At 70.1% G+C, this 43,660-nt stretch carries 42 protein-coding genes and 1 riboswitch (1 of these 43 only partly in view); of the genes, 18 read left to right on the top strand and 24 right to left on the bottom strand.

What is annotated here, in order from left to right; all coding sequences use genetic code 11:
• Positions 1-753: 753 nt before the first annotated feature.
• The 4 genes from ACIBQ6_RS35725 to ACIBQ6_RS35710 all read right to left on the bottom strand — a co-directional run bounded on the left by ACIBQ6_RS35725 (position 754) and on the right by ACIBQ6_RS35710 (position 3,324).
• Positions 754-1,209: a hypothetical protein gene (locus ACIBQ6_RS35725; RefSeq protein ID WP_397217334.1), complete on the bottom strand. Its 456-nt coding sequence runs from the start codon at positions 1,207-1,209 to the stop codon at positions 754-756.
• Positions 1,210-1,652: 443 nt separating this feature from the next.
• A complete protein-coding gene (locus ACIBQ6_RS35720) occupies positions 1,653-1,964 on the bottom strand; it encodes a MerR family transcriptional regulator (protein ID WP_397217332.1) in 312 nt (103 codons plus the stop codon).
• A 56-nt stretch (positions 1,965-2,020) separates the two neighbouring features.
• The gene (locus ACIBQ6_RS35715) at positions 2,021-2,455 is read right to left on the bottom strand and encodes an Hsp20/alpha crystallin family protein (protein WP_397217330.1); all 435 of its coding nucleotides are present in this window, start codon (positions 2,453-2,455) and stop codon (positions 2,021-2,023) included.
• A 98-nt stretch (positions 2,456-2,553) separates the two neighbouring features.
• Positions 2,554-3,324, bottom strand: a complete 771-nt coding sequence (locus ACIBQ6_RS35710) for a PhzF family phenazine biosynthesis protein (RefSeq protein WP_397217328.1) — start codon at positions 3,322-3,324, stop codon at positions 2,554-2,556.
• A 169-nt stretch (positions 3,325-3,493) separates the two neighbouring features.
• On the opposite strand from ACIBQ6_RS35710, the gene ACIBQ6_RS35705 reads away from it, so the two are divergent.
• Entirely contained in the window at positions 3,494-3,877 is a 384-nt protein-coding gene (locus ACIBQ6_RS35705) for a cell division protein SepF (RefSeq protein ID WP_352320833.1), read from the top strand.
• Positions 3,878-3,883: 6 nt separating this feature from the next.
• On the opposite strand, the gene ACIBQ6_RS35700 is transcribed toward ACIBQ6_RS35705, so the two are convergent.
• From ACIBQ6_RS35700 to ACIBQ6_RS35680, 5 genes are all read right to left on the bottom strand, one after another.
• Positions 3,884-5,176 (bottom strand): hypothetical protein, encoded by a 1,293-nt coding sequence (locus ACIBQ6_RS35700; protein WP_387681387.1) that lies wholly within the window; start codon positions 5,174-5,176, stop codon positions 3,884-3,886.
• Between the two features lie 162 nt (positions 5,177-5,338).
• Positions 5,339-7,066 carry an arginine--tRNA ligase gene (argS, locus tag ACIBQ6_RS35695; protein WP_358298708.1) on the bottom strand — a complete coding sequence of 576 codons (1,728 nt, stop codon included), beginning with the start codon at positions 7,064-7,066 and terminating at the stop codon, positions 5,339-5,341.
• The gene (locus ACIBQ6_RS35690; protein ID WP_358298709.1) at positions 7,063-9,354 is read right to left on the bottom strand and encodes an HAD-IC family P-type ATPase; all 2,292 of its coding nucleotides are present in this window, start codon (positions 9,352-9,354) and stop codon (positions 7,063-7,065) included. The genes argS and ACIBQ6_RS35690 overlap by 4 nt, the downstream gene beginning before the upstream one ends.
• 41 nt (positions 9,355-9,395) lie before the next feature.
• Positions 9,396-10,415: a phosphate acyltransferase PlsX gene (gene plsX, locus ACIBQ6_RS35685; protein ID WP_358298711.1), complete on the bottom strand. Its 1,020-nt coding sequence runs from the start codon at positions 10,413-10,415 to the stop codon at positions 9,396-9,398.
• A 155-nt stretch (positions 10,416-10,570) separates the two neighbouring features.
• On the bottom strand, positions 10,571-11,131 hold the full coding sequence (locus tag ACIBQ6_RS35680) for a DUF1707 domain-containing protein (RefSeq protein ID WP_352361759.1): 561 nt from the start codon (positions 11,129-11,131) through the stop codon (positions 10,571-10,573).
• Between the two features lie 175 nt (positions 11,132-11,306).
• On the opposite strand from ACIBQ6_RS35680, the gene ACIBQ6_RS35675 reads away from it, so the two are divergent.
• Both ACIBQ6_RS35675 and ACIBQ6_RS35670 read left to right on the top strand, forming a co-directional pair.
• Positions 11,307-12,623, top strand: a complete 1,317-nt coding sequence (locus tag ACIBQ6_RS35675) for a lysine 2,3-aminomutase (RefSeq protein WP_358298713.1) — start codon at positions 11,307-11,309, stop codon at positions 12,621-12,623.
• A 465-nt stretch (positions 12,624-13,088) separates the two neighbouring features.
• Positions 13,089-14,012: a hypothetical protein gene (locus ACIBQ6_RS35670; RefSeq protein WP_387681374.1), complete on the top strand. Its 924-nt coding sequence runs from the start codon at positions 13,089-13,091 to the stop codon at positions 14,010-14,012.
• Positions 14,013-14,522: 510 nt separating this feature from the next.
• Here the strand turns inward: ACIBQ6_RS35670 and ACIBQ6_RS35665 are convergent.
• From ACIBQ6_RS35665 to ACIBQ6_RS35655, 3 genes are all read right to left on the bottom strand, one after another.
• Positions 14,523-14,678 (bottom strand): hypothetical protein, encoded by a 156-nt coding sequence (locus ACIBQ6_RS35665; RefSeq protein WP_185845322.1) that lies wholly within the window; start codon positions 14,676-14,678, stop codon positions 14,523-14,525.
• A 134-nt stretch (positions 14,679-14,812) separates the two neighbouring features.
• A complete protein-coding gene (locus tag ACIBQ6_RS35660; protein ID WP_352320848.1) occupies positions 14,813-15,679 on the bottom strand; it encodes an ABC transporter ATP-binding protein in 867 nt (288 codons plus the stop codon).
• On the bottom strand, positions 15,672-16,607 hold the full coding sequence (locus ACIBQ6_RS35655) for an ABC transporter permease (RefSeq protein ID WP_352320850.1): 936 nt from the start codon (positions 16,605-16,607) through the stop codon (positions 15,672-15,674). Before ACIBQ6_RS35655 ends, ACIBQ6_RS35660 begins: the two co-directional genes overlap by 8 nt.
• Positions 16,608-17,077: 470 nt before the next feature.
• On the opposite strand from ACIBQ6_RS35655, the gene ACIBQ6_RS35650 reads away from it, so the two are divergent.
• From ACIBQ6_RS35650 to ACIBQ6_RS35630, 5 genes are all read left to right on the top strand, one after another.
• The gene (locus ACIBQ6_RS35650; protein ID WP_358298717.1) at positions 17,078-18,712 is read left to right on the top strand and encodes an ABC transporter substrate-binding protein; all 1,635 of its coding nucleotides are present in this window, start codon (positions 17,078-17,080) and stop codon (positions 18,710-18,712) included.
• 130 nt (positions 18,713-18,842) lie between these two features.
• Positions 18,843-19,787, top strand: a complete 945-nt coding sequence (locus ACIBQ6_RS35645) for an ABC transporter permease (protein ID WP_358298719.1) — start codon at positions 18,843-18,845, stop codon at positions 19,785-19,787.
• A complete protein-coding gene (locus ACIBQ6_RS35640; RefSeq protein ID WP_358298721.1) occupies positions 19,780-20,760 on the top strand; it encodes an ABC transporter permease in 981 nt (326 codons plus the stop codon). The genes ACIBQ6_RS35645 and ACIBQ6_RS35640 overlap by 8 nt, the downstream gene beginning before the upstream one ends.
• A gap of 13 nt (positions 20,761-20,773) precedes the next feature.
• Positions 20,774-21,811, top strand: a complete 1,038-nt coding sequence (locus ACIBQ6_RS35635; protein WP_352361745.1) for an ABC transporter ATP-binding protein — start codon at positions 20,774-20,776, stop codon at positions 21,809-21,811.
• Positions 21,795-22,811, top strand: coding sequence for a dipeptide ABC transporter ATP-binding protein (locus ACIBQ6_RS35630; RefSeq protein WP_352361743.1), 1,017 nt, complete (start codon positions 21,795-21,797; stop codon positions 22,809-22,811). Before ACIBQ6_RS35635 ends, ACIBQ6_RS35630 begins: the two co-directional genes overlap by 17 nt.
• Before the next feature lie 48 nt (positions 22,812-22,859).
• Here the strand turns inward: ACIBQ6_RS35630 and ACIBQ6_RS35625 are convergent, their stop codons facing one another.
• From ACIBQ6_RS35625 to ACIBQ6_RS35605, 5 genes are all read right to left on the bottom strand, one after another.
• Positions 22,860-24,017 (bottom strand): lipid-transfer protein, encoded by a 1,158-nt coding sequence (locus tag ACIBQ6_RS35625; RefSeq protein WP_397217346.1) that lies wholly within the window; start codon positions 24,015-24,017, stop codon positions 22,860-22,862.
• A 26-nt stretch (positions 24,018-24,043) separates the two neighbouring features.
• Complete coding sequence (locus ACIBQ6_RS35620; protein ID WP_397217324.1) at positions 24,044-24,451, bottom strand: Zn-ribbon domain-containing OB-fold protein; 408 nt, start codon at positions 24,449-24,451, stop codon at positions 24,044-24,046.
• 26 nt (positions 24,452-24,477) lie between these two features.
• On the bottom strand, positions 24,478-25,662 hold the full coding sequence (locus ACIBQ6_RS35615; RefSeq protein WP_397217322.1) for a S8 family serine peptidase: 1,185 nt from the start codon (positions 25,660-25,662) through the stop codon (positions 24,478-24,480).
• Positions 25,659-26,222: a hypothetical protein gene (locus tag ACIBQ6_RS35610; protein WP_358298730.1), complete on the bottom strand. Its 564-nt coding sequence runs from the start codon at positions 26,220-26,222 to the stop codon at positions 25,659-25,661. Before ACIBQ6_RS35610 ends, ACIBQ6_RS35615 begins: the two co-directional genes overlap by 4 nt.
• A 129-nt stretch (positions 26,223-26,351) precedes the next feature.
• Positions 26,352-27,158, bottom strand: coding sequence for an SAM-dependent chlorinase/fluorinase (locus tag ACIBQ6_RS35605; protein WP_358298731.1), 807 nt, complete (start codon positions 27,156-27,158; stop codon positions 26,352-26,354).
• Positions 27,159-27,278: 120 nt separating this feature from the next.
• Between ACIBQ6_RS35605 and ACIBQ6_RS35600 the strand changes: the two genes are divergently transcribed.
• From ACIBQ6_RS35600 to ACIBQ6_RS35590, 3 genes are all read left to right on the top strand, one after another.
• Positions 27,279-27,578: a DUF3263 domain-containing protein gene (locus tag ACIBQ6_RS35600; protein ID WP_352320870.1), complete on the top strand. Its 300-nt coding sequence runs from the start codon at positions 27,279-27,281 to the stop codon at positions 27,576-27,578.
• 39 nt (positions 27,579-27,617) lie between these two features.
• Complete coding sequence (otsB, locus tag ACIBQ6_RS35595) at positions 27,618-28,388, top strand: trehalose-phosphatase (protein ID WP_358298733.1); 771 nt, start codon at positions 27,618-27,620, stop codon at positions 28,386-28,388.
• Positions 28,389-28,496: 108 nt separating this feature from the next.
• The gene (locus ACIBQ6_RS35590; RefSeq protein WP_397217319.1) at positions 28,497-29,081 is read left to right on the top strand and encodes a hypothetical protein; all 585 of its coding nucleotides are present in this window, start codon (positions 28,497-28,499) and stop codon (positions 29,079-29,081) included.
• Here ACIBQ6_RS35590 and ACIBQ6_RS35585 read toward each other — a convergent pair.
• Positions 29,059-30,243 carry an MFS transporter gene (locus ACIBQ6_RS35585; RefSeq protein ID WP_397217317.1) on the bottom strand — a complete coding sequence of 395 codons (1,185 nt, stop codon included), beginning with the start codon at positions 30,241-30,243 and terminating at the stop codon, positions 29,059-29,061. The genes ACIBQ6_RS35590 and ACIBQ6_RS35585 overlap by 23 nt on opposite strands.
• Before the next feature lie 41 nt (positions 30,244-30,284).
• Positions 30,285-31,709: a trehalose-6-phosphate synthase gene (locus ACIBQ6_RS35580; protein WP_397217315.1), complete on the bottom strand. Its 1,425-nt coding sequence runs from the start codon at positions 31,707-31,709 to the stop codon at positions 30,285-30,287.
• A gap of 31 nt (positions 31,710-31,740) precedes the next feature.
• Here ACIBQ6_RS35580 and ACIBQ6_RS35575 point away from each other — a divergent pair, with 31 nt between their 5' ends.
• From ACIBQ6_RS35575 to ACIBQ6_RS35550, 6 genes are all read left to right on the top strand, one after another.
• Positions 31,741-32,295 (top strand): RNA polymerase sigma factor, encoded by a 555-nt coding sequence (locus ACIBQ6_RS35575; RefSeq protein ID WP_189654051.1) that lies wholly within the window; start codon positions 31,741-31,743, stop codon positions 32,293-32,295.
• Positions 32,296-32,374: 79 nt separating this feature from the next.
• Positions 32,375-32,515: riboswitch (SAM riboswitch) on the top strand.
• Between the two features lie 13 nt (positions 32,516-32,528).
• Positions 32,529-33,761, top strand: a complete 1,233-nt coding sequence (gene thrC, locus ACIBQ6_RS35570) for a threonine synthase (RefSeq protein WP_358298739.1) — start codon at positions 32,529-32,531, stop codon at positions 33,759-33,761.
• A gap of 25 nt (positions 33,762-33,786) precedes the next feature.
• A complete protein-coding gene (locus tag ACIBQ6_RS35565) occupies positions 33,787-34,062 on the top strand; it encodes a MoaD/ThiS family protein (RefSeq protein WP_352361720.1) in 276 nt (91 codons plus the stop codon).
• A 243-nt stretch (positions 34,063-34,305) separates the two neighbouring features.
• Positions 34,306-34,506 carry a cold-shock protein gene (locus tag ACIBQ6_RS35560; RefSeq protein ID WP_106250594.1) on the top strand — a complete coding sequence of 67 codons (201 nt, stop codon included), beginning with the start codon at positions 34,306-34,308 and terminating at the stop codon, positions 34,504-34,506.
• 344 nt (positions 34,507-34,850) lie between these two features.
• A complete protein-coding gene (gene groL / locus ACIBQ6_RS35555; RefSeq protein ID WP_357696638.1) occupies positions 34,851-36,479 on the top strand; it encodes a chaperonin GroEL in 1,629 nt (542 codons plus the stop codon).
• A 152-nt stretch (positions 36,480-36,631) separates the two neighbouring features.
• Positions 36,632-37,168, top strand: a complete 537-nt coding sequence (locus ACIBQ6_RS35550) for a hypothetical protein (RefSeq protein WP_397217313.1) — start codon at positions 36,632-36,634, stop codon at positions 37,166-37,168.
• 101 nt (positions 37,169-37,269) lie between these two features.
• On the opposite strand, the gene ACIBQ6_RS35545 is transcribed toward ACIBQ6_RS35550, so the two are convergent.
• Together ACIBQ6_RS35545 and ACIBQ6_RS35540 are read right to left on the bottom strand one after the other, a co-directional pair.
• On the bottom strand, positions 37,270-37,800 hold the full coding sequence (locus ACIBQ6_RS35545) for a YbhB/YbcL family Raf kinase inhibitor-like protein (protein WP_397217311.1): 531 nt from the start codon (positions 37,798-37,800) through the stop codon (positions 37,270-37,272).
• 62 nt (positions 37,801-37,862) lie between these two features.
• Positions 37,863-39,863: a HelD family protein gene (locus tag ACIBQ6_RS35540; protein ID WP_397161681.1), complete on the bottom strand. Its 2,001-nt coding sequence runs from the start codon at positions 39,861-39,863 to the stop codon at positions 37,863-37,865.
• A gap of 120 nt (positions 39,864-39,983) precedes the next feature.
• On the opposite strand from ACIBQ6_RS35540, the gene ACIBQ6_RS35535 reads away from it, so the two are divergent.
• Positions 39,984-40,319, top strand: coding sequence for a hypothetical protein (locus ACIBQ6_RS35535; protein ID WP_397217309.1), 336 nt, complete (start codon positions 39,984-39,986; stop codon positions 40,317-40,319).
• A 219-nt stretch (positions 40,320-40,538) separates the two neighbouring features.
• Here the strand turns inward: ACIBQ6_RS35535 and ACIBQ6_RS35530 are convergent, their stop codons facing one another.
• The 3 genes from ACIBQ6_RS35530 to ACIBQ6_RS35520 form a co-directional block, all read right to left on the bottom strand.
• Positions 40,539-42,191, bottom strand: coding sequence for a DNA repair helicase XPB (locus tag ACIBQ6_RS35530; protein ID WP_358298746.1), 1,653 nt, complete (start codon positions 42,189-42,191; stop codon positions 40,539-40,541).
• 67 nt (positions 42,192-42,258) lie between these two features.
• Positions 42,259-42,612, bottom strand: a complete 354-nt coding sequence (locus ACIBQ6_RS35525) for a hypothetical protein (protein ID WP_358298748.1) — start codon at positions 42,610-42,612, stop codon at positions 42,259-42,261.
• Positions 42,613-42,680: 68 nt separating this feature from the next.
• Positions 42,681-43,660: the 3' portion of an AMP-binding protein gene (locus ACIBQ6_RS35520; RefSeq protein WP_397217307.1), read on the bottom strand. Its footprint extends 496 nt past the window's final position; 980 of the gene's 1,476 nt are visible here — the last part of the coding sequence; its start codon lies beyond the right edge, outside the window; it ends in the stop codon at positions 42,681-42,683.

Here is a 43,660-nt window from a genome sequence, read left to right as displayed (position 1 = left end):
TGGTACTGCACTCGGGAGGGTGTGGGAGAGTAGGTCACCGCCGGACAATCTTTGGGAAGGGCTCCGACTTCGGTCGGGGCCCTTTCTGCATTTCCAGGGTGTTTCTTCCATTCCGGGTGTGGCGGGTGCTGGGGGTGGACGGCCTCGGTTCAGGGGGGCCGGCTCGTGGCGGGCCCAGTGGACCCTTGGACCCCCGGGCCGGTGGGGCGCCTGGAGGTGCGCTGTCGCAAGGGGCAGGTGGCGCCTTAGGTGGATTCCAGTCGGTTCCGCCTCTGGTCAGTCCGAGCCGGCCCGTTTTGGAGACTTAGGGTCTGCACGCTTGTCCGTACTCAGGTCTGCACACCAATGAGTACGCTGACACTTCGGCGTCACTCTGCGGGGGAGGAGACACTGTCAGGGTGTTGCGCGCCCCTACGAGCGGCTCCTGGCAGCTGCAACAGCCAATAGCGAGCCGTGGGGGCCGCGCCATAGAGGCAGACCTGCCTTCGGCGGTGACCGGGACTTCGCGATGACCAGAACGAGGTGCTGTCGCCGAAGTCCTGCTCATGCCTGGGGCTTTGTCTCTGTCGGCCACGCCCATCAGTGCTGTTGCCGGCCTGTCGGATGTCCCCGCTCAACTGTCCGGACTGGTGGCGTAGCTGTGCACTCCAGGAGCCGGGCTGGTGTTGGCATGGGACCTGGGCTGGGTGTCAGCGCGAGCTTGATGAGGCTCGGCAGACTGGCCGTTCTGAGGCCATGGCAGTTGGCTGGATGTCAGGGGTGGGCGAAGAGGGTCAGTGTGCAGCTGGAGGCGATGGCCAGGGTGCGGCCCGTGGGGGAGAAGCCGGCTGTGCGGAGCTCGCAGCCCTCTTCGCGGTGGATGTGCCACCAGGTTGATCCGGGTTCGTCGCGGTAGGGGTCACCGCCACTGGACAGCAGGACGCTTGCGATGGGCCAGTCGGGGGTGACCACATCGACGGACCATCCATTCGTGGTGGTCGTGTGCAGTCCGCCGCCCAGGAGGCCGGAGATCTTGATGGGGGTGCCTGTCAGAGGTCCTATGCCTTGGCAGGTGAGGGTGTAGTCGTCCGGCCAGGCTGGTTCTGGGTCGGGATCGCGCGCTGTGCGCCGGCCGGTGACGCAGTTGAGGACGCCGCGTCCCTGGTGAGAGGTCACGAGGATGAGGTCCTCGCCCGATTCGGGGTGTACGGCGAAGCCGACGCCGGTCAAGCCTCCGACTGCTACTGGCGGCAGGGGGCGCCAGGGTGGGGGCGGGGGTTGGAGCGGAGCGGTTCGGAACCGGGTGCGAAGGTGTTCGTGGTGGGGGTTCATGGCGGGCGAGTCCTGTCGGGGTCCGGCGGCGGTGCGGTAAGGGCGCATCCTATGCCCGACAAGACGGGGTGGCGTTTGTGCCTGGGGCGACCCGGTGGCGGGGGTCTGGGGGCGATGCTTGACCCAGTAGCCGGTAGCCGGTAGCCGGTGGGCGGTGGGCGGGGGTCGTGACTACCTGCGGTGATGCGGCAGGCGGTGGGGATGGTGGAGGGCGGGCAGCTCGGCGTTGGCGGTCTGGGCAGGCCCTGGAGGGCTGGTGCTCGTCGTCGCGATCGCCCAGGGGTCCGCTGGCCTTGTGGAGGAGAGGAGAGGAAGCGCACCTCGCTCAGGGGCGCCGCATGCTAGGTGGGGTCCCCGAGGCGGGCGCGGGCTTCTTTGAGTTGCCGGCGGACGTCGGCGAGTTCGCGTTCGAGTTCCAGGATGCGGCGGATGGCGATCAGGGTCATGCCCTGGTCGGCGAGGTCGGTCACGTGCTGGACGATCAGGATGTCGCTGCGGGAGTAGCGGCGTTGGCCGCCGGACGAGCGGCTCGGGCTGATGACGTCGTGTTCGTCCAGGCGGCGGAGGTAGGCCTGGCGGACCTGGAGCATCTCGGCGACCTGGCCCAGGGAGTAGAGCGGGGCGTGTTCGTCGTCGAAGGGCAGCGCGGGCATCGTGGCCTCCTCGGGGTTCGGGGGCGGGGCCGGGATGCCCCGCCCCCGGTGCCGGGTCAGGCCCGGATGGCCTTCGTGTCGTTGCGCCGGATCTCCACCTTGCGCGGTTTGGCGCGTTCGAGGACCGGGATGCGCACGGTGAGCACGCCGTTGGCGTAGCCGGCGTCGATGCGGTCGCTGTCGAGGTGCTCCGACAGGTAGACGCGCCTGGTGAACGTGCCCATCGGGCGCTCGCGGACGAACAGCCGTTCGTTCTCGGAGATCTCTTCCTCGCGACGGGCGCTGACGGTGAGGACGCCCCGGTCGACGGTCACCTCGATGGAGTCCGGGTCGATGCCGGGCAGGTCGAAGCGCAGGACGACGTCGTCGTCGCGGCGCAGGCCGTCCATCGGCATCGTGGCGGCGCCGCCGTTGTCGAAGGTCTGGCGGGCCAGCCGGTTGAACTGGCGCTCGAACTCCTGGAAGAACGGGTCGATCGTAGTCAGCAGCATGGTTCCGAACCTCCTGCTTCTGTCGTGGTAGCTAACCTCCAACTCGATTTGTAGGTTAGACAGCCGAGTGGGGGGAAGCAAGGAGGGTAAGGAAGTTTTTACCTGGGCGTGAGGAGTGTGCCGGTGAGGATGGTCACGGCATGGCCGGCGAGGTGGACGCGGTCGCCGTCGAGGCGGGTGTGGACCAGGCCGCCTCTGGCGGAGAGCTGCGCACCGGTCAGAGCCGTGCGGCCGAGCCGCGCGGACCAGTACGGCGACAGGGCGCAGTGTGCCGAACCCGTCACCGGATCCTCGGCGACGCCCACTTGGGGAGCGAAGAATCGTGAGACGAAATCCGTGCCGGTGCCGCGGGCGGTGACGATGACGCCGCGCGCCTCCACTGCCGACAGGGCCGGGATGTCGGGGCGCAGGGTGCGTACCGTCTCCTCTGAATCGACCTCGACCAGCAGGTCCAGGTCGCTTTTCCCGACCCGCAGCGGGGTGGCTCCGAGCGCTTTCTCCAGGCCGTCGGGAACCGTGACGGGCGTCACCTCCTTGGCCGGGAAATCCATCGTGATGAGGTCTCCGGCGGCGCGATTCACCGTTAGCGTTCCGCCGGCCGTGCGGAATTCGACGGGGCCGGTCGCGGCGCCGGTCGAATACAGAACGTGAGCGGTCGCCAGCGTGGCATGACCGCAGAGAGTGACCTCGACCACAGGGGTGAACCACCGCAGGGAATCGCCGAGCAGGAAGGCGGTCTCGGAGAGGTTCATCTCGGCGGCTACGCTCTGCATCCACCCATCAGTAACCGGAGAGTCCAGCAGGCAGACACCTGCGGGATTACCCTTGAAAGCTGTGTCGGTGAAGGCGTCTACAGTGAACAGGCGCATGTGGCCGATGCTATACGGGGGGACGGATATCCAGATGCAAGCGGGTTGCAAGCCGTACAAAATGGAATTAGGGCTGGGCGTGTCGCGTGGCGAATGCGGAATCGTCGGTTACCGTCCAATGTGTAGGGACGTGCCGATTACGGTGAGTTCCTGAGGAAAGGACAAGCCGATGGGGGCAGTGCGCAAGGTGGTGAACTACCTTGGCCTGAGCGGGGTCGATCACTACGACGACGGCTATGACGACGACGAGCACTACGAGGACGAGTACGTTCCGGCGACGGAGCGGGCCGCCCGGCGGTGGCGCGCGAACGTCGACGCGTCGCGAATCGTCATGGTCCAGCCGCTCAAGTACAACGACGCACCGTTGATCGGTCAGCACTTCCGTGACGGGCAGACGGTGATCATGGACGTCACGGGCATGGCGATGCCCGAGGCGACGAGGATGGTCGACTTCGCCGCCGGGCTCGCGTTCGGTTGCGAGGGTCGGATCGAGCGCATCGCCGATCGCGTGTTCCTGCTCGCGCCGGCGCACGTGGAGATCGAGACGACCTGATCGGGTCTAAGCAGCGCGCGGGCCGCGACGAATCAGCCGGGTGAGCTCGGCTGCATCGTCAGCGGCCTGTTTCGCGCGTGCGTCCGCTTCTCTGGCGTAGGCGTGCAGGGCCCAGACGGCGCCCTCGGCCAGCTCCTTCAGCTCGTTGACCTGGCCGGCCACGTAACGGGCGTCGGCGACGATGGTCTTGTGGCGCTGCCAGAGCTGCCAGCCGCCCAGCCCGAGCATGGCCACCCCGGCGGCGGCCAGCAGGAGCGAGGCGCTGAACGCCGCTCCGGCCAGGCACGCGACACCCGCCACGATCAGCACGAACGCGGCCCACGGCCGGCCGCGCGGCACGACGCCCTCGGTGAGGATGGCGTGCTCCGCCGTGGCGATCGAGGTCTCGTCGGGGCCTTCGGGGCGCAGGTGGATGCGGTGGCCGAGCAGCGGGACGGTCAGCGTGGCCGGCGGCGTCAGCCGGCTGTCGGCTTCGAGCTCCTCGGCCAGGCCGCGCAGGATGGGCGCGGCGACGTGCAGGGCGATGGCCGCCAGGTGCGGGTCGGCGCCGGGACGCAGGTCGTCGAGCAGGTGGGAGATGAGCGAGGCCATCGGGCCGGCCGGGCCGCCCTGCCCGATCTGGGCGCGCAGGACCGCCAGCGGCTCGTCCTCCGCCCAGGACGCGGCCGGGCTGGCCGAGCTGTTGCTGAGCGGGGCGGCGGAGTCGTGGTCGGCCTGCCGGGCCGAAGTGATCTCGGCGCAGCGGCCGCGCAGCCTGGCCAGGCGGGCGGCCGCGACCGCCGGACGGGCCAGATCGGGGATTTCGGCCATCTCCGGGAAGTCGGCCAGCGACGGCGGGACGACGACCGCGGGCTCGCCGGGCACCAGCGCCTGCACCCACTCCTCGACGTCGGCGTGCTCCTGCACGGCCAGCGCGTCGAGCTTGCGCAGCACGAAGATCTTGCCGGCCGGGCCGTAGGCGCCGCGGGCGGCGGCCAGCCAGAGCGAGCGCTGGCCGTGGGTGACGGGACGGTCGAGCGACAGCTCGCCGAAGGCCGTGCCGAGCCAGGAGGCGTGGATCCGGCTGCCCTGCCCGGACACCGCCAGGGCCAGGCACAGGAAGAGCGCGGTCTGCTGCTGGTCGCGGCCGGCGGCCCTGCTCAGCGGTTCGAGCGGGTCGTCGCCGGCGAGGATGGCGACCAGCGCTTCGACGGCAGGGGGCAGCCAGTGGCCGGGTATGTCGCGAAAGCCCGGAGCGGCGGGAGGAGCGGTGCCATTGGCGGCGAGGTGCGCCAGCAGCGCCTCGGCGTAGCGTTGCAACTCCGTCGCTGCTTGGGGGCTCGCAGTCAGGTCCGTGCTCAAGGCAGAGAACTCCCCCATTTCGGCCTCAGTTCATGACCGCGTAAAGCCTAGCCGTTAGGGCGCGCCAACCCGGTGGAGGCGCGCCCATGACGGAACGGGAGACTTTGAGCCAACTGCCTGTTACATACGGTCGGGGACGGGGACGCCCAGAAGGTCGAGGCCGGTTTCGAGCACGCGCAGCGTCAGCGCGCACAGGGCCAGCCGCGAGGCGCGGGTCTCGGGCTCGACGTCGGACCGCAGCACCGGGCACTGCTCGTAGAAGGTGCTGAACAGGCTCGACGTCTCGAAGAGGAAGTTGCACAGCCGGTGGGGCTCGGAGCGGGCGGTGACCTCTTCGATGAGCGTGCCGAAGCCGAGCAGGTGCAGGGCCAGGGCGCGCTCGGCGGGCTCGGCCAGCAGGATCGGGGACGTGGCGGCCGCCGGCTCCATGTCCGCCTTGCGGAAGATGGACCGGATGCGGGCGGTGGCGTACTGCATGTAGGGGCCGGTGTTGCCGGTGAAGCCCAGCATGCGGTCGTAGTCGAAGACGTATTCGCTGTCGTGGCTGACCGACAGGTCGGCGTACTTGACCGCGCCCATGCCGACGGCGAGGGCGATCTCGTTGCGGGTGGCCTCGTCGTAGCCGCGTTCGGCGATGGCCGCCGAGGCCCGCTCGACGCCCTCCTGGAGCAGGTCCATCAGCTTGATGGACTCGCCCGACCTGGTCTTGAAGCGGCGGCCGTCCTTGCCGAGCATCATGCCGATCTGGACGTGTTCGGCCGAGACGGTGTCAGGCAGCCAGCCGGCCATCTGCGCGGAGGCGAACACCATGCGGAAGTGCAGCGCCTGGTCGGCGCCCACCACGTAGAGGATGCGGTCGGCCTTCAGGTCGTGGACGCGGTAGCGGATCGCCGCCATGTCGGTGGAGGCGTAGCCGTAGCCGCCGTCGCTCTTCCTGATGATGAGCGGCAGGGGCTTGTCGTCGGAGCCGGTGAAGCCGGGCGGGAACAGGCAGAGCGCGCCCTCGCTGTGGACGGCGACGCCCGACGACTCGAGGTCGGCGCAGGTCTTCTCCAGCATGGGGTTGTACATGCTCTCGCCGGCGAGGTCGGCGTCGGTCAGCGTGACGCCGAGCAGGGAGTAGACCTTGTTGAAGTAGCGGACGGTGGCGTCCATGAAGACGTGCCACAGGCGCATGGTGGCCGGGTCGCCCGACTGGAGGGTGGTGACCCGGACCCGGGCGCGCTGCTTGAACCCCTCGTCGGCGTCGAACTTGGCCCGCGCCGCCTGGTAGAACTCGGTGCCCATGCCCGCTTCGAGCTGGGCGACCGCGGCCGGCTCGCCGATGTCGAGCAGGTGCTCGATGAGCATGCCGAACGGGGTGCCCCAGTCGCCGAGGTGGTTCTGCCTGATCACCTTGTTGCCGAGGTGTTCGTGCAGGCGGGCCAGGGAGTCGCCGACGATGGTGGTGCGCAGGTGGCCGACGTGCATCTCCTTGGCCGCGTTGGGCGCGGAGTAGTCGATCACGATGGTCTGCGCGGGCGTGCTGGTGCCGACGCCGAGGCGCTGGTCGTCGCGCATGCCCGCGGCCTGGGACTCGATCCAGGAGTCGGCGAGCGTGATGTTGAGGAAGCCGGGGCCGCTGACCTCGACCGTGCCGGGGAAGTCGGACAGCTCGGCCTTGATCGCCTCGGCGACCTCCCGCGGGGACCGTCGCAGGCGCTTGGCCAGGCTCATCGCGACGTTCGCCTGGAAGTCGGCGAACTGGGAGGGCCGGATCAGCGGGTCTGCGTCGGCGTGCTCGGCGCCGAACGCGTTGGCCAGCGCCTGCTGGACGCGCTCGGTGAGCACTATCTGCGGGTCGGTCATGTTCTAAGGGTACCGGCGACCTTGACCGCGATGCTGATCGCAACAGCGGCCACCAGGGAGATGCCGACGGCCGTCAGGTCATTGCTGAGGTCGCCGGGGGCGAGGGCGAAGAAGCGCCGGACGGGCGGCAGCGACAGTGCTAGCGCGAAGAGCCCCGCCATGGACGCCAGCAGCGTGATCCGCCACCAGTTGAGCGGCCTGGTGATCAGCACGAGCACCCACCACGTGGTGAGGAAGAGAGTGATCACCGCGGACGTCTGGTCCTCGGTCAGGGTGGAGGTGCCGCTGTGCGCCGCCCAGAACGACAGCAGCACCGCGACCGCGCACAACACCCCCGCCGGCACGGCGAAGCGCAGCACCCGCCGGACGAACCCCGGCCGCGCCCGTTCGACAGTGGGCGCGAGCGCCAGGAAGAACGCCGGGATGCCGATGGTCAGCGCGTTGGTGAGGGTGGAGTGGCGGGGCGCGAACGGGAACATCACCCCGGCCACGCCGACGGCCAGCGACAACACGATCGCGTAGAAGGTCTTGGTGAGGAAGAGGTTGGAGACGCGTTCGATGTTGGCCAGCACCCGGCGGCCCTCGCCGACGACGTGCGGCAGCGTGGCGAACTTGTCGTCCAGCAGCACCACCTGGGCCACCGCCTTGGTGGCCGGGCTGCCCGCGCCCATGGCGATGCCGAGGTCGGCGTCCTTGAGCGCGAGGACGTCGTTGACGCCGTCGCCGGTCATGGCCACGGTGTGCCCGCGGGCCTGCAGCGCGCCGACGAACTGCCGCTTCTGCTGCGGGCTGACCCGGCCGAACACGGTGTGGGAGTCGAGCAGCTCGCCGAGCTTGACGGGGTCGTCGTGGGGGAGCGTCCTGGCGTCGATGGAACGGTCGCCGCCGGGGATCTTCAGGCTCATGGCGATGGCGGAAACCGCCTCCGGGTTGTCGCCGGAGATCACCTTGACCGTGACGCCCTGCTGGGCGAAGTAGCCGAGGGTCTTGAGCGCGTCGGGCCTGATCCGCTGCCTGAGGGTGACCAGCGCGACGGCCTCGACGGGCCCGCCGTCCTGGGCGGCCCGCAGGTCGGGCGTGCGGCACAGGACGAGCACGCGGGTGCCGGTGGCGGCCAGCTCGGCGGCCCTGTCGTAGCCGTCGCCGTCGTGCAGCAGCACGTCGGGGGCGCCCAGCAGCCAGGCGCCGTGCCCGCCGAAGTCGGCGCCGCTCCACTTGCGGGCCGAGGAGAAGGGCACGGACGAGGTCGCCGACCAGCCGTCGGCGGGGGCGGGGTAGCGGGCCCTGATGGCCTGGGCGGTGGCGTTCGGACGGGCGTCGAGGTGGGCCAGCGCGGCCAGCGCGGGCTCGACCGGCTGGCCGTCGCGCAGCGGGAGCACCTGGTCGAGGTCCATGCCGCCGGCGGTGAGGGTGCCGGTCTTGTCCAGGCAGAGCACGTCGACCCTGGCCAGGCCCTCGATCGCGGGCAGCTCCTGGACCAGGCACTTGCGCCGGCCGAGGCGGATGACGCCGACGGCGAACGCGATCGAGGTCATCAGCACCAGGCCCTCGGGGATCATGGTGACGATGCCGGCGACCGCGCCGGTGATGGCGGTGGAGAAGTCGGCGGAGTTGTGCAGCTGGCTGTAGATCAGCAGGGCGCCGATCGGCACGACCAGCCAGGTGATGTACTTGATGAAGTTCGCCACGCCCTCGCGCAGCTCGGAGTGGGCGAGGTGGAACTTGCTGGCCTCCTCCGCCAGCCGCACGGCGTAGGCGTCGGTGCCGACGCGGGTGGCGACGTACGCGCCGGCGCCGGCGACCGCGAAGCTGCCCGACAACACCTGGTCGCCGGGCTTCTTGTGCACCGGGTCGGCCTCGCCGGTCAGCAGCGACTCGTCGACCTCCAGGCCGTCGGAGCCGACGACCTCGCCGTCGACCAGCAGGCGGTCGCCGGAGCCGAGCAGCACCAGGTCGCCGAGGACGACCCGGTGCGGCTCGACCTGTTGCTCACGGCCGTCGCGGCGGACGCGGACCGGAGCCTCGTTGATCACGGCGAGCTTGTCGAGGGTGCGCTTGGCGCGCAGCTCCTGGACGATGCCGATCAGCGCGTTGGCCACGATCACCAGGCCGAACAGGCCGTCCTGCCACTCGCCGAAGATCAGGATCAGCGCCCAGAGCACGCCGATGACCAGGTTGAACAGGGTGAACACGTTCGCCCTGATGATCGCGCTGAGCGATCTGCTCGACCGCCGCGGCACCTCGTTGGTCTTCGCCCCCGCGACCTGTGCTGAGGTGAGGCCGTCCACATTTCCCCCGTTCCTGTGGATCGGTCTCACACACTACGGCGTCACCAGAGTCTGTGTGAGCGATGCGTGGCGGCGATCCGGTCGCCGATCCTGGCGACGACGCCGCCCGCGGAGAGGTCGGCGGCGACCTGGCAGGCGGCGCTGATCGCGGGCGCCCTGGAGGAGCCGTGGGCGATCACCACCGTCCCGTTCAGCCCGAGCAGGACGGCGCCGCCGTGGGCCTCGGCGTCGAGGCGCCGGCGCAGCTCGCGCAGGCGGCCGCGTTGCATGAGCGCGCCGAACTTGGCGATCCTGCTCTCGCCGATGGTCTCGGCCAGCTCGCCGAAGGCGTACCGGACCGCGCCTTCCATGGTCTTGAGGGCGACGTTGCCGGTGAAGCCGTCCGTGGTGACGACGTCGACCTTGCCGGTGAGCAGGTCGTGGCCCTCGACGTTGCCGGTGAAGCGGATGCCGGGGGAGGACTGCAGCAGTTCGTGGGCGCGTTTGACGAGCTTGTTGCCCTTCTCCGCCTCGCTGCCGATGGTGAGCAGGCCGATCCGGGGCTCGGGGATGTCGTAGGCCAGCTCGGCGTAGGCCGCGCCGAGGTGGGCGAACTGCACCAGCATCTCCGGTTTGACCTCGGCGTTGGCGCCGGCGTCCACCAGGAGGGTGGGGGTGGGGAGCGTCGGGAGCGCCACGGCGATGGCCGGTCGCAGGACGCCCTGCTGGGCCTTGAGCCGGAGTCTGCCGGTGGCGACGATGCCCGCGGTCGAGCCGGCCGACACCACGGCCGAGGCGTCCCCGCGGCGGACGAGGTGGCAGGCGATGGCGATGCTGGAGCGCGGGCGGCGCAGGCTGGCCAGGGCGCCTTCGTCCATGGCCAGGGCCTCTTCCGCCCGGACGATGGGGACCTCTTTGGTGGCGTCGTGGTCGGCCAGGGCCTCGTACAGGATGCGGGGTGAGCCGACGAGCACGATGGGCAGCTTGCGCTCCCGTACGGCGTGGACCGCGCCGGCCACGATCTCGTGGGGAGCGTGGTCGCCGCCCATGGCGTCAAGCGCGACGGGCCTGCTGTCGGACAATGGTCACCTCGTGGGACAGACGAGCCCGCCGTCGCCCGGCCGGGCCGGTACGCGGGCTCGTGTATGTCCGCATCGTAGGCAGGCCGGATGTCAGGTCGACCGGCGGGTGGACCTCCCTGCTTCCCCGGCGCGGCGGTTCCAGTCGCGGGGGCCCGTCAGTGGAGGTTCCAGTCGTCGAGGCCGCGGGTCACGACGACCTTGGAGAACTTCGACGAGCCGGTGACCCGGATCAGCGGGCCGTCACCCGCCGAGCCGCCGCTGACGTTGCGCTTGCCGAAGATCGAGCTGCCCTCGTCGATCACGTGGGCGTTCTCCGGCACCCGGACGATCATCTTGCTGAACTTCGCGTCGGTCTCGATGGTGATCTCCCGGCCGGGGAGCACGGCGTCGGACAGGTCGATGACGAGGGCGCCGAAGCGGGCCGACAGCTTGGTGCGCCGGGAGGCGACCCAGCGCCCCTTGCGCACGATCTTGCTGAACTTCGAGCTGATCACCTGGTGCTCGATGGCCTCGGGCAGGGCGGACGGGGCGGACACCTGGGGCAGGTCCCGGGTGAGGGGGACGAGCTCGCCGATCGTCTTCGCCGTGTAGGCGATCTCCAGACGGTCGGCGTGCTCGACGCTGGTGAGTCTTCCGGTGGCGAGCGCGTCGCCCAGCAGGGCCGCGACGCGGTCGCGGTCGGCGTCGGAGGCGCGCAGGTCGAGATCCTCGGTCACGATGAATCAGTGTATGTCGAATCGCGATATGTCGCGAGTGTCAAACCTGCAAGGAAACTTGGAGCCCAGTGGAACCGGGGACGCGGCGCGTCGCGTCCGGATATTAAGAACCGTAGACGCGCGACTGGGTCGTGAGGTTTACACGCGATCGAACAAAAAAGATGGGAAAGGCCTAGTGATCTTGAACCAGGCAGGTACCCGACGCTTCAAGGCGTACACGTCCAAGCACCTCGACGAGCTCCTGCGACGGGCGGGGCTGGACGACGAGGAGCGGCTGAGGGTCCGCGCCGTGGCCACGGTGCTGCCCTTCCGGACGAACGCCTATGTCGTGGATGAACTCATAGATTGGTCGGCGGCGCCCGACGATCCCATCTACCGCCTCGTCTTCCCACAGGAGGACATGCTTCCCGCCGCGGACGTGGCCAGGCTGGCCGATCTGCTCAAGGCCGAGGCGCCCAACAGCGAGGTCCAGGCCGAGGCCAACCGCGTACGCGCGCAGCTCAACCCGCATCCCGCCGGGCAGAAGGAGCTCAACGTCCCGCGGATGGGCGACGAGCCGGTGCCCGGCATGCAGCACAAATATCCAGAGACAGTGCTGATCTTCCCTAAACAGGGGCAGACCTGTCATGCCTACTGCACCTACTGCTTCCGGTGGGCGCAGTTCATCGGGGACGCGGACCTGAAGTTCGCCTCCGACGACATCGACCGGATGGTGTCCTACATCCGCCACCACCCCGAGGTCACCAGCGTCCTGATCACCGGCGGCGACGCCATGATCATGGGTGAGCCGGTCATCCGGCGCTACATCGAGCCGCTGCTCGGCCTCGACCAGCTCGAATCGATCCGCATCGGCACCAAGGCGCTGGCCTACTGGCCGCAGCGCTTCACCACCGATCCCGACGCCGACGCCACGCTCGGCCTGTTCCAGGAGGTGGTGAAGGCCGGCAAGAACCTGGCGTTCATGGCCCACTTCTCGCATCCGCGGGAGCTGGAGTCGCCGCTGGTGGAGTCGGCGGTCGAACGCATCCTCGGCAGCGGGGCCACCATCAGGACCCAGGCGCCGCTGATCAGGTCCATCAACGACGATCCAGCCGTGTGGTCGTCGATGTGGCGGCGGCAGCTTCGGATGGGGCTGATTCCCTATTACATGTTCGTCGAGCGCGACACCGGGCCGCAGGACTACTTCGCGGTCCCGCTGGCCCGCGCGTACGAGATCTTCAGGGACGCCTACTCGACCGTCTCCGGGCTCTGCCGTACGGTCCGGGGGCCGTCCATGTCGGCCACGCCGGGCAAGGTGTGCGTGGACGGCGTGACCGAGATCGCCGGTGAGCGCGTCTTCGTGCTGCATCTCATCCAGGCCCGCGACCCGGAGCTGGTCGGGCGGCCGTTCTTCGCCCGGTACGACCCGTCGGCGGTCTGGCTGACGGATCTGCGGCCGGCGTTCGCCGAGCGTTTTCCGTTCGAGCCGGCCGACGCCTTGCTGCCCATCTGAGTGGTCGCGTTCTCGCGCCACCGTCCCTGAATTGTGCGCCCCCGGCCCGTGACATTTGTTAATGCGACCACTTGTTCGCGGGCCGTGCGGGCGCACGTCGGTGTCGCGGTCCCGATGGCGATCGGGTCCGCGCGGAATCGAAATCAAAACCGGGGTATTTCCCGTTTTGTCTCTCCGCTCAACGCTCCCCCTTTACTCGGTAACCGGGCTGCAAACCCTGCTACATGGGCTTTCCGGCCGCCTGCGGGCGATCACCGTGAGTGATACAACTGCTTCCGTAGCTCAGCCGTGACAGCACGCTTCGTGTGGTGCCCATAGCGTGTGCGCCACGGCATTCGGGGGTTATCGATTCGCATTTCCACCGCATTCGAGAGCGATCGATCACGAGCCGGGAAGGCAATCATGAATCGAGTAGTCAAGGCGGCCGTTGCCGTCACAGCATTCGGCTTGGCGGCGGCTTTGGCCGTGCCAGCTCAAGCAGAAGTTCAATTCACTCACACCGCCAAGATCGTCCCGCTGGACGGCCTGGGCGGGGGCACCAGCGGAGGCCCGCTCGACCTGCTCGGCGGGCTGCTCGGCGGCGGGCTGCTCAGCAGCCTGGGCGGCGGCCTCGGCGGCCTGACGGGGGCCAACAAGGCCAAGGCGGCGGACGCCGCCGGCGAGGCCAGGGCGCGCGACATCGCCGACGAGAACCGGCGCGCCAGCCTGGCGATGACGCCGAACGCGGCCGAGGACGTCACCCAGGCGAGCGGCCCGCTGCCCGAGCTGTCGCCCATCCTCGGCAGCGGCGCGATCGGCGGCGGCGGCCGGGGCCTGGCCAAGTCGCTGCCGCTGCTCGGCGGCGCCCGCATGGCGCAGCCGCTGGTCAAGGGCGCGCCCCAGAGCAACGGCGGGCTCACCGGCACGAGCGCCCCGCTGCGCGGCGCCATGGACACGATGACCGCCCTGGCCGGGGCCTCGGTCGGCGGCGCGATGGGCAAGGTGGGCGGCGGCGCGCTGCTGCCCGGCACGGGCTCCGGCACGGCCGGCACCGCCACCACGAGCATGACGGGCGCCACCAAGGGCCTGCGCGACCTGTCCATGGAGTCCGGGATGGGCGGGCTCACCCGCGCCGCCAGGATGGCCCTGCCGCACGCGTCCGGCGGCGAGCTGGCGCCGATGGTCGGGCAGGTCGCCCCCGTCGAGGCCGCGCCGGTCGTCGAGGCGCTGCCGGGCACCACCAGGACCGCGTCCGTCGACGAGATCACCCCGCTCATGCAGGACACCGCGGGCTTCGTCTCGGCCAACGGCTCCAAGGCCGCCGGCTCCTACAGCGACATGGTCTCCGCCCTCGGCTGGAGCAGCGACGCGCTGACGAGCTCGGTGCGGGGCTCCTGGGTGCGCGACTGAGGCGAGCGCGGCGCGTCCCGGACGTGTCGCGGACGTGACCCGCGCGGGCGCGTCCCGGACATGACGTGACGACGCGCGCACGCGGCCCCGCCGAGGGCCGTGCGACGGTTCGCCGGCGTCCAAGGTGCCGACGCTCGCGAACCGGCCGTGACGGCCGTGAGGTGGCCCGCGTTCAGGTGCCAGGTTGTTCCCGCGACGGCGGGTTCCCGCTCTCCCCGGCGTCGGTGGACGCCCGCGGAACCACGGGGGCGTCGTCGCACCGACAGGACAGGCCGATGGGGTGCGCTCACAAGGTGCCGAGCGCCCCGACGGCACTGCCGCGCGTCGGTCGCGGGTCCGCCGCTCGGGCGGACGGGCCCGCCACGGGTCTGGGCGGATGCGCTCCAGCCCGGAGGTTCACGCGCGCGAGCCGCCGCTGACTGCAGGGCAGCGGCGCCGCGCCGAGCCCGCCGCCGGCCCCGCCACGGGGTCGGCGGCCTTCTTTTGTCCCCCCTTGTCCGGCGCGGGCCGTTAGGGCAGCCGGACGCCGGTGCGCCGGGCTATCTGGGCCTGCAACCGGGCCATCTGCCAGTGAAGCTCAAGCAGCTGCTCGGCGAGCTGCATCCTGGGGATCTCGGCCACGTCTTCGATGGCCAGGTGGTCGATCGCGGCCGAAAGCTCTCCCATCGCGCGCCCCCACTCCATCAGCGTTCCTTGGATCGAATTCGCGTTCGAATACTATCGGAACGGCAGTCACGCTGTCAGTGTTTCGGCGCGCGAGTCACCCACGTTTCGCGCAGGTGATCGAAAAGCGGGCGGGCTCAGCCCTTGTTGTAGGCGGCGATGACTTCCTTGGGGTCGCCGTCCATCCGGATCTTGCCCTTGTGCAGCCAGATGACCCGGTTGCAGGTCTCCTCGATGACCTTGAGGTCGTGGGCGACCAGGAAGACCGTGCCGGCCGACTCGCGGATCTGCCGGATGCGGGCCTCGCTCTTCTTGCGGAACTCGCGGTCGCCCGTGGCCAGGGCCTCGTCGATGAGCAGGACGTCGTGGGTCTTGGCCGAGGAGATGGCGAAGCGCAGCCGCGCGCCCATGCCCGACGAGTACGTGGACATGGGCAGCTGGACGAACTCGTCGATGCCGGAGAAGTCGACGATCTCCTGGTACTTCTCCTTGACCTCCGCCGGGGTCATGCCCATGGCGTAACAGCCGAGGACGATGTTGCGCTCACCGGTCAGCTCGCGCATGAGCGCGGCGTTGACGCCGAGCAGCGAGGGCTGGCCGTCGGTGTAGACGGCGCCCTCGTGCGGCGGGAGCAGGCCGGCGATGGCGCGCAGCAACGTGGACTTGCCCGACCCGTTGCGGCCCACGATGCCGATGGCGTCGCCGTGGTAGGCCACGAAGGTCACGCCCTTGACGGCGTGGACCTCCTTCATCTGCGGACGGCCCTGGCGCTTCAGCAGGCGCGTGAGGGCGTTGACCGCGTTGCCCTTCTCGTTGTCGGTGGCCGTGCCGTAGACGCGGTAGACGATGTGCAGGTCGTCGACGATGACGGTCGGGGTACCCGTGGGAACGTCGAGCGGACTCTTGCCCCGGGGCTCCGGGTTGGGGTGCACCCTCACGTCCTTGCCGGGGACGCCGGGCTCCTCGCCCTTCACCTGTGACAGCTCCTCGGTCAGTTCAGCCACGCCCGTACCTCTCCTCGGACCGCCAGAAGTACCAGAAGCCGAAGCCGAGTGAGAACACTGCCCAGAATACGCAAGACACCCACACCATGGTCGGCGGGTAGTGCCCGTTCTGCGGGTGGTAGCTCTTGATCAGGATGTCGCGCATCCACTCGATGTAGGAAGCCGTCGGGTTCAGGTACATCACGTCGGCGACCCACTGGGGCAGCTTCGCGGACCCGACCACCTTGTCCTGGATCGAGAAGAAGACGCCGGAGGCGTAGAGCCAGGTGCGGGTGATGAACGGCAGCAACTGGTTGAGGTCGCGCATCTGGGCGCCCATCCGGGCGATCACCAGGCTGGCCCCGATGTTGAACATCGTCTGGAGCGCCAGCACCACCGGGATCATGAGCCAGAACCAGGTGGGCCACTCGCCGGTGGCCGTCACGATGACGAGGAGCACGCCCATGGAGATGGCGAGCTGCTGCAGCTCCTGGATCGTGTACGCCAGCGGCAGCGACGCGCGCGGGAAGTGCAGGGCGCGGATCATCGACAGGTTGCCGGAGATCGACTTGGCGCCCGCCGTGACCACGCGCTGGGTGTAGGTGAAGACGAACATCCCGGTCAGCAGGAAGGCCGGGTAGTTCTCGATGCCGCCCCGGCCGCCCAGGATGACGCCGAACATCACGTAGTAGATGCCGGCGTTCAGGAGGGGGGTCAGCACCTGCCACAGCTGGCCCAGGGCCGAGCTGGAGTACTTCGAGACGTTGCGGGACGTCGCGTACGTCAGGATGAAGTGTCGCCGCTCCCAGAGCTGGCGCAGATAGACAGGGAACCTCGGCCGCGCGATGGCACGGCGAAGTCCGTATCTCTCGGCGAGCTTGGCCAGCGGCTCCTGCCCGCTTCGGCCGCCCGCCTGGGCGTCCGCGACAGCGGATTCCGGCTGGCTCATGGCTAGGACTCTATTGGATCCAGGTCGGTGGGGTGCCTGCCGCGAGGGACGCGGCAGATGCTTGGACGGAGTCTTGGGGCGCCAGGTTCCAAGGTGCCGTCAAGACTCGCTCAACCGTAGCCCAGCGAGGCGGGCCATGGCGGGAAGGGCGCGACCACGGTCCTGTAGGGGGTAATTTTCATCCGCTGTTCACGTCGAGGCTTGACCTGTTTGAGCATCCCTGGGGTGTTTGTAGTCTTATAGGAAGAATGTCTGTGACGCTGGATTGGCGCACGTGTGACCGAACTGCAACGCGCCAGAGACTCGCTGGTGGCAAGTAGTAAGGGATAGTCGCGATCGACTGGCAGGGCGTCGGCTGGTTTGACCATGTCAGCCAAATCCGGGGGATACCAGGAACCCCCCGTCAGGCTGCTTACCATCACCGCAGCTCAGCGCTGTCGCCCACCTGTAGAGGGAGGATTTTTTTCACCATGCGTGTTACTAAGGGCGCACAGATCGTCGCCGGTACCGCGCTGCTCGCCCTCGCGGTTGCCGCGTGTGGCGGCGGTGCCTCGGACGGCGGCACTGCCGCGGGCGGCGGCGAAACGCCGGTCCGCATGGAGATCGGTGAGCCTCAGGAGCTCCTCAACCCGCTGAACACCACCGAGACCGAGGGCTCCGAAGTCCTCGCCGCGGTGTTCTCGCCGCTCGTCAAGTACGACGAGAACAAGCAGCCGGTTGAAGAGGCCGCTGAGTCGATCACCACCCAGGACAGCAAGGTCTGGACGATCAAGCTCAAGTCCGGCTACACCTGGCACGACGGCAAGCCGGTCACCGCGGCTGACTACGCGCGGGCCTGGAACTATGGCGCCAACCAGGACAACGCCATGAGCTCCTCCGCCTTCTTCTCCCGCATCGACGGCTTCGCCGACGTCCACCCGGGCGAGGGCAAGACGCCGACGGCCAAGGAGATGAAGGGCCTCAAGGCTGTCGACGACAGCACCCTTGAGGTGACGCTGTCCGCACCGTTCTCGCAGTTCAAGACGATGCTCGGGTACACCGCCTTCTACCCGCTGCCGGCCTCCGCGCTCGGCGCCGACGGCAAGGTGACCCAGGCCTACGGCGAGCAGCCGATCGGCCAGGGCCTGTTCAAGGTCGACAAGCCCTACAAGAAGGGCGGCGCGCAGACCATCGACATGACGGTCTACGACAAGTTCCCCGGCCAGAAGCCGAAGAACTGGACCAAGCTGCAGTTCAAGATCTACAGCTCGGCCGAGACCGCCTTCCAGGACCTCCAGGCCGAGAACCTGGACGTGGACGACTCGCTGCCCGCCTCGGCGATCGCGACCGCCAAGTCCGTCCTCGGCGACCGTTACTTCGACGAGCCCGACGCCTCTGTCGGTTACATCGGCGTCCCGCTGAAGTACAACCCCGAGTTCAAGAACCCGGACGTGCGCAAGGCCATCTCCATGGCCATCGACCGCAAGACCATCACCGAGACGGTCTTCGCGGGCACCCGCGCCCCGGCCGACGACTTCATCAACCCGGCCATCCCCGGTTACCGTCAGGGCGCCTGCACGGCCTGCACGTACAACCCGGCCGAGGCGAAGAAGCTCTACGCCGACGCCAAGGGCCCGGCCAAGCTGGAGCTCGGCTACAACGGCGACGGCGGCCACAAGGAGTGGATCGAGGCCGTCGCCAACAACCTCCGCGCCAACCTGGGCATCGAGGTCACGCCGAAGCCGTTCGAGAACTTCAAGGCCATCCTGGACGACCTGGACGCCAAGAAGTACAAGGGCCTGTTCCGCATGGGCTGGTCGATCGACTACCCGTCGGCCGAGAACTACCTGACGCCGATCTTCGGCACCCAGGCCATCTCGACCGGCTCGAACTACGGCGGTTACGAGAACAAGGAGTTCGACGACATCGTCGCCAAGGGCGACCAGGCCGCCGACGCCGCCGAGGGCCTCAAGCTCTACCAGCAGGCCGACGACATCCTGATCAAGGACATGCCGTACATCCCGGTGTACTTCTACCGGAGCAACTTCGGCCACTCCACCAAGGTCAAGGGCGTCAAGCTGAACCTGCTCAACCAGGTTCAGTGGTCTGACGTCGAGAAGGCCTGACGTCATTCGCCGGGCGGGCGGCTCTTGCCGTCCGCCCATCGGAGGACTGAGCTTGGAGGCAGTCACTTTGGGGCCGGGCAAACCGCGGCTACGAGGGTGACTGCCTCCACGCATGTACCGGAGGGCTTGAATGGGCCGTTATGTCATCAGGCGACTGCTGCAGGCGATACCCGTCCTGCTCGGCGCCACGCTACTCATCTTCTCGATCGTCTTCGCCCTGCCCGGCGACCCCATCCAGGCACTGGCGGGCGAGAAGCGCCTGGACCCGGCGGTGGCCGAGGTCCTGCGCGACCAATACCACCTGAATGATCCGCTGCTGCTGCAGTACTGGTACTACCTCAGCGGCGTGCTCCTCCACGGGGACTTCGGGACCACCTTCTCCAGGATCCCGGTCTCGCAGCTCATGGCCGGCAAGTTCCAGGTCACGCTGAACCTCGCGCTGACCGCGCTCGTCATGGAGGCCATCATCGGCGTCGGCCTCGGCCTGTGGGCGGCGCTGCGCCGCGGCAGGGCCTCCGACACCGCCATCCTCGCCTCGACGCTGCTGCTGATCTCCGTCCCCACGCTGGTGACGGGCTTCGTGCTGCAGCTCGTGCTCGGAGTCAAGCTCAAGCTGTGGACGGGAAGCGACATCTTCCCCGTGGCCGGCATCTCGGCCGGGTTCCGCAGCTACCTGCTGCCCGGTTTCGTGCTCGCCGGCACGTCGATCGCCTATCTCACCAGGCTGACGCGGACGAGCCTGGTGGAGACGCTGCGCGCGGACTACATCCGCACGGCCACCGCCAAGGGTCTGGCCAAACGCCGCGTCATCGGCAGGCACGGGCTCCGCAACGCCCTGATCCCGCTGGTCACCTACCTCGGCGCCGACCTCGGGAACCTGATGGGCGGCGCGGTCATCACGGAGACGATCTTCAACCTGCCGGGCATCGGCAACCAGCTGTTCAACTCGATCCTGCTGCGAGAACAGCCGGTCGTCGTGGGCATCGTGACCGTGCTGGTGCTGATCTACATCCTGGCCAACCTGGTCGTCGACATGTTGTACGCAGTGCTCGACCCGAGGATCCGCTATGAGTAACGAAGCAAACGTCGGGCCCATGCTGCCGGAAGCGAAGTCGCTGGTCACGGAGGCCCCGGCGCCACCGTCCCCCGACAAGCAGGGCAGGCGCGGCAAGCAGAAGCAGGAGAAGCCCGCCAGCCTGTGGACCGACGCCTGGTACGACCTGCGCCGCCGGCCGATGTTCATCATCTCCGCGGTGCTGATCGCGATCCTGCTCGTCATGGCGTTCTGGCCGTCGTTGTTCACCTCGATCGACCCGACCAACGCCCAGACCTGCGACCTGTCCACCGCCCGGCAGCTCCCCAGCGTGGGGCACCCGTTCGGCAAGGACAGCCAGGGGTGTGACGTGTTCGCCAGGACGATCTACGGCGCCCGCAACTCGATCGTGATCGGCGTGACCACCACGATCATCACGATGATCGTGGGCGGCCTGCTCGGTCTGTTCGCCGGCTTCCGCAGCGGTCTGATCGACTCGGTCTCCTCCCGGGTCACCGAGATCTTCTTCGCCATCCCGCCGATCCTGGGCGCCCTGCTGATCGCCGCCACCTTCCGCGACAGCGGCATCAACAGCATCCTGCTGGTCATCGCGGCGCTGGCGGTGCTCGGCTGGCCGATGGTGTTCCGCATCATGCGGGCCTCGGTGATCACGGCCAAGAGCCAGGACTTCGTGGTCGCCGCACGGTCGGTGGGCGCGGGCCAGTGGCGCATCATGTTCAAGCACCTGCTGCCGAACTCGCTGGCGCCGGTGATCGTGGTCAGCACGATCAACCTGGGCGGCTTCATCGCGGCGGAGGCGGCGCTGTCGTTCCTCGGGGTCGGCGTGCAGTCGCCGGACATCTCGTGGGGCCTCATGATCGCCGACGCCCGGCCGCGGTTCCTCGACGCGTCGCTGCCGCTGTTCTTCCCGGCCCTGTTCCTGAGCATCACGGTGCTCGCGTTCATCATGCTGGGCGACGCCGTGCGCGACGCTCTCGATCCGAAGCTCAGGTAGAAGGGGGGATCAAGTGAAGAAGACGTCGACAGACGTGTTGCCCGCCGAGGGAGGGCTGGGCGACGAACCGCTGCTCGCGGTTGACGATCTGCACGTGGAGTTCCGTACGCGTCAGGGCGTCGTGCGCGCGGTGAACGGCGTGAGCTACACGGTCAACCCCGGTGAGACGCTGGCGGTGCTCGGCGAGTCGGGTTCGGGCAAGTCCGTGACCGCTCAGGCGATCATGGGCATCCTGGACATGCCGCCGGCCGTCATCCCCAAGGGCGAGATCCGCTTCAAGGGCACCGACCTGCTCAAGCTCTCGGAGGACGCGCGCACCCAGGTGCGCGGCCAGCGCATCGCGATGGTCTTCCAGGACGCCCTCTCGGCGCTCAACCCGGTGTTCACCGTGGGCTGGCAGATCAGCGAGATGTTCCGGGTCCACCGCGGCATGTCCAAGCGCGACGGCATGAACAAGGCCGTCGAGCTGATGGACAAGGTCCGCATCCCGGCCGCCCGGCAGCGCGTCAACGACTATCCGCACCAGTTCTCGGGCGGCATGCGGCAGCGCATCATGATCGCGATGTCGATCGCGCTCGACCCCGAGGTGCTGATCGCCGACGAGCCGACCACCGCCCTGGACGTGACCGTCCAGGCGCAGATCATGGAACTGCTGGCCGAGCTGCAGCGCGAGAGCCAGATGGGCATGATCCTGATCACCCACGACCTGGGCGTCGTGGCGGACGTGGCCGACAAGATCTCGGTCATGTACGCCGGCCGGATCGTGGAGAACGCCCCCGTGCACGACATCTACCGGGCGCCGGCGCACCCGTACACGAAGGGCCTGCTGGAGTCCATCCCCCGGGTGGACCTCAAGGGCCAGGAGCTGTACGCGATCAAGGGCCTGCCGCCCAACCTGCTCGACCTGCCGAGCGGGTGCGCGTTCAATCCCCGGTGCCCGTACCGGCAGGACAACTGCGTGACCGCCGCCCCCCAGCTCTACGAGATCAGCGGCACGCGTGGCAGCGCCTGCCACTACTGGAGGGAGGTCCTCGATGGCGAACGGCAGTGAGCGCATCCTTGAGGTTCGCGACCTGGTCAAGCACTTCCCCCTGACCCAGGGCATCGTCCTCAAGAAGCAGATCGGCGCGATCAAGGCCGTGGACGGCGTCTCGTTCGACCTCAACAGGGGCGAGACGCTGGGCATCGTGGGCGAGTCGGGCTGTGGCAAGTCCACGCTGGCCAAGGTGCTGATGGCGCTGGAGCGGCCGACCTCGGGGTCGGTGAAGATCAACGGCAAGGACATCGCCAAGGCCAGGGGCGGCGAGCTCAAGCGCATGCGCCGCAACATCCAGATGGTGATGCAGGACCCGTACACCTCGCTGAACCCCCGGATGACCGTCGGCGACATCATCGGCGAGCCGTACGAGATCCACACGGAGGTGGCGCCCAAGGGCGACCGCCGCCGCAAGGTGCAGGAGCTGCTGGAGGTCGTCGGGCTCAACCCCGACCACATCAACCGCTACCCGCACCAGTTCTCGGGCGGCCAGCGGCAGCGCATCGGCATCGCCCGCGGCCTGGCGCTGCAGCCGGAGATCATCGTCTGCGACGAGCCCGTCTCGGCGCTGGACGTGTCGATCCAGGCCCAGGTGATCAACCTGCTGGAGCGGCTGCAGAACGAGTTCAACCTGGCCTACATCTTCATCGCCCACGACCTGTCGGTGGTCCGCCACATCTCCGACCGGGTGGGCGTGATGTACCTGGGCAAGTTCGTCGAGCTCGGCAAGGACGTCGAGATCTACGACAAGCCCGCTCATCCGTACACGCAGGCGCTGCTGTCGGCGGTGCCGGTTCCCGACCCCGAGGGCCGGGAGCAGCGCGAGCGGATCATCCTGCAGGGCGACCCGCCCTCGCCCGCCAACCCGCCGTCGGGCTGCCGTTTCCGCACCCGCTGCTGGAAGGCGCAGGAGATCTGCGCGGAGGAGGAGCCGTTGCTGCAGATCCGGACGGGGACCGGGCACGAGAGCGCCTGTCACTTCGCCGAGACGCACGACGTGGTGCACGCGGGCTGACCGCGAGCGATCGTGAGGCCCTCCGGGAGACGCTCCCGGAGGGCCTCGTCACGTGGTGGCCACGATCGCCGAGCCGTGGCCGAACAGCCCCTGGTTGACCGCCAGGCCCACGCGCGCGCCCGGCACCTGCCGCCCGCCCGCCGCGCCGCGCAGCTGGTACGTCAGCTCGCACAGCTGCGCGATCGCCTGGGCCGGGATCGCCTCGCCGAAGGAGGCCAGGCCGCCCGACGGGTTGACCGGCACCCGGCCGCCGAGCGCGGTCTCGCCCGCCCGCAGCAGCTTGTCCGCCTCGCCCGGCGGGCACAGGCCGACGTCCTCGACCCAGTCCAGCTCCAGGGCGGTGGACAGGTCGTACACCTCGGCGAAGGAGACGTCCTCGGGGCCCAGGCCGGCCTCCTCGTAGGCCGCGTGCGCGATCGCGGCCCTGAAGGGCCTCTCGGGCGCGGGAACGGCGGCGCAGGACTCGGTGGCGAAGTTCGGCAGCTCCAGGATCGTGTTGGGGAAGATCGGGGTCACCGTGGAGACGGCGGCCAGGCGCACCGGGGCCGTCGCGCCGAGCCGCCTGGCGTACGCCTGCGAGGCCAGCACGACCGCGGCGCCGCCGTCGGAGGTGGCGCAGATGTCCATCAGGCGCAGCGGGTCGGCCACCATGGGCGAGGCGAGCACCTCCTCCGCCGTGACCGGGCGGCGGTAGCGGGCCATGGGGTTGAGCGAGCCGGCGCGCGCGTTCTTGACCTTGACGGCGGCGAAGTCGTCGGCGGTGGAGCCGTACAGGGCCATGCGCCTGCGGGCGTACAGGCCGAAGTAGGCGGGGTTGGTCGCGCCGAGCAGGCGGAAGCGCAGCCAGTCGGGGTCGTCGTGCCGGTCGCCGCCGACCGGCTTGAAGAAGCCCTTGGGGGTGGAGTCCGCGCCCACCACGAGCGCGACGTCGCACAGCCCGGCCATGATCCTGGTCCGCGCGATGTCCACGGCCTGGGCCCCCGACGCGCAGGCCGCGTAGCAGGAGGCGATCCTGGCGCCCGTCCAGCCGAGCGCCTGGGCGTAGGTGGAGCCGGCGACGAAGCCGGGGTAGCCGTTCCTGATCGTGTCGGCCCCCACCACGTACTGGACGTCGGTCCAGGCCACGCCGGCGTCGCGGAGGGCGGCGCGGGCGGCGGCGACGCCGTACTCGGCGAAGGGACGTCCCCACTTGCCCCACGGGTGCATGCCCGCGCCGAGCACCACCACCGCGCTCACGAGGCCCGCCCCCACATCCACACCAGCGGCCCGTCGGCCAGCGGCCCGTGCACCAGCTCCAGCTCCATGCCCACCTCCAGGTCGCCGGCCGTGAGGTCCCTGACCTGGCCGAGCACCACCAGCCCGGCGTCGTCGAGCTCGACGGCGGCCAGCGTGACCGGCCGGTACGGCTCCGCCGCCACGTACGGCTCCGGCGGCGGATAACACGCCTCGGTGTAGGACCAGACGCGCCCGCGCCGCGGCAGCCGGACCTCGGCCGTCTCCTCGCCCTCGCAGCGCGGGTTGCGGCACAGGCCGGGCTGCGGCGGGAAGGCGACGGTCCCGCAGGTCAGGCAGGCCGTGCCGATGAGGTGGGTGGCGCCGTCCCCGTCGATGGCGAACCAGCCGTCGATCGCTAAGGTCATAGCCAGGAGTATTACACAAGCGCTTGCTAGGGTGAATCCCTCCGGCGCCGCCGCCGGGTCGCGACCACCCGTGCCGACATGGCCGCCGCCAGCACCACCATCCCGGCCACGACCGGCGCCCTGGAGGCGGGCGGCCGGGCCGGGCCCCGCCCGAAGTACGGGCCGGGCCGGGCGACCGGTGAGACCCTTCCGTGGGCCAGCCGCCGGGCCTCCCGCAGGGCGAGCGGCGCGTCGGCCACCCCGTGCCCGTAGGCGGGGCTGTGGCCGCCCGCGGGCCGTCTCCTGGTGCCGCGTTCGATGGCCGTGCGCACCTGGTACGGCGACAGCTCCGGACGGGCCGACCGCACCAGGGCCGCCACGCCCGCGACCATGGCCGCCGCCGAGCTGGTGCCGTCGCCCACCACGTACCCGTCGCCGCCGTCGGCCGTGACGACGTCCTTGCCCGGCGCGACCACCGACAGGTAGTCCTGGCGGTTGGAGAAGGGCGCCACCCTGAGCCGCCGGTCCACCGCGCCCACGGCGATCACGCCCGGGTAGGCGGCGGGGAAGTTCTTCCTGTTGGCCGTGTCGCCGTCGTTGCCCGCCGAGGCCACCAGGACCGCGCCGCGGGCGAGCGCGTACTGCACGGCCTCCTCCTCGGCCGCCGAGCCCTCCCACGCGCCGCTGCCGCCGCCGAGGGACATGCTGATCACGTCCGCGCCGTGGTCGGCCGCGTACCTGATGCCGGCGGCCAGGGCGTCGCGGCGGCCGGCGCGCTGCTCGGCGCGCAGCGGGTCGGTGTTCTCCAGGGTGACCCTGATCGACAACACCCGCGCCGCGGGGGCCACGCCGACCACGCCCTCCGCGCGCCCCCGGCCGTGCCCGCGGCCGGCGATCAGGCCGGCCATGGCGGTGCCGTGGTGCCCCCAGAGCCGCGGGGGCGCGCCGGTCAGGTCGGGGCCCTGGGTGACGGCCCCCCGCAGGTCGGGGTGGCGGCCGTTCACGCCGGTGTCCAGCACGGCCACCAGCACGCCCGCGCCCCGGCTCTCCCTCCAGGCCTTGGGCGCGCGCAGCGCTCCGAGCTGCCACTGCCGGGCCCGCGCGGCCGCCCCCACACCGCCGGGGACGCTCGGGGAGGCCGCCGTCCGCACGTCGTCGGTGGCGCTGGACGCCACGCCCGCGACCCCGGCCGCCAGGATCAGAGCCGGCAGCAGGGACGCGAGCACCCTCATCGGGTCAGCGCCCGGTACAACGCCTCGGCGAGTTGCCGCGCGACCGCGCGCAGCCGCGGCGCGGCGCGGTCGCCCGGCCGGTACGCCCGCCCGTCGGCGTACCCCGCGGCCGTCGCCACCAGGTAGGGGTCACCCGTCCCGGCCACCGCCCCGGTGACGTACTGCCGCCGGCCGAACCGCTCGGCAGGCCCGCCGGGGAAGGCGACGGGCCGCACGGTGGCCGGGCGCGCCCCGCGGTACGTCCCGGGGCCCGGCCCGCCGAGCACGGCGATGCCGACGGTGGCCACGTACGTCTGGGTGCTGTCGGCGTACGTGGCCCGCAGGGCGGTCAGGCAGCCGGGCCGCACCGCGGCGGGCTGGAACGCCACCCGGCACGGCGCCTCGGGAGCCACGCCCGCCAGCACGTACGTCACCCTGGCCCCCGACGGGCTGAGGCCCGGCACGACCAGGGGGAAGATCCGCGTCACCGGCCAGGCGTGCCAGCGCTCCGGCACGGGCGCGTCGGCCTGCGGCCAGAACACGGACAGGATGGAGAGCAGCACGACGGACAGTTGGTACACGTCAACCTCGAACGGGAGGGGAGGGACGCCCGATCTGCCGTGCATTCTGGCACGCCGACGATGATTCGTTCCGACGCTTCGGTAAACAGGCCGATACGCGGAGTAATTGACGTTATGCGGCCATTCGCCCTAGGGTGTCGGCGAAAGTCGGACATGCGCCCCAGGTGGGAGCCCCAGCCGCTGCGCCGCGTCGCCGTAGTTGACCGCGATGGCGATCAGCCCCGCCGAGTCCGTGAACGCCACCAGCTCGCCCGGCGGCACCGCCGCGAACGTCGCCCGGAAGGGCATCGCGAGCTGCCGCCGCCCGAGCCACACCCCCAGCGTGTCGCCCACCTGGACGCCCAGCGCCTGCAGGTCGCCGGCCGCGATCGACAGCTGCGTGTTGCCGTAGCGGTCGACCGAGACGACCTCGCCCTCGACCGAGCCCTCCCGCAGCAGCGAGGTCGGCGCGGGCAGCGTGACCAGCCGCTCGACCGGCACCCGGGGGCCCAGCTCGGCCGGGTCCAGGCCGCCGGCCAGCCGCCCGGCGACCGGCGCGAAGACGTCCCGGCCGTGGAAGGTCGGCGACACCGGCCGCAGGAAGAGCTCCTCGTTGCTGAGCGCGTACGCGGCCCGCGCGCCGCCGCTGGCGTGCACCGCCCAGGACAGCAGCCCGTTGTCGGGGCCGACGAACACCCGGCCGCCCGCCTCGACCGCCACCGACCGCCGCGCGCCGCCCACGCCGGGATCGACCGCGCCGATGTGGACGCCCTCAGGCAGGTAGGGGATGGTCTGGGCGAGGATCGCCGCGCCCCGCCGTACGTCGCCGGACGGGACGAGGTGGCACACGTCGATCACCCGCGCCTCGGGCGCGATCCCGGCGATCACTCCGTGGCAGGCGGCCACATAGCCGTCTTCGAGCCCGTAGTCCGTGAGGAGCGTGATGACTGGGGTCACATTTCGTGACTGTACGTCCGGCAATCCGCCGTGAACAGCCGCAGATCGCACATTACGATTGGCCACGGGCCGCGAAGCGTGCGATGTGATCGTCGCACGCCCCTTCCCGAGGAGGACATCATGGGAGCACCGCTCAGCGGTGACAGTGCTGCCCAGGAACCGTCCCGGACATCCCTCAACGACCGCGATCTCGAACTCCTCGCCTTCGAACGCCAATGGTGGCGGCACGCGGGCGCCAAGGAGCAGGCCATCAAGGAGACCTTCGGGTTCTCGGCCACCCGCTACTACCAGTTGCTCGGCGAGTTGATCGACAGACCGGAGGCGCTGGAGCAGGACCCGATGCTGGTCAAACGGTTGCGAAGGTTGCGCTCAACCCGTCAGCGCGACCGTGCGGCGAGACGGCTCGGCATGCGTCCCTGACCGGCTGGGTACGGCAGCCGCGTGAGGAACATCCCTGGTATGGAAGCGATCCTTAAAGATCCGTCCGGCGCCGTGATCGGGCTCGACTTCGACGGAACCCTGTCGCCGATCGTGCCCGATCCCGCCTCCGCCAAGATCCACCCCGAGGCCCCCGCCGTGCTCGCCGACCTGGGCGCGCACGTCGGCGCCGTGGCCATCGTGACCGGCAGGCCGGCGGCCACCGCGCTCGAACTCGGGCCCGGCCTGGCCGACGTGCCCGGCCTCGTGGTGCTCGGCCACTACGGCTTCGAACGGTGGGAGCACGGACGCGTCTCGGCGCCGCCGCCGCCGCCCGGCGTGCCGCGCGTGCGGGCCGAGCTGCCCCTGCTGCTCGACGCGCTCGGCCTGCACGGCGTGGTGATCGAGGACAAGGGCAGGGCGGTGGCCGTGCACACCAGGCGCGCCCCCGACCCCGAGGGCGCGCTCGCCGCGCTGCGCGAGCCGCTGGCCGAGCTGGCCGGGAGACACGGCCTGGTGATCGAGCCGGGACGCATGGTCCTGGAGCTGCGCCCGCCCGGCATGGACAAGGGCCACGCGCTCGGGCTGTTCCTGGCCGAGCGGGACGCCAGGTCCGTCATGTTCGTCGGCGACGACCTCGGCGACCTGGCCGCCTTCGACGCCGTACGCGCCTCGGGGCTGCCCGGCGTGACCGTGTGCAGCGGCTCGGCCGAGGTGACCGCGCTGGCCGAGCGGGCCGACATCGTGGTCGACGGGCCCGACGGCGTGGTGGCGCTGCTGCGGGAGCTGACGACGGCCTTCACCCGTCCCTAAGGTCCAGCCGTTCGTGAGCCGGCTCGCGGCCTTGCGCCGTCTGGGCCGGCTCGCGGCTTTCAGCCGTTCGTGATTGGGCTGCAAGTGGCGGGTCCTACGTTGGTGCGCATGTCACGACGATCTCTCGCCGCCGCCTCGGCCGCGGCTCTGGCCACCCTGGCCGCCGTGCTGGCCGTCCCCGGCGCCGCCTCCGCCGCCCCCGCCCAGCAGCTCAGGCTGCGCGGCGGCCTGACGCTCTACATCCCGATCGAGTGGGTGGTCCACCGCAAGGGCGGCGACGTCGTCCAGGTGGTCACCGGGCGGTGCGCCAAGCCGCAGGGCTGGGGCTCGCCGGAGTGCGACGCGTTCTACGTCCTCGGTCCCGCCGCGATCAAGCGGGGCGCCGAGGGGTTCGGGCCCTACACGGGCAAGGACCCGTACTATCCGGCCAGCGACGTGCAGCCCTGCCCGATCAACCGCAAGTGGGGCGAGGTCGTCGGCCCCAAGGTCACCAGGGGCTACCGGCAGATGGGGGCCGGGCACAAGGCCGCCTACAACGCCTGGCAGGCCACGTGCGTCAGCTACTCGGGCGGCGGCGTCAAGGCCCGCTTCACGCAGCGCGAGTGGTACCTGCCGAAGAGCGGGATCCTCGTCGTCGACCAGTGGGACACCCCCGGCCTGGCCGACACGCTCAAGTACGCCGACTGGAGATGAGCACCCCGGCGACCGCCAGGCCGATGACCACGGGCACCAGCAGGAACGCGTTCCCGGTGCCGTAGCCGTCGGCCAGCGCGCCGAGCAGCAGCGGGCCGATCGCCATGGCGGCGCCCGCCCACACGGGCGAGGCGGCCGCCGCCCGGTCCGCCCGGTCGCCGGAGGCGGCGATCAGCGTGCTCAGCGCGAGCGGGAACTGCAGCGACGCGCCCAGTCCGCTCAGCGCCAGCCCCGCGTACGACAGGATCGGCGCGGTGCTCGCCCAGAACAGCACCCAGCCGAGGGCCATCAGCCCCAGAGCGCCGGCCAGCAGCGGCGTGGCCGGCAGCCGCAGCGCGAGCTGCGCGCCCGCGAACCTGCCCGCCGCCATGCCGCAGACGAACGCCGTCAGCCCGGTCGCCGCGACGGCCGCCGGCACGCCCGTCCTGAGGGCGAACAGGTCGGCGGCCCACAGGTTGAACGTGAACTCCAGCGCCACGCAGCAGAACAGCACGCCCCCGGCCAGATGGAAGCGCCACCCGCCGCCCTCCCGCGCCGGGACGACCGCCCCGGCGACCGCGCCGGCCCGCCCTCCGCCGGCCCGCCGGGGCGCGGGCCAGGAGCGGCCCAGCGACAGCGCCAGCAGGGCGCTGACGGCCGGGGTGACCAGCAGGGCGGCCCGCCAGCCGAGCGCGCTCTGCGCCACCTGGCTGAGCACGAACGTCGCCACCATCCCCACCAGCACGCCCACGGCGTTGGCCTCGCTGAGCGCGGCCGGCCCCGCGGCCCCGTGGTGGTCGCTGAGCTCGGCCATCGCCGCGTAGAGCATGACCGAGCCGAAACCGCCGGCCACGCCGTAGCCGAGCAGCGTCAGGGGCAGCGCGGAGCCGGCCATGACCAGCAGCACGCCGGCGTTCATCCCGGCCAGGCCGAGCCAGCACGTCGAGCGCCGGCCGAGCAGCCTGGTGAGCAGGGGCAGCGCGAGCCCGGCGCCGATCGTCCCGACCGCCATGGCGGTGCCGTGCAGCCCGGCGACGGTGGCCGTGGTGCGCTGGTCGGCGCGCAGCAGCGGGAGGGCGGCGCTCAGGCCGTACACGAACGTGGCGAACGTGCCGAGCAGGAAGTAGATGAGCCAGGTCGGACGGTCCCGGACGAGTCTGATGGGCACTGAGACCGTCGACACCCGGCAGCCTCCGTCATTGGCAGTGAACCCGACTTCTCATGTTAAAGCAGGGCGTCGAGTTGGGATTCCAGCCACTTGTGCGGCGGCAGTGCGGTGGCCGCCTCGTGCAGCCGGTCGCGGCGCCGCCGGCGTTCGTCCTCGGGCATCACCAGCGCCTCGTACAGCGCGTCCGCCGTGCCGCTCACGTCGTAGGGGTTGACCACCAGCGCGTACGGGCCCAGCTCGGCGGCCGCCCCCGCCTCGCGCGAGAGCACCAGGGCGCAGCGCGGCGACAGGACCGGCCCCTCCTTGGCGACCAGGTTCATGCCGTCGCGGATGGGGTTGACCAGCAGCACGTCGGCCAGCCGGTAGGCGGCCAGCGAGCGCGGGTAGTCGTCGTTGACGTTGAGGATGACCGGGTCCCAGTCCTCGGTGGCGTACTCGTCCTCGATCTCGCGCGCGCAGCGCTGCACCGACGCGGTGTACTCGCGGTATTCGGGCAGGTCGTGCCGGCTGGGGTAGGCGAAGGCCAGGTGGACCACCTTGCCGTGCCACTCCGGATGGGCGGCCAGGAACTCCCGGTAGGCCAGCAGCCCGCGCACGATGTTCTTGGACAGCTCGGTGCGGTCGATGCGGACGATCAGCCGGCGTCCGGCCACCTGCTCGGCCAGCGCGGCCATGTGCGACTCGACGTCGGGCTCGCAGGCCCGCGCCCACAGTGCCGCGCCGTCCACGCCCAGGCTGTGCACGCCGACGCGGGTCGTCCTGCCCTCGTGGGCGACCGTGCCGGCCGCGCGGTCCACCCGCGCGCCCAGCAGCGCCTCGCAGCAGTCCATGAACGCCGCCGCCCACCGGGCGGTGAGGAAGCCCGCGTGGTCGGCCCCCAGGATGCCGTCGAGCACCTCCCTGGTCACCGCGTCGGGCAGCAGGGAGAAGTACTCGGGAGGGGCCCACGGCGTGTGGCTGAAGTGGGCGATGCGCAGGTCGGGCCGCTCGGCGCGGAGCATCGCCGGGGTGAGCGTCAGGTGGTAGTCCTGGACCATCACGCGCGCGCCGTGCCCGGCCTCCTCGGCCAGCGCCAGCGCGAACGCGCCGTTGTAGTCGCGGTAGGACTCCCACTCGCGCCGGAACTTGGTGCCGAAACTGGGGGAGTTGGGGATGTCGTACAGCAGGTGGTTGACGAACCACAGGGTCGAGTTGGCCACGGCGTTGTAGGCGCGGTGGAAGGTGGCCGCAGGGATGTCGAGCATCCGCAGGGCGCCCGTGTCGTAGCCGCAGCGGTCGAGCCGGCCCCCCGGGGCCAGGCGCACGGCGCTGCGGTCGCCGTCGGACAGCGCGGCGCACACCCACAGCACGCCGTGCTCCTTGGCCACCCCCGACAGGCCCGAGACGAGGCCGCCACCACCGCGTTTCATGGTCAGCTCACCGTCGTCGTCGACGGTGAAGGAGACCGGCCCGCGGTTGGACGCCACGAGAACGCTGTTCATTTGGGCTCCCTTCGCCCATAGGATCCCAGCTATGGCGCTAGATGAGCTAACCGAGGAACTCGCCCGCTCGGCCGCGGCCGGAGACCATCGCGCGCTCGGCGAGCTCCTGGCCAGGATCGAGCCTGACGTGATGCGCCACTGCGCCCGGATCCTGCCCTATCACCAGGACGCGGAAGAAGCCTCGCAGGACACTCTGCTGGCCGTGGCGCGCAACATCGGCCGGTTCGAGGGGCGGGCCAGGTTCAGCACCTGGCTGCACATCGTGACCGCCAACTGCGCGCGCACCACGTACCGCTCGCTGAAGCGCAGGGCCGCCGAGCAGACGTCGGAGGAGCTGCCGATGCAGAAGCCCGACGCGCGGCGGGTCAGCGTGATCGCCGGCTCGCGGCTCGACCTGCTCGACGCGATGGAGGCGCTGGAGGCCGACAAGCCCGACCTGGCCCAGGCGCTGGTGCTGCGCGACATCGTCCAGCTCGACTACAACGAGGTGGCCGAGCAGCTCAACATCCCGCTCGGCACCGCCAAGTCCCGCATCCACCAGGCCCGCAAGTACGTGCAGGGAGTCCTCGGGGAGGACTATCGGTGAGACGCGTCCTCTCGCATGGTGAGACGGGTGGTTGTTTCCGCCACTTGAGAAGGTAGAGTCCTTTTCGACAACTGAATATTGCTCATCCAGAGGGGTGGAGGGACCGGCCCTGCGAAGCCCCGGCAACCCTCCCGGCTTGTGCTCGCGACCTGGCGAGGCCGACCGGGACAAGGTGCCAATTCCGGTTCGCGGTCAAGGTGGCCGCGGGCGAAGATGAGGGAAGGCCTCGCTTCATGTCGCTCGACTTTGGTCCTGCCGTCGCTCTGTCCTGCCGCGAGTGCGGCACGCGCTACCCCCTGGGTCCCAGCTTCGCCTGCCTGGAGTGTTTCGGGCCGCTCGAAGCGGCCTACTCCTTCGGCCAGGTGACCCGCGCGGACATCGAGTCCGGCCCCGCCAACATCTGGCGCTACCGCTCCCTGCTCCCGGTCCCCGCCGACGTGGCGAGCAAGCCCAACATGAACCCGGGCTGGACGAAGCTGGTCAAGGCCGGCAACCTCGGCAAGGCGCTCGGCATCCGGTCCCTGTTCGTGAAGGACGACTCGGGCAACCCCACCCACTCCTTCAAGGACCGGGTGGTCGCCATCGCCGTCGAGGCGGCCAGGAACTTCGGTTTCCACACGCTCTCCTGCTCCTCCACGGGCAACCTCGCCGGCGCGGTCACCGCCGCCGCCGCGCGGGCCGGCCTCGACGCGTGCGTGTTCATCCCGGCCGACCTCGAAGCGGCCAAGATCGCCATGGCCCGGGTGTTCGGCGGCCGGCTGATCGGCATCGACGGCACGTACGACGAGGTCAACCGGTTCTGTTCGGAGCTGATCGGCGACCCGCTGGGCGAGCGGTGGGGGTTCGTCAACGTCAACCTGCGGCCCTACTACGCCGAAGGGTCCAAGACGCTCGCGTACGAGATCGCCGAGCAGCTCGGCTGGCGGCTGCCGGAGCAGATCGTCATCCCCATCGCCTCCGGCTCCCAGCTCACGAAGATCGACAAGGGGTTCAAGGAGCTGATCGCGCTCGGGCTGGTCGAGGACACCCCCTACAAGGTGTTCGGGGCCCAGGCGGCCGGGTGCTCGCCGGTCTCGACGGCGTACAAGGCGGGGCACGACGTCGTCCAGCCGGTCAAGCCGGACACGATCGCCAAGTCGCTGGCCATCGGCAACCCCGCCGACGGGCCGTACGTGCTGGACATCGCCCGGCGCACGGGCGGGGGCGTCGAGGACGTCACCGACCCCGAGATCGTCGCCGCCATCAAGCTCCTGGCCTCCACCGAGGGCATCTTCGCCGAGACCGCGGGCGGCGTCACGGTGGGCGTGCTGAAGAAGCTCGTCGAGACGGGCAGGCTCGACCCCGAGGCCGAGACGGTGGTCCTGAACACCGGCGACGGCCTGAAGACGCTCGACGCGATCAGCGACGACGCGCGGCCCACCGCCGTGATCCGGCCCTCTCTCGACGCGTTCCGCGCGACTGTCTGACAATCCAGGAAAGGCAACAAAAACCATGAGCGTTTCTGTGCGGATTCCCACCATTCTGCGCACTTACACCGGGGGTAACGCCGAGGTGAGTGGCGAAGGGGCGACTCTTCGTGACGTTCTCGCCAAGCTTGACTCCGACTACCCGGGGATCGGCGCGAGAATTCTGGATGAATCGGGCAAGATTCGTCGTTTTGTCAACGTATACGTTGGTGATGAGGATGTCCGTTTCGCCGAGGGCCTGGACACTCCCGCCCCTGAAGGCACTCAGATCTCCATCATCCCCGCCGTCGCGGGCGGCTGACCGCCGGACCACCGACTCTTGAAGGCGCCCCTTGTGGGCGCCTTCTTGTTTTAGAACCAAATTCAACCTCGAACGACTCAGCCTTCGATGAAATTAGCGTTTTGTCGGTTGACTCTGTTGCCAAACCCCGTGCCACAGGTATGGTCGAGGGCGATCGTCTGGCTGATTTTCCCAAAAGTCATGCGATTACGGGTCTCGCGAAGGAATGGGCGAGATCTGCGAGCCCAGTAAGAGGAGTCGGAAGTGGCGCAGGGCACCGTCAAGTGGTTCAACGCGGACAAGGGCTACGGCTTCATCGCGGTAGACGGTGGTAAGGATGTATTCGTCCATTACTCAGCGATCATGATGGACGGGTACCGCTCTCTCGAACAGGGACAGCGCGTCGAGTTCGAGATCACGCAGGGCCAGAAGGGGCCGCAGGCGGAGTCCGTCCGCACGGTCTGATTCACCCTCGCTGGTATGCACCAAGGCGGGACGTGCGGCAGCGCAGTCCGTACGGGCTCGCCACTGTTTCCTCCGTCGGCTTCGCACGGCGGGCCGCGCCTCAGGGGCGGCTCGCCGTGCGAACCGGCGCACCCGATGACCTGCCCGATGAGCTGGGGTGGGGTGCCCGTGGCTTGCACTCGGCAGGGTAGAGTGCTAAACAGTTCGTTGGCACTCTGTGTGGCAGAGTGCCAACAACTCGGATCGAGACGATGGGGTCTGCCGAACGGAGATGCAGGCCTATGCCGTCGCGGGCGTCGGCTCGGTCCAGGACACGCCACCCTGCATCTGGGAGGTCTAGCCTTATGGCAGCCAAGATGATCGCGTTTGACGAGGACGCCCGGCGCGGTCTCGAGCGCGGTATGAACCAGCTCGCCGACGCCGTCAAGGTGACCTTGGGCCCCAAGGGGCGCAACGTCGTGCTGGAGAAGAAGTGGGGCGCTCCCACGATCACCAACGACGGCGTCTCCATCGCCAAGGAGATCGAGCTCGAGGACCCGTGGGAGAAGATCGGCGCCGAGCTGGTCAAGGAAGTCGCCAAGAAGACTGACGACGTCGCCGGCGACGGCACCACCACGGCCACCGTGCTCGCCCAGGCTCTGGTGCGCGAAGGTCTGCGCAACGTGGCCGCCGGCGCCAACCCGATGGCCCTGAAGAAGGGCATCGAGGCCGCCGTCGAGCGGGTCAGCGAGGAGCTCTCCAAGCTGGCCAAGGATGTGGAGACCAAGGAGCAGATCGCCTCCACCGCCTCCATCTCCGCCGCCGACCCCGAGATCGGCTCGCTCATCGCCGAGGCGATGGACAAGGTCGGCAAGGAAGGCGTCATCACCGTCGAGGAGAGCAACACCTTCGGCCTTGAGCTTGAGCTCACCGAGGGCATGCGCTTCGACAAGGGCATGACGTCGATGTACTTCGTGACCGACTCCGACCGCATGGAGGCCGTTCTCGAAGACCCGTACATCCTGATCGTCAACAGCAAGGTCTCGGCCAACAAGGACCTGCTGCCGCTGCTCGACAAGGTCGTGCAGTCCGGCAAGCCGCTGCTGATCATCGCCGAGGACGTCGACGGCGAGGCCCTGGCGACCCTGGTGGTCAACAAGATCCGCGGCCTGTTCCGCTCCGTGGCCGTCAAGGCCCCGGGCTTCGGCGACCGCCGCAAGGCCATGCTGGGCGACATCGCGATCCTGACCGGCGGTCAGGTCATCGCCGAGGAGGTCGGCCTCAAGCTCGAGACCGCCACCCTCGACCTGCTCGGCCGCGCCCGCAAGGTCGTGGTGACCAAGGACGAGACCACCATCGTCGACGGCGCCGGTGACGCCGAGGCGATCTCCGGCCGGGTCAACGAGATCCGCGCCGAGATCGAGCGCACCGACTCCGACTACGACCGTGAGAAGCTGCAGGAGCGCCTGGCCAAGCTGGCCGGTGGCGTGGCGGTCATCAAGGCCGGCGCGGCGACCGAGGTCGAGCTCAAGGAGCGCAAGCACCGCATCGAGGACGCCGTGCGCAACGCCAAGGCGGCCGTCGAGGAGGGCATCGTCCCCGGCGGTGGCGTGGCGCTGCTGCAGGCCGGCGCCAAGGCGTTCGACAAGCTCGAGCTCAACGGCGACGAGGCCACCGGCGCGGCGATCGTGAAGAAGGCTCTTGAGGAGCCCCTCAAGCAGATCGCGGTCAACGCCGGTCTCGAGGGCGGCGTCGTCGTGGAGAAGGTGCGCAACCTGACCCCGGGCGAGGGCCTCAACGCCGCTTCCGGCGAGTACGTCAACATGTTCGAGTCCGGGATCATCGACCCGGCCAAGGTGACGCGCTCCGCGCTGCAGAACGCCGCCTCCATCGCGGCGCTCTTCCTCACCACCGAGGCCGTCATCGCCGAGAAGCCCGAGAAGACCCCTGCTGCTCCGGCCGGCATGCCCGGCGGCGGCGACATGGACTTCTAGGCCTCGCCTGGTCGCTGACGCATCAGAAGGCGGTTCGGATCTCCAAGGATCCGGCCGCCTTTTGTTGTGTCCGGTCCCGTCACGTTTAGTAGTTATTGACTACGGACAGTAACGAAACGAAGTGACGATTCACCGCACAAAGGAGTAGTTACATGAATTCCCGCACCGCGCGCGTTCTCGGGCTCGGAGCCGTCATGCTGGCCGCCGCGGCCGCCATGACGATGCCCGCCCAGGCAGACGACCACGGTTACCTGGACGAGGCCCTGGAGTACGTCGACGTGCCCTACTGCGCGGGCTACCTGGAACTGTACGACCGCGACTACTGCGCCTCGCCGTCCAGGTGGACGTCGCAGGACGAGCGCGGGGAGATGTCGGAGGAGGGCGAGGACAGGTCGTCGGAGGAAGCCGAGGACAGGTCGTCGGACCAGGCCGACGAGAGGTCCGACGAGCGCGGGGACGCCTCGGAGGAGGGCGTGGACATGTCCGGCGAGCGCGGCGACGTCTCGGAGGAGGGTCAGGACATGTCCGGCGAGCGTGAGGACGTCTCGGAGGAGGGGCAGGACATGTCGGGCGAGCGTGAGGACGTCTCGGACGCCTTCGAGGGCGAGTCGGGCGGCGAGAGCGAGGACCTGTCGTCCAACGCCCCCGGGGACTTCACGTTCGCGGACGAGCTGGTGCAGGGCGACTGAACCCCGTCTGGTGGCGCCGGGCGTACGGAACCCGACGCGGCACCACGGCGAAGGCGCCCCGAACGCGAACGGGGCGCCTTCGCCGCGGTGTTGTGCCGGTCTCAGACGCCGAAGTGCGCGACGATGTGGCCGCGGGCCAGCGTGTTGGCGGTTATGTTGAAGCCGACCACGGCCGGGCTCGCGTCGCCGCCGACGCCCAGCTCGTCGACCCCGAGCGCGTGCACCGTGAAGACGTAGCGGTGAGGGGCGCCGGGCGGGGGAGCGGCGCCGCCGTAGTCCTTGGTGCCGTAGTCGTTGCGGGCGTGGACCGCGCCGGCGGGCAGGCCCTTGAAGTCGGGGCCGGTGCCCGCGCCCCTGGGCAGCTCCGTGGTGTCGCCGGGCAGGTCGAACAGCACCCAGTGCCAGAAGCCGCTGCCGGTGGGGGCGTCGGGGTCGTGGCAGGTGACGGCGTAGCCGCGGGTGCCCTCGGGCGCGCCCGACCAGCGCAGCTGGGGCGAGACGTTCCCGCCGGTCATCCCCCAGTCGTCGAAGACGTGGAGGTCGTTCAGCCGCTCGCCGTCGCGGATGTCGTCGCTCTCCACCACGAGCGCGGGGACCGGGGGCAGGTGTTCATGCGGAAGCGGTGCGGGCACGGCATCCTCCTAGGTTGACAGCTCCTTCAGGCCATCCTAGAAGCGGCCGTGCCCGCCCTCCGTCAGGTTCCGAGCTGCGCCGGGAGCGGCCTGTCGTGCAGCACCGTGAGCGAGGTGACCGCGCGGGTCAGGACCACGTACAGGCGGGCCAGGCCGCGGGGCTCGGCCTCGACGATGTCGGCCGGCTCCACGACGATCACGTGGTCGTACTCCAGGCCCTTGGCGAGCGTGGCGGGCACGATCAGCAGGCGGTGCTCCTGCGTCGCGTCGGGGTCGAGCACCGCGTGCGGCAGGCCGGACAGCGACTCGGAGACCGCCGCCACCATCGCGTCGGGGACGATGACCCCGATCGAGCCCTCCCTGGCCAGGACCTCCCGGGCGGCCTCGGCGACCGTGCCGCCCGGCCGGACCGTGAGCGAGCCGGCGCCCGGACGCAGCGACCGCGGGGCGGCCAGCGCGGGGGCGATCGAGGGCAGCAGGCGGGCCGCGTAGTCGAGCACCTCGCGCGGCACGCGGAAGCCGAGCGTCAGCTCGGTCACCTCGCCCTCGTCCTGGCCGAGGTGCTTCAGCACGGTCTCCCACGAGGTGGTGGACCACGGCGTGGTGCCCTGGGCCAGGTCGCCGAGCACGGTGGCCGAGCCGTTGCGGCAGCGCCGGCCGAGCGCCCGCAGCTGCATCTCGGACAGGTCCTGTGCCTCGTCCACGACGAGGTGGCCGAGGGACGGGGTGCGCTCCATGAGGTCGCGCAGCTCGTCGAGGAGCGCGGCGTCGGCGGCCGACCATTTGGCGGACTTCCAGCTCCGATAAGGCTTCCGCCAAAGCAGCATTTCCTGCTCGTCAGGCGACAAATCAGTTTTGGCGGCTTTTGTGAGGAATTCCGGATCGGACAACAGGCGGTGCAGGACCTGTTCCGGCGTCAGTTTCGGCCACACCGCGTCGACGAGCTGCTTGACCGGCCTCGACCTGGCCACCGCGTCCTGGACCCGGTCGTCGGGCGACTCGCCGCGCTGCTCCATCCGGACGAGCACCTGGTGGGCCAGGCGCTGGGCCAGCGCGGCCCGCCCCGGCGAGTAGCGGGTGGTGCCGCGCAGGGAGGCCACCATCTCGCGCACCTCGTGGTCGGCGACCCGGTAGCGGTAGGCGCCCTTGGTGAACACCAGGCCGTCCTCGGGCTTGACGATGTGCATCCACAGCGCCCGTTCGAGCACCGCGGCCATCCTGGCGTCGCCCTTGACCGCGGAGACCATGGGGTCCTCCTCGGCGGCGTGCTCGCCGAGCAGCCCGGCCACGGTGGTCTGGTCGACCTTGACCTCGCCCAGCGCGGGCAGGACGGAGGAGATGTAGGACAGGAACGCCCGGTTCGGGCCCACGATCATCACGCCCGACCTGGCCAGCCGCTCGCGGTGGGTGAACAGCAGGTACGCGGCCCGGTGGAGGCCCACGGCGGTCTTCCCGGTGCCGGGGGCGCCCTGGACGCACACGGTCTGGGCCAGCGTCGCGCGGACGATCTCGTCCTGGTCGGGCTGGATGGTGGCCACGATGTCGCGCATCGGGCCGGTGCGCGGGCGTTCGATCTCCTCGGTCAGGATCTTCGAGGGGCCGACCTCGCCGCCCTCGCCGAGCGGCTCGTCCTCGAACGCGGTCAGCGCGCCGCCGTGGTAGCCGAAGCGGCGGCGGCGGACGACGCCCATCGGGTCGGCCGGGCTGGCCTGGTAGAACGCGCGGGACACCGGCGCGCGCCAGTCGATGACCAGCGGCCGGCTGGTGCCGTCGTGCACGTGGCGGCGGCCGACGTAGAGGGTGCCCGGCAGGTCGTCGCCGCCCTCGCGGTCGAGGCGGCCGAAGAACAGCGGGGTGTCCGGATGGTCGGCCAGGGCGGCCACGCGCTGGTCCAGCAGCGACTGGAGGATCTGCTGCGAGACCCAGTCGCCGGCCGCGTCGGCCGACAACGACTGGGCGTGGGCCCGCATCGCCTTGAGCGCGGCCCTGGACTCGGCCAGGTGGGCCTGCTCGGCGGCGAGCACGTCGGAGGGTATGTCGGGAGCCAGTTGATGTGTGGGCATGCGAAAGCGCCTCCCATGCTGGAAAACGGAGGTGGTCAAGGCAGCGAATCGACTAGTTTAACGGCGGCCGCGCGGCGCCTCCAAAGCATTTACCGGCGCGCGGCGGGGTACGGAGGGAAGGTGGCGCGGCTTCGCCTGGTCCTCTCGCCGATGATCCCCACGGTCGCGAGCTTCCTGCTGGCGGCGCTCTGGGGGATGTCGGTCTTCGCCGGTTGGGGGCTGGAGGCGTTCTGCGCGGGCGGCGAGTCCCCGGCGGCGTGCTCCCGGCGTCTCGGCGCGGTCTGCGCGGTGTCTGGGGTGTTCGCCGTGCCGGCCGCCTGCGCCACGCTGGCCGCCTGGCTGGTGCCGGCGTCCCGGCAGGACCCGCGCACGTTCGGCCGCCTCATGGGGACGGGGGTCGCCGCGTGGATCGTCGCCGGCGCGGTGCTGTTCCTCGGCGGCCTGCTGGCCGGCTAGCGAACCCGGCAAAGACCGTATCTCTGAGTGAACGTGGGAATACCGAAAAAGTCGGGCATTTCAGGTGCGTTTGTCGGATCATGGGGGTATGTCGCAGGCGGCGTGATAGTACGCAGGTGAGGGGGGTGGTTCGATGTCGACGACCCGTGGAGTCTCGTGGACGTGACATAAACGCCGTGCCTGGCCGCTCAGGCAACGAGCGGCCGGGCATTCAACCGGTCACACCTCGCCGTGCACGTCGTCGGCGTCGATGATCTGGTAGGCGTATCCCTGCTCGGCCAGGAATCGCTGCCGGTGGGCGGCGAACTCCTGGTCGACGGTGTCCCTGCTGACCACCGTGTAGAACCGGGCGCCACCGCCGTCGGCCTTGGGCCGCAGCACCCGCCCGAGCCGCTGGGCCTCCTCCTGCCGCGACCCGAACGTGCCGGACACCTGGATCGCGATGGCCGCCTCGGGCAGGTCGATGGAGAAGTTCGCCACCTTCGACACCACCAGGACCTGGATCTCCTTGTCGCGGAACGCCTGGTAGAGCCGCTCGCGCTCCTTGACCCTGGTCTCGCCCTTGATGACCGGCGCGTTGAGATGCTCGCCGAGCTCGTCGAGCTGGTCGATGTACTGGCCGATGACCAGCACCTGCTCGCCCAGATGCCGCCGGACCAGCGCCTCGGTCACGTACGTCTTGGACGGCGTGGTGGCGCAGTAGCGGTAACGCTCCTCGGCCTCGGCCATCGCGTACGCCAGGCGCTCCTCGTCGGTCAGCGTGACCCGCACCTCGACGCAGTCGGCCGGCGCGATCCAGCCCTGGTTCTCCATCTCCTTCCACGGCGCGTCGTAGCGCTTGGGGCCGATGAGGGAGAACACGTCGCCCTCGCGGCCGTCCTCGCGCACGAGCGTCGCGGTCAGGCCCACCCGCCGGCGGGCCTGCAGGTCGGCGGTCATCCGGAAGATGGGCGCGGGCAGCAGGTGGACCTCGTCGTAGACGATCAGGCCCCAGTCGCGCGCGTCGAACAGCTCCAGGTGGCTGTAGACGCCCTTCCGCCTGGTCGTCATCACCTGGTACGTGGCGATGGTGACCGGGCGGATCTCCTTCTTGTTGCCGGAGTACTCGCCGATCTCGTCCTCGGTCAGCGAGGTGCGCTTGAGCAGCTCGGTCTTCCACTGGTGGGCGCTGACCGTGTTGGTCACCATGATCAGCGTGGTGGCCTGGGCGTGGGCCATGGCCGCCGCGCCCACGATGGTCTTGCCCGCGCCGCAGGGCAGCACGACCACGCCGGAGCCGCCGTGCCAGAAGGCGTCGGCCGCCTCGCGCTGGTAGGGGCGCAGCTCCCAGCCGTCCTGGAGCAGCTTGATGGGGTGGGCCTCGCCGTCGACGTAGCCGGCCAGGTCCTCGGCGGGCCAGCCCAGCTTGAGCAGCGCCTGCTTGACGTTGCCGCGGTCGCTCGGGTGCACGATGACCGAGTCGGCGCCGAGGCGCTCGCCCAGCATCGGCTGGATCTTCTTCGAGCGCAGCACCTCTTCGAGCACCGCGCGGTCGGTCGAGGTCAGGACCAGCCCGTTGGCCGGGTCCTTCTCCAGGCGCAGGCGCCCGTAGCGGGCCATGGTCTCGGCGATGTCGACGAGCAGCGCGTGCGGCACCGGGTAGCGGCTGAAGCCGATCAGCGCGTCGACGACCTGCTCGGCGTCGTGGCCGGCGGCACGCGCGTTCCACAGGGCGAGCGGCGTGACGCGGTAGGTGTGGACGTGTTCAGGCGCTCGTTCGAGCTCGGCGAACGGCGCGATCGCCTTGCGGCACGCGTCGGCCTTCTCGTGGTCGACCTCGAGCAGCAGCGTTTTGTCCGACTGGACGATGAGCGGGCCGTCGTTCACGGACATCCCTTCCTACGGTTGACCCTTATCCAACACACACGACGGCAGGAACAGTCCCGGAACGGGTAATCGATCAGTCGTCCAGGCGGCCGGTGAGGCCCAGGAAGAGGAAGAGCCCGACGTTCAGCACGAAACCGGCGCCGAACAGCACCCAGCTCCAGACCAGCAGCGAACGGGCGCTCCTCGGCTGCTCGCGGACCCGCGTCAGCGCCACGGCGGCCAGGATGCCGCCGGGCAGCCCCAGCACGTTGAGGCAGGAGGCGAGGGACAGGAAGTTGAGCACGACGGCGACGATCGCGGCGGCCTGCGGGCCCTCGTCGCGCCGCGGCGGCACGCCGTAGCCGTAGCCGTACTGCGGAGGCGGCTGCTCGCCGTAGGGCGCCCCGTAAGGCAGCTGCGGGTAGCCGGACGGATCTTCTTGACTCACGTTCACCTCCAGACAGGTCAACGTTTATCACGGAATACGGGCGCGCCCGACCCGGTGTGCGCGGACGGTCACAACCGCCCGCGCAGGGCCTTCCTGTCGAGCTTGAGCACGCTGGTGACCGGGATCGACTCGACGAAACGCACCTCGCGCGGGTACTTCACCCGTCCGACCCGGTCGCGCGCCCACTCGATGAGCTCCTCGGCGTTCTCCTCGGCCCCCGGTCTGAGCTGCACGAACGCCACGACCTCCTCGCCCAGCCGCGGGTCGGGACGGCCGACGACGCCCGACATGACCACGTCGGGGTGCTGGTTGAGCGCGTCCTCGACGTCGCGCGGGAAGACGTTGAAGCCGCCGCGGATGATCAGGTCCTTCTTGCGGTCGACGATGTAGAGGTAGCCGTCGTCGTCCACGCAGCCGATGTCGCCGGTGCGCAGCTCGTCGCCGACCAGCGCGGTGCCCTCGGGGTCGGGTTCGTGCTCGCCCCAGTAGCCGAGCATCAGGGAGTCGCCGCTGACGCAGATCTCGCCGACGTCGCCGCACTCCACCGCCTCGCCCGCGGCGTCGCGGATGGTGATCGTGTAGCCGGCCAGCGGCAGGCCGACGCTGCCCGGCCGGCGCCTGCCCGGCAGGTTGAAGGTGGTGACGGCGCTGGTCTCGGTCAGGCCGTAGCCCTCCAGGATCTGGGTGCCCGGCATCCGGCGTTCGAACTCCTGCAGCGCCTCCCGGCCCAGCGGCGCCGCGCCGCAGGTCAGGTAGGCCAGGTCGGGGAGCGGGTGCGACTCCAGCGGCTGGGCCAGGAGCATGTGGATCATGGCGGGCACCACGGTGCCGTACTGGACGCGCTGCTCGGCGGCCAGTCGCAGGAACGCCTCCGGCTCGAACCAGCGCATGAGCACGGCCTGCTGGGGCTCGGTCGCGTGCAGGCCGGCCACGGTGATGATCAACCCGTACGCGTGCGAGAGCGGCACAGGCACGATCGCACGATTTTTCCCCTCTTGATGGGATATTTCGTACGCGTCCTTGGCCACCTGCCAGAGCCCGCGATGGC

This window comes from Nonomuraea sp. NPDC049655, assembly GCF_044465465.1.
Classification (GTDB): domain Bacteria; phylum Actinomycetota; class Actinomycetes; order Streptosporangiales; family Streptosporangiaceae; genus Nonomuraea.
The sequence above is the reverse complement of the archived record's forward strand: the minus strand, read 5'-3'. Positions and strand labels throughout refer to the sequence as shown.

Bases quoted from the DNA above. Each gene is read 5' to 3' on its own strand.
- ACIBQ6_RS35580 (WP_397217315.1), bottom strand. From the start codon at position 31,709: ATGAACAGCGTTCTCGTGGCGTCCAACCGCGGGCCGGTCTCCTTCACC.
- otsB (WP_358298733.1), top strand. From the start codon at position 27,618: ATGGAAGCGATCCTTAAAGATCCGTCCGGCGCCGTGATCGGGCTCGAC.
- thrC (WP_358298739.1), top strand. From the start codon at position 32,529: ATGTCGCTCGACTTTGGTCCTGCCGTCGCTCTGTCCTGCCGCGAGTGC.
- ACIBQ6_RS35630 (WP_352361743.1), top strand. From the start codon at position 21,795: ATGGCGAACGGCAGTGAGCGCATCCTTGAGGTTCGCGACCTGGTCAAG.
- ACIBQ6_RS35600 (WP_352320870.1), top strand. From the start codon at position 27,279: ATGGGAGCACCGCTCAGCGGTGACAGTGCTGCCCAGGAACCGTCCCGG.
- ACIBQ6_RS35575 (WP_189654051.1), top strand. From the start codon at position 31,741: ATGGCGCTAGATGAGCTAACCGAGGAACTCGCCCGCTCGGCCGCGGCC.
- ACIBQ6_RS35715 (WP_397217330.1), bottom strand. From the start codon at position 2,455: ATGCTGCTGACTACGATCGACCCGTTCTTCCAGGAGTTCGAGCGCCAG.
- ACIBQ6_RS35650 (WP_358298717.1), top strand. From the start codon at position 17,078: ATGCGTGTTACTAAGGGCGCACAGATCGTCGCCGGTACCGCGCTGCTC.
- ACIBQ6_RS35720 (WP_397217332.1), bottom strand. From the start codon at position 1,964: ATGCCCGCGCTGCCCTTCGACGACGAACACGCCCCGCTCTACTCCCTG.
- ACIBQ6_RS35710 (WP_397217328.1), bottom strand. From the start codon at position 3,324: ATGCGCCTGTTCACTGTAGACGCCTTCACCGACACAGCTTTCAAGGGT.
- ACIBQ6_RS35590 (WP_397217319.1), top strand. From the start codon at position 28,497: ATGTCACGACGATCTCTCGCCGCCGCCTCGGCCGCGGCTCTGGCCACC.
- ACIBQ6_RS35540 (WP_397161681.1), bottom strand. From the start codon at position 39,863: ATGCCCACACATCAACTGGCTCCCGACATACCCTCCGACGTGCTCGCC.
- ACIBQ6_RS35625 (WP_397217346.1), bottom strand. From the start codon at position 24,017: ATGCACCCGTGGGGCAAGTGGGGACGTCCCTTCGCCGAGTACGGCGTC.
- groL (WP_357696638.1), top strand. From the start codon at position 34,851: ATGGCAGCCAAGATGATCGCGTTTGACGAGGACGCCCGGCGCGGTCTC.
- ACIBQ6_RS35620 (WP_397217324.1), bottom strand. From the start codon at position 24,451: ATGACCTTAGCGATCGACGGCTGGTTCGCCATCGACGGGGACGGCGCC.
- argS (WP_358298708.1), bottom strand. From the start codon at position 7,066: ATGACCGACCCGCAGATAGTGCTCACCGAGCGCGTCCAGCAGGCGCTG.
- ACIBQ6_RS35645 (WP_358298719.1), top strand. From the start codon at position 18,843: ATGGGCCGTTATGTCATCAGGCGACTGCTGCAGGCGATACCCGTCCTG.
- ACIBQ6_RS35530 (WP_358298746.1), bottom strand. From the start codon at position 42,191: ATGTCCGTGAACGACGGCCCGCTCATCGTCCAGTCGGACAAAACGCTG.
- ACIBQ6_RS35550 (WP_397217313.1), top strand. From the start codon at position 36,632: ATGAATTCCCGCACCGCGCGCGTTCTCGGGCTCGGAGCCGTCATGCTG.
- ACIBQ6_RS35640 (WP_358298721.1), top strand. From the start codon at position 19,780: ATGAGTAACGAAGCAAACGTCGGGCCCATGCTGCCGGAAGCGAAGTCG.
- ACIBQ6_RS35565 (WP_352361720.1), top strand. From the start codon at position 33,787: ATGAGCGTTTCTGTGCGGATTCCCACCATTCTGCGCACTTACACCGGG.
- ACIBQ6_RS35615 (WP_397217322.1), bottom strand. From the start codon at position 25,662: ATGAGGGTGCTCGCGTCCCTGCTGCCGGCTCTGATCCTGGCGGCCGGG.
- ACIBQ6_RS35655 (WP_352320850.1), bottom strand. From the start codon at position 16,607: ATGAGCCAGCCGGAATCCGCTGTCGCGGACGCCCAGGCGGGCGGCCGA.
- ACIBQ6_RS35705 (WP_352320833.1), top strand. From the start codon at position 3,494: ATGGGGGCAGTGCGCAAGGTGGTGAACTACCTTGGCCTGAGCGGGGTC.
- ACIBQ6_RS35665 (WP_185845322.1), bottom strand. From the start codon at position 14,678: ATGGGAGAGCTTTCGGCCGCGATCGACCACCTGGCCATCGAAGACGTG.